Here is a 55,706-nt window from a genome sequence, read left to right as displayed (position 1 = left end):
GAAGGGGCCGCCCGAGACGGAGGGGCCCGTCCCGCACACCATGGCGACGTGCGCGGCGTACGCGTACGCGGGGGCCGGCCGGGTCGGCGACCCGGGCACCGTCGCCATGATCATGTCGAGGCTCGGTCTGGAGGAGAACCGCTGCCGGGTCTTCGAGCAGCGCGTCGACGCCATGTACATCGCATCGGCCGCCTATCTGATCCAGGACAAGGACCGGCGGGTGGTGATCCTCTGCTACCGCGGCACCCAGCCCGAGGACATCATCAGCATCCTCACGGACGCCGACGTGCGCCCCGAGACGCTCTCGGTAGAGCTGGCCGGCAGGCGCCACCAGGTCCACGCCGGTTTCTACCGCAACATGCGCGCCACCCGTCACCTCATCATGCAGGCCCTGGAGCGGGCGGCGCGCGGCGAGTCGGTCGATCCCACGGAGAAGGGCGTGCGCGGCGACGGCATGGAGGCGCTGTACATCACCGGGCACAGCCTGGGCGGCGCGATGGCCGCACTGATGGGCGTGGTCCTGACCCACGAGCCGCGCTACCACTCCGTCGCCGAACGCCTGCGGGCCGTCTACACCTTCGGCCAGCCGCTGCTCGGCGGCCCCGAGTTCGCCGAGGCCTGCGCGGCGGCGACCGACCACCGGGGCGAGCACGTCCTGCGCGACCGGCTCCTGCGCTACATCTTCGACCGTGACGTGGTGCCCGCGCTGCCGCCCCGGCCCGTCGGGCCGTACGCCCCCTTCGGCCGGGAGTTCCACTACCGCAGGCCGCGTGGGGTGCCGGAGGGGGCGATCGCCCTCGCCGCGGAGACGGCGATCGACGCGGTCTCGCTGCCGGGCGACCTGCTCCGCGGGCAGCTGCGCCGCAACGCGGGGCGGCGGGCGCGGGCCGCGGGGCGCGCGCTGTCCGAGCTCGCGCGCGGGCCGCGGGCGGGCGGCTGGGCCGAGGTGCACGACCCGGGCCTGCACTACCCGCAGATGGACAGCCTCGCGGGGCTCGCGGTGGTGGCACCGCTCGCGTTCTTCGCGGCGCGCCTCGCGCTGACGCGGACGATCCCGTTCACGTACTCCTTCGAGGACCACGGGCCCGGCCACTACGTCAACGCGCTGGCTCCGGAAGGGGCCGTCAGCGAGTACGGGGACGTGCTGTGACCGGCCCGGCGCGGTCCTGGCTCAGTCGATGAAGTCGCCGTCCACGTACAGCCACGAGCCGTCCACGCGCTCGAACCTGCTCTTCTCGTGCAGGGAGTCGGGGCGGCCGCTGTCGGTGTAGCGGGCCCGGAACGTCACCGTGCCGGTGGTGTGGAACGCGGAGCCCTCGGTGGTGTCCTCGATCTCCAGGCCGGTCCAGCGCATCGCCGGGTCGAACTCGACGCGGGGCGGCCGGGTCCGGGGGTGCCAGGTGCGGAGCAGGTATCCCTCGTCCCGTACGGCGAAGGCGCTGTAGCGGGAGCGCATCAGCTCTTCGGGGGTGCTCGCGGCGGTCTCGCCCCGGTGCAGCCTGCCGCAGCACTTCTCGTACGGCTGGGGGTGCCCGCAGGGGCAGGAGGTGGCGGCGGGGCGTCGGGCGCGTCGGGACATGGCGCCCATTGTCGCCGACGGGTGGCGGGCTTTTGATCTCAGGGCGCGAGGATGTCGAGTTCCTCCAGGGCGCCCAGCGCGATCTCCCGCGTCAGGGCCTCCGCGCGGACCGCGTCGCCCTCCCTGACCGCCTCGGCGACCTGGACGTGCAGGGTGACGGCGGGCGGGTCCGGGTCCTCGAACATGACCTGGTGTGCGGTACGTCCCGTCAGGACCTCGGCGACGACATCGCCGAGCCGGGCGAACATCTCGTTGCCGGAGGCGTTGAGGACGACCCGGTGGAAAGCGACGTCGTGCTTGAGGTAGCCCTCCAGCTGGTGTCCCCGGGAGTGGGCGACCATGCCGAGCGCGCACTCGGTGAGCTCCGCGCACTGCGCCGCCGTGGCGTACCGGGCGGCGAGCCCGGCGGCGACCGGCTCGACGGCGGACCGCAGGACGGTCAGGGAGCGCAGTTGCCGCGGCCGGTCGGCGCCGGCCAGCCGCCACCGGATGACCTGCGGGTCGTAGACGTTCCACTCCTCGGTGGGCAGCACGGTGACGCCCACGCGGCGCCGTGACGCGACGAGGTGCATGGACTCCAGGACCCGGACGGCCTCCCGCATCACGGAGCGGGACACCTCGAAGCGCTGGGCCAGCTCGTCCGTGCGCAACACGCTGCCCGGCGGATACTCGCCCGCGGTGATCGCGGGCCCGAGGCTTTCCAGTACGCGGGAGTGCAGCCCTCGGGCCTGTGCGGTCATGACGGAAGCCTACGAGGAGCAGGGCGTGAACAATAAGTCAGACTTTTATGTCACAGGCTCTTGAATTTGTCTGACCTAATGAGTTTCAGTGACGTGAACAACCGACCGATGTCGATGAAGACAGCGAGGCAGGACGCGATGCAGGAACGGCGCACCCCCCACGTCGTCGTAGTCATGGGCGTGGCAGGGACCGGCAAGACCACGATCGGCCCCCTGCTCGCGGACCGACTCGGCGTTCCGTACGCCGAGGGAGACGACTTCCACCCGCCGGAGAACATCCGCAAGATGTCGTCCGGAACGCCGCTCACCGACGACGACCGGTGGCCCTGGCTCGACGCGATCGGGTCCTGGGCGCACGGGCGGGCGGGGCTCGGCGGGGTGGTCAGCAGCTCGGCGCTGAAGCGGAGCTATCGGGACCGGCTCCGTGCGGCTGCCCCCGATGTCGTCTTCGTGCACCTCACCGGTGACCGGGCCCTCATCGAGGACCGGATGTCGCACCGGCAGGGTCACTTCATGCCGACGGCACTCCTCGACTCCCAGTTCGCCACGCTTCAGCCTCTCGGGGCGGACGAGGCGGGCGTCGACGTCGATGTCTCGGGTGACCCCGAGGAGATCGCCGGGCGGGCCTTTGAGGTTTTGTGGGCTTTCGATGAGGCGTTTTTTCTGGGGGTTGCTTGGGGTTGGTCCCGCCCACGTGGCGGAGCCGAGTAGGGAACACCCCCGCCCCCTTTCGGGCCCCACCCCCGCACCGCACCACCATCACGTACAAGGAAACCACCGTGACCCATCTCAGCGTCGAGATGTTGGCAGCGGACCCCGTCGAGCCGATCACCTCGGCGGGCCATGCCCAGCTGGGGATCGCCGTCCTCGCGGGCATCGCCGTCATCGTCCTGCTCATCACCAAGTTCAAGCTGCACGCGTTCCTCGCGCTGACCGTCGGGTCGCTCGCGCTCGGGGCCTTCGCGGGTGCCCCCCTCGACAAGGCCATCGCCAGCTTCACCGCCGGGCTCGGCTCGACGGTCGCGGGCGTCGGCGTGCTCATCGCGCTCGGCGCGATCCTCGGCAAGTTGCTCGCGGACTCCGGGGGCGCCGACCAGATCGTCGACACGATCCTCGCGAAGGCGGGCGGGCGCGCCATGCCGTGGGCGATGGTGCTCATCGCCTCCGTCATCGGCCTGCCGCTCTTCTTCGAGGTCGGCATCGTGCTGCTGATCCCGGTCGTCCTGATGGTCGCCAAGCGCGGCAACTACTCGCTGATGCGGATCGGCATCCCGGCCCTCGCCGGTCTGTCCGTGATGCACGGGCTCATCCCGCCGCACCCAGGACCGCTCGTCGCGATCGACGCGGTCAAGGCCAACCTCGGTGTCACGCTCGCGCTCGGTGTCCTCGTCGCCGTCCCGACGGTGGTCATCGCCGGGCCGCTGTTCTCGAAGGTCGCGGCGCGCTGGGTGGACGTTCCCGCCCCCGAGAAGATGATCCCGCAGCGTCCCTCGGAGGACCTGGAGAAGCGACCCGGCTTCGGCGCGACCGTGGCCACCGTGCTGCTGCCCGTCGTCCTGATGCTGGCCAAGGCGCTGGTGGATATCGTGGTCGACGACCCCGAGGCCACCGTGCAGCGGGTCTTCGACGTCATCGGGTCGCCGCTGATCGCGCTGCTCGCCGCGGTGATCGTGGGCATGTTCACGCTGGGCCGTGCGGCCGGGTTCACGAAGGACCGGCTCTCGACGACCGTCGAGAAGTCGCTCGCCCCCATCGCGGGCGTCCTGATGATCGTGGGCGCGGGCGGCGGCTTCAAGCAGACGCTCATCGACGTGGGCGTGGGCCAGATGATCCTGGACTTCTCCAAGGACTGGTCGATTCCGGCGCTGCTCCTGGCCTGGCTGATCGCGGTGGCGATCCGGCTCGCGACGGGTTCCGCGACGGTGGCGACGATCTCGGCGGCGGGCCTCGTCGCCCCGCTGGCCGCGGACATGTCGACCTCGCACACGGCCCTGCTCGTCCTCGCCATCGGTGCGGGCTCGCTGTTCTTCTCGCACGTCAACGATGCGGGGTTCTGGCTGGTCAAGGAGTACTTCGGCCTGGACGTCGGTCAGACGATCAAGACGTGGTCCGTCATGGAGACGATCATCTCCGTGGTGGCGGGCGGCCTGGTCCTGCTCCTTTCCCTGATCATCTAGCGCCCGGGCACCCCCGTACACCCGGGCACCCCCGAACATCCGGGCCCACCGGAACGTCTGCGGCCGCGCTGGTATCCAGCGCGGCCGCAGACGTTTGAGCCCGTCCGGCGATTGAGGACGAACCAGGCGGAGCTGGTGATCGACCGAGCCGGTGGTCGACCGAGCCCCGTGGAACCGCTACGCCCCCGGCGAGGAGGACGCCTTCTCGAGCTGGAACGCCTCGTTGCCCAGGCCGATCCTCGCGTGCGCCTCCGGGTTCTTGGCCCGCAGGATCGCCCCGTACACGACGCCGACCGCGGCCGCCAGGAAGATGATCCCCGGCAGCGCCCAGCTCAGTGCCGAGTCGGGGCCCGCGCCGACCAGGACGTCGAAGTCCTTGACGGTGTAGCCCGCGATGATCAGGAGGCCGACCGCGGCGAGCGCGGAGGCCGTGATGCGCCAGGCCTGGGCGCGCGCCGCGCCCCTGCGGGCGAAGAAGACGATGACGGCGACGGACGCCGTGGCCATCAGCAGGATCACACCGAGCGCGCCGATGTTGCCGCCCCACGTGAACAGGTGCAGGACGGGCGCGGTCGGGTCGCCCGCCTTGCCGTCGTCGGCGAGGGCGAAGCCGATCACGACCACGACGGAGACGACGGTCTGGAGCAGCGAGCCCGTGCCCGGCGCGCCCGTGGACGTGTTCGTGCGGCCGAACGCGGCGGGCAGCAGCCCCTCGCGGCCCATCGCGAACGCGTACCGCGCGACGACGTTGTGGAAGCTGAGGATCGCCGCGAACATGCCGGTCACGAAGAGGACGTGGAGCACGTCGGTGAAGGTGCCGCCGAGCCGGGACTCGGTGAGGCCGAAGAGGAGCCCCGCGCTCTGTTCCTGTGCCGCGGGAACGATGCCGGAGGGGCCCGCGGCGACGGTGAGCGCCCAGGAGCTGAGGGCGAAGAAGACGGCGACGAAGCCGACCGCGAAGAACATCACGCGGGCGACGACGACCTGCGGGCGGCTGGTCTCCTCCGCGTACACGGGGGCCTGCTCGAAGCCGGTGAAGGCCGCGATGCAGAAGCAGAGCGAGGTGGCCACGCCCGCGCCGGTGAGCGTGTCCGGGTTGAACGCGTGCAGCGACAGGCCCTCCTTGGCCGGGTCGACGACGGCGGCGATGTCGAAGATGACGACGAGCGCCACCTCGATGAGGAGCAGCACGCCGAGCACGCGCGCGTTGAGGTCGATCTTCATCCAGGCGAGGACCGCGACGACGGCGACGGCGACGAGGGCGGGGACCCACCAGGCGACCTCGACCTCGAAGTACGTCTGGAGGAGCCCGGACACCTCGAAGCCGAGCAGTCCGTAGAGGCCCGCTTGCAGGGCGCTGTAGGCGACGAGGGCGACCAGCGCGGCGCCCGCGCCCGCGGTGCCGCCGAGGCCGCGGGATATGTACGCGTAGAACGCGCCGGCGTTGTGCACGTGGCGGCTCATCTCGGCGTACCCGAGGCTGAAGAGGGCGAGGACGACGCCGAGGATGAGGAAGAGGAGCGGCTGTCCGACGATGCCCATCACGCCGTACGTGGTGGGCATGACGCCGGCGACGACCATCAGGGGCCCGGTCGCGGCGAGCACGGAGAGCAGCAGTCCCGCGGTGCCGAGCCGGCCCGCGCGCAGCGCCTGCTCCTGTCCCTTGTACGTGCTGATCCCGGTGCCGCTCGCTGGGTCGCTGGGGGATCTGGTTCCGCTCGGGCTCGAACTTCCCGTCGCCATGGCGCGGTCGTCCTTTCGGGGATCTTCAGGGATCTTCAGGGGTGTTCAGGGGCTTTCAGGGGTTTCGGAGAGTCGGAGAGTGCTTCAGGCCGAGCCGAACGCGGCGGCCCGTGCCGCGGTGAACGCCGCGTACGGGTCCCGGTCCGGGTACGACCAGGGGGCGGGGGTCGCGTGCCGTCCGATGCGGTGGAAGAGCGCGGCGGCTTCGGCCGCCCTGCCCTCGCAGGACTTCGCGTGGGCAAGGAAGTTGAGGTCGACGTGGCAGCGGGGGTGGCCGGGCTCGTCGGGCGTCTCCCACTCCAGCCACCAGTCGAAGGCTGCTTTCATGACGCCGCGGGCGCGGCGCCCGACCCAGTGCCCGGACGCGGCCGGGTCGGCGGTCTCCAGGCCCGCGTGGGCGAGGACGCGGTAGCGCTCGGCGTGCGCGACGACGGGCAGGACGGCGAGCGGCGAGTCGGCGGGTGCCTGTTCGGCGGCCCAGGACGCGAAGTCGTAGACCTCGTGCATCGGGTCCTGGCCCGCGCCGGGGCGCCGCTCGGCGAGGCGGGCCACCATCAGGTGGTGGGCGTGGTGGTGTTCGGGGTGGCGGTGCCTGATCTCGTCGAAGAGGCGCACGACGTCCTCCTCGTGGCCCAGCGCGCGTTCGAGGATGAGCAGCGCGAGCCACGGCGTGGGGTCGGCGGGCACGCGGGCCGCGGCCTCGCGGCACCGTTCGCGTACCTTGCCCGAACGTTCCTTCCCGCGCAGCGCCTTGTGCACGGCGGCGAAGGCGAGCAGCACTTCCGCGTCGTGGCTCTCGGGCTCGGCGAGCCGCCAGTCGCGCGCCCACGCGGTGGTGGTGGGTTCCTGCGCGAGCACGTCGAAGCGGTGGCCCCTGCGGTCCCAGTCGTCACCGGTGGCGGCGAGCAGAGCGCGGGCCTCGGTCCAGCGGCCCTGCGCCAAGGCCGCCCGCGCGGCGACGAGTTCGGCGTCGTCGAGTGCGGCGTCGAAGGCGTGCTCCGCGGCCTTCTTGCGGGAACGGCCCAGTGGGGGCGGGGGTGGTGACACCGCGGGACGTCCTCCCCGAGGCGGCTTGCGTTCGGATGATCACGCACAGCAAAGCGGTAGGCACTGCTCCACGTCAAGGCCCGGTGGCCTCAGCACCTTCACCAACTCATTTCAGAATCCGCAGACTTCATCCGTCACCCGGGCGAACTCCCCTACCTCTCCGCGCCGGAGAAACACTCGAATCACGCTTGGGTCATCCGCAGGCCGCGCTCACTTCACCGCGCGGGCGGCGGCGCGGCCCGCCGTGCGGCCCGAGAAGAGACAGCCGCCGAGGAAGGTTCCCTCGAGCGAGCGGTAGCCGTGCACTCCCCCGCCGCCGAATCCGGCGGCCTCCCCGGCCGCGTACACGCCCGGCAGCGGTTGGCCGCCCTCGGTCAGGACGCGCGAGGAGAGGTCGGTCTCCAGACCGCCGAGCGTCTTGCGGGTGAGGATGTTGAGACGGACGGCGACGAGCGGGCCCGCCTTCGGGTCGAGGATGCGGTGCGGTGCCGCGGCCCGGATGAGACGGTCGCCGAGGAACGTGCGGGCGCCGCGGACGGCCATCACCTGGAGGTCCTTGGTGAACGGGTTGGCGATCTCGCGGTCACGCGCGGCGATGGTGCGGCGCAGGGTGTCCTCGTCGATCAGCGGCTTCTCGGTGAGCGCGTTCATGCCGCGCACGAGGGCGCCCAGGTCGTTCTCCACGACGAAGTCGGCGCCGTGGTCCATGAACGCCTTGACGGGTCCTGGCACTTCGGCGCGCGCCCGGTCGATGACGCCGCGCACGGACTTGCCGGTCAGGTCGGGGTTCTGCTCCGAACCGCTGAGGGTGAACTCCTTGCCGATGATGCGCTGGTTGAGCACGAACCACGTGTAGTCGTGCCCGGTCCTCATGATGTGTTCGAGGGTGCCGAGCGTGTCGAAGCCGGGGAACAGCGGCACGGGCAGCCGGTCGCCGCGCGCGTCGAGCCAGAGCGAGGAGGGGCCCGGCAGGATGCGGATGCCGTGCCGGTCCCAGATGGGGTTCCAGTTCTGGATGCCCTCGGTGTAGTGCCACATGCGGTCGCGGTTGATCAGGTGCGCGCCCGCGTCCTCGGCGATGCCGAGCATGTGGCCGTCCACGTGGGCGGGGACGCCGGAGATCATCTTCTGGGGCGGGGTGCCGAGCCGCTCGGGCCAGTTGGCGCGGACGAGGTCGTGGTTGCCCCCGATGCCGCCGGAGGTGACGATCACCGCCTGGGCCCGGAACTCGAAGTCGCCGGTGACCACGCGGCTGCTCGCCTCGCCCCGCTCGACGGCCGACGGTTCGAGCACCTCGCCGGTGACCGTGTCGACGCTGCCCGCGCTGCGCGAGAGCCCCGTGACGCGGTGCCGGAACCTCAGCTGGACGAGGCCGCGCGCCACCCCGGCCCGCACCCGCCGCACGAACGGCGCGAGCAGCCCGGGGCCCGTGCCCCAGGTGATGTGGAAGCGGGGCACCGAGTTGCCGTGGCCCTGCGCGTCGTAGCCGCCGCGCTCCGCCCAGCCGACGACGGGGAAGAACCGGACGCCCTGCCCGTGCAGCCAGGACCGCTTCTCGCCGGCCGCGAAGTCGACGTACGCCTCCGCCCACTTGCGCGGCCAGTGGTCCTCCGGCCGGTCGAACGCCGCCGTCCCCATCCAGTCCTGGAGGGCGAGCGCGTGCGAGTCCTTGATCCGCAGCCGCCGCTGCTCGGGCGAGTCGACGAAGAACAGACCACCGAAGGACCAGTGCGCCTGACCGCCGATCGCGTGCTCGGGCTCCTGGTCGACGAGGATGACCCGGCGGCCGGCGTCGACGAGTTCCGCGGTCGCCGCGAGTCCGGCGAGCCCTGCCCCGATCACGATCACATCTGCGTCGTACGCCATTGAGGTCGTCCTCCTCGACAGGGTCCCGGACAAGGTCCCGGACTGGGCCCGCAACGTTACTGGTGGGTCATCTCACGCTCAGGTCAGATCCTGGATAGCGGAGTGACGGACGTCAACCGACAGGGCGAGACAGTTCGTCAAGCGACGGTGCGCGCCGCGTGCGGCCGGCGGCTATCGTCGGCCTGATCCCCCGCCCATCGTCGGCCCGATCCCCTGTCCCCCTCCGCTTCGTCTGTCTGGTGCGTGACGTGTCGGTCCTGGTTCTCGTCCTCGCCGTCGGCGCCGCCTGCTGCCTCGGCGTCGGCTTCGTCCTCCAGCAGAACGCGGCGCGCCACGCCCCGCTGGGCGACTTCCTCTCGCCGCGGCTGCTGCTCGACCTGGTGCGGGTGCCCCGGTGGCTCGCCGGGATCGGCCTGATGGTGTGCGGCATGGCCCTCGGCGCGGTCGCCCTCGGGCGCGGCGAGGTCTCGCTCGTCGAGCCGCTCCTCGCCACGAATCTCCTCTTCGCCCTCGGCCTCTCCCGCTTCCGGACGAAGCAGCCACTGGGCCGCCAGGGCTGGGCGGGGCTCGCGCTGCTCGCGGGCGGCGTCACGGCGTTCATCGTGGCCGGTGAGCCGCGGGGCGGCGAGGCGGTGACCGATCCGGCGCGGCACTGGCTGATCGTCGGGGTGATGGTCGGCGGGGCGCTGCTCCTGACGGCGTACGCGAAGAAGTCCCGCCTCCACGCCGCGCCCGTGCTGCTCGCGGTCGCGGCCGGGCTGCTGTACGGGGTGCAGGACGCGTTGACGCGGGTCAGCGGGCAACGGTTCGCCGCGGGCGGGTTCACGGAGCTGCTCGGCGGCTGGCAGCCGTACGGGGTGCTCGTGCTCGGCGTGGTGGGCCTCGTCCTCGTGCAGAGCGCGTTCGAGACGGCGCCGCTGCGGATGTCGCTGCCCGCGCTGACGGCGGCGCAGCCGCTGGCCGGCATCGCCTGCGGCGTCGGCTTCCTCGGCGACCGGCTGCGCACGGACACGGGCGCGCTGGCCTGGGAGGCGGCGGGGCTCGCGGCGATCGTGGCGGGGGTGGTGCTCTTGGGGCTGCACCCCGCGATGCCGGGGGCTGGGCGCGGGCCCGAACGGATCCCTTCCGTCACCTTGCGCGGCTGACCCCCGGCGGGCGCCCGGCAGATCACCGGCTTCGCGGAGTTCGTCCTCAAACGCCGGACGGGCTGGAATCCCCTCGCTCGCCTTTTAATAATGGCCAGCATTAACATGGCCGCATGGCCAGAACCTCAGGTCCCGGGACCCGGGAGAAGCTCATCCGTGCCGGCGAAGAGGTCTTCGCCGCTCAGGGCGTGGACGGGGCCCAGCTGCGGGACATCGTGCGGATCGCGGGGCAGAGCAACCCGTCCGCAGTCCAGTACCACTTCGGCTCACGCGCCGGGCTCCTCGACGCCGTGATGGCCGCCCGCCAGCACCGCACCGAGCAGGTCCTCACCGCCGAGCTCGCCCGCGCGGGCGACGCCCCCGGCCTGCGCGGACTCCTCACCGCCCTCGTCCGCACCGAGGCCACCGAGCTCCGCACCGAGCGCGGGCGCCGCTGCCTGCGGATCTCCGCCCAGCTCAGCCACGAGAGCGGCGTCCGCACCCGTACCCCGCACCCCACCCTCGACGGCACCGTCTACTGGACGCTGATCGGGCGGATCGAGGACTGTCTCGTCGCCCTCGCCCCCGCCCTGCCCGAGCCGCTCCGCCTGGAACGGCTCGACCTCGCGCTCACCTTGGTCGGCGCCGCACTGGGCGACCGCGCACGCCAGTACCTGGCCGGCACCACCCCACTGACCGGCGAGGACGTCTTCCTGGCCGATCTCGTCGAGACCACCGCAGCGCTGCTGCGGGCCCCGCATCCCACCCCTGGAGACACCGCATGAGCCAGCACGACCTCACCGGCCGCACCGTCATCGTCACCGGCGCCGCGCGCGGCCTCGGCGCGGAGGCCGCCCGCCAGGCCGTCGCCGCGGGCGCCCACGTCGTCCTCACCGACGTGCTCGCGGACGAGGGCAGGGCCACCGCCGCCGAACTCGGCGAGCACGCCCGGTTCGCGCACCACGACGTGACGTCGGAGGAGGACTGGCAGCGCGTGGTCGACCTCGCCGTCACCGAGTTCGGCGGCGTGCACGGCCTGGTGAACAACGCCGGGATATCCACCGGCCAGTTCCTGGAGGCGGAGTCCGTCGAGCACTTCCGCAAGGTCCTCGACATCAACCTCACCGGTGTCTTCATCGGCATGAAGACCGTCGTGCCCGCCATGAAGGAGGCGGGGGGCGGTTCCATCGTCAACATCTCGTCGGCCGCCGGTCTGATGGGCCTCGCCCTCACCGCGGGCTACGGCGCGTCCAAGTGGGGTGTGCGCGGCCTCACCAAGATCGGCGCGGTGGAGCTCGGCACGGCCCGCATCCGCGTCAACTCGGTCCACCCCGGCATGACGTACACCCCGATGACCGCCCAGGTCGGCATCGAGAAGGGCGAGGGCAAGTACCCCAACACCCCGATGGGCCGGGTCGGCGAGCCGCACGAGATCGCGGGCGCCATGGTCTTCCTGCTCTCCGACGCCGCCTCCTACGTCACGGGCGCCGAGCTCGCCGTCGACGGCGGCTGGACGGCGGGGCCGACCGTGAAGTACGTCATGGGGCAGTGACCCCCTCCGGCCGCGTCGAGCAGGAGTGGGGTTGGATGGGGCGCATGACTGCCGCCGGCGGACCCGCGCCCGACCCCAGCGAAGAGATGATCACCATCGTCGACGAGAACGACGAGGTGGTCGGCGAGGCCCCGCGCGGTGAGGCGTACGCGCGCGGGCTGCGCCACCGCTGCACGTTCATCCTGGCGCGCGACGCCGAGGGGCGCGTCTTCGTGCACCGCCGCACCCCGACCAAGCTCGTCTTCCCCTCGCTGTACGACATGTTCGTCGGCGGCGTGGTCGGGGCCGGGGAGTCCTACGACGACGCGGCGCTGCGCGAGGCGGAGGAGGAACTCGGCGTCCACGGACTGCCGCGCCCCACGCCGCTGTTCAAGTTCCTATACGACGACGGCGCAGGCAAGACCTGGTGGTCCTACCTCTACGAAGTCCGCTGCGAGCTGCCCGTGCGGCCGCAGGTCGAGGAGGTCGCCTGGCACGCGTTCGTCACGGAGGACGAACTGGAGCGGCGGCTCGACGACTGGGAGTGGGTGCCGGACGGACTCGCCGCCTACCACCGCCTGAGGGCCTTCCGCGCGGCTTGATCGACACGGCCTATGGTGCGGCCGTGAGCAATTTCGTACAGAGCCTGAAGCTGTGGTTCGCGCCCGAGCGGATCCGCGAGGACGGCGACACCCCCGACTACCGCTTCTCCCTCGCCAACGAACGCACCTTCCTCGCCTGGCTGCGCACCGCGCTCGCGCTGATCGGCGGCGGCTTCGCCGTGGACCAGTTCCTGCCGGACCTGCGCTGGGGGTGGCGGGTCGGGCTCGCGCTCGCGCTGCTCGCGTCGGGTGTCCTCTGCTCGCTGCGCGCGGTCAACCACTGGGTGCGCTGCGAGCGGGCCATGCGGCGCGGCGAGGACCTGCCGCCGAGCCGCTTCCCGACGGTGCTGAGCCTGGCGGTCGCGGTGGTCGCGCTGGCCATGGTGGTGGTCGTGCTGTTCGGGTGGGAGGGGTGACGCGGGCGGCCGGGCCAGGGGCCGCGCAGCTCCGTGACCCCGGGCTCCAGCCGGAGCGCACCCGTCTCGCGTGGCGGCGTACGACCCTGTCGTGCACGGTGGCCGCGGTGCTCGCCGCCCGCGCGGTCCTGCACGACGGGGCCACGGCGTTCGGCGTGCTCGCCTGCGCCCTGTGCCTGCTGCTCTGGCTCGGCTTCCTGGCGGTGGCCCACCGCCGGATGGTCACGCTGACGGCGCCCCGGCCCCGGGCGATGTCGCCGCGGGCGGCGCGGGCGGCGGCGCTGTGCACGTTCGCGCTGGCGGTGTGCGCGGTGGTGATGCTCCTCTGAGGAGCGGCTCACCCCATGGCTCCCGCCCCATGGCTCCCGCCCCGTGACTCCCGCCCCCCCTGGCTCCTCCGCTGCTCAGTCCCCCCAGTCCACCGTCACCACGATCTTCCCCCTCGTCCGGCCCTCCTCGCTCAGCCGGTGCGCTTCGGCCGCCTGCTCCAGCGGGAACGTCTTGTCCACGTGGACGGTCACGACGTCCTGCTCGGCGAGTTCGGCCAGGCGCTGGAGGTCCGCCGCGACGGGACGTACGAAGCAGTAGTGGCCGCCCAGACCGATCACCCCGCCGTCCGCGATGGACGCGAGGCGACCGCCGGGCGAGAGGAGTTCCGCGGACGCCCTCAGCGTGTCGCCGCCCACCGTGTCGAACGCCGCGTCGACGCCCTCTGGGGCCAGTCCGCGGACCCGGTCCACCAGACCGTCCCCGTACGTGACCGGCTCGGCACCCAGCTCGCGCAGGAAGTCGTGGTTGCGTTCGCTCGCGGTGCCGATGACGCGGGCGCCCGCGTGCCGGGCCAGCTGCACGGCGATCGAGCCGACGCCGCCCGCCGCCGCGTGCACGAGGACGACGTCGCCCTCGGTGACCTCCAGCGCCTGGTTGACGACCTGGTACGCGGTAAGACCGGCGAGCGGCAGCCCCGCGGCCTCCTCGAACGTGAGGTTGCGCGGCTTGCGGGCGAGGGTGCGGATCGGCGCGGCGACGTACTCCGCGAACGTGCCGCGGGAGAGGAAGTCCTCGCGCACGTAGCCGATGACCTCGTCCCCCACCGCGAACTCCGGTGCCGCGGCGCCCGGTTGGACGACCACGCCGGAGACGTCCCAGCCGGGGATCACGGGGAAGACCGGGTCAAGGAGGCCGTCGAGGTGCCCCTCCCTGCACTTCCAGTCGACGGGGTTCACTGCGGCGGCACGGACCTTCACCAGGACGGAGTCGGGGCCGACCTTGGGGTCGCGCACCTCTCCGTACTCGAGGACTTCGGGCCCGCCGTAGCTGCGGTAACTGATCGCCTTCATGAGGGGTCGCCTTCGCGGAGGTCAGGGGAAACACCGACGAGACTGACAAGACTCGCATAAAGGAAATAAAGGGGCATCGGGGGCTAGCCTGAGAGGGTCAACCCCTCCCCTGAGCCACAGAAGGTGCGCGCCATGACCACCCTCCACCACGAACACCCGGTGCACGACCACGTCCACGGCCCGGCCTGCGGCCACCCGGAGGTGCCGCACGGCGACCACGTCGACTACGCGCACGACGGCCACCTGCACCGACTGCACTCCGACCACTACGACGAGTGCGAGCCGACCGGCCACACCGCGCACCAGGGCCACGACCACCGGCACGGGGACGGCTGCGGCCACGACTCCGTGACGCACGGCGACCACGTCGACTATCTGCACGACGGTCACCGGCACGCGTCGCACGACGGGCACTGGGACGACCACTGAGGCATCCGCCCGGCGCCCGGCCCGCGCCCCACGACGGGGCGCGGTAGCCTCTGGACGGCATACCGACTGGTCGGCATCATGGGGTGGCACGCCACCACGCAGTGGCCCACCACCACGCCGATCAGGAGCGAAGATGAGCTCAGACCACCCGCCGGGCCTCGACCTCGACCAGTTGCGCGGCCACCTCGACCGCGAGCGGCCCGGCCTGGTCGGCGGCCCGCTCTCCGCCCGGCTCATCGAGGGCGGACGGTCGAACCTCACGTACGCCGTCACCGACGGTACGTCGCGCTGGGTGGTCCGGCGCCCCCCGCTGGGCCACGTCCTCGCCACCGCGCACGACATGAAGCGCGAGCACCGCGTGATCGCGGCGCTGCACCCGACGGACGTGCCGGTGCCCGCACCCGTGCTGCTCTGCGAGGACGAAGCCGTCATCGGGTCGCCGTTCTACGTGATGGAGTTCGTGGACGGGACCCCGTACCGCACCGCCGAGGAACTCGCGCCGCTCGGCCCCGTGCGCACCCGTGACGCGGTGCTCGGCCTCGTCGACACCCTCGTCGACCTGCACGCCGTCGACCCGGCGGCCGTCGGGCTCGGCGACTTCGGGCGGCCCGAGGGCTTCCTCGACCGGCAGCTGCGCCGCTGGGGCAAGCAGCTCGACGCGTCCCGCAACCGCGAGCTCGCCGGCATCGACGAGCTGCACGCGGCGCTCGGACGCTCGCTCCCCGTCTCCCCCGCGCCCACCGTCGTCCACGGCGACTACCGCCTGGACAACGTCCTGATAGGCGACGACGACCGGATCAGGGCCATCCTCGACTGGGAGATGTCCACGCTCGGCGATCCCCTCACCGACCTGGGCCTGCTCGTGATGTACAGCGCCAAGCTTGAGGTGCCCGACTCCCCCGTCAGCACCACGGCGGGCGCGCCGGGCCACCCGGACCCGGCCGAGCTGATCGAGCGGTACGCCGCTCGCTCGGGGCGCGACGTGTCGGCCGTCTCCTGGTACACGGCGTTCGCGTGGTTCAAGCTCGCCGTGATCCTGGAGGGCATCCACTACCGCTACACGCTGGGGCAGACGGTCGGCGCGGGCTTCGACCGGATCGGCGAACTGGTGCCCGTGTTCATCCGGCACGGCCTGACAACTCTTCAGGAAGGCTGATCCTCCGTGGACTTCGCATTCGACGCCCGTACCGAAGAGCTGCGCGGCAAGCTGCTCGCCTTCATGGACGAGCACGTCCACCCGGCCGAGGCCGTCGCCGACGAACAGCGGGCCGCGCTCGCCTCGCCGTGGGACACGCCCGCCGTGGTCGAGGAGTTGAAGGCCGAGGCGCGCAGGCGGGGACTGTGGAATCTCTTCTTCGTGGACCAGCACAGCCTGTCCGACGCGGAGCACGGTGCGGGACTGACGAACCTCCAGTACGCGCCGCTCGCCGAGATCACCGGCCGCTCCCCGCAACTCGCCCCCACCGCGCTGAACTGCGCCGCGCCCGACACCGGCAACATGGAGGTGCTCGCGCAGTTCGGCACCGAGGCGCAGCGGAAGCAGTGGCTGGAGCCGCTGCTCGCCGGTGAGATCCGCTCGGCGTTCGCGATGACCGAGCCTGAGGTCGCCTCCTCCGACGCCACGAACATCACGACGCACATCGAGCGCGAGGGTGACGAGTACGTCATCAGCGGGCGCAAGTGGTACATCTCCGGGGCGATGAACCCGGACTGCAAGGTCTTCATCGTGATGGGCAAGACCGACCCCGAAGGCGCGGACATCCGCCGCCAGCAGTCGATGGTGCTCGTCCCGCGCGACACCCCCGGGCTCGAAGTGCGGCGCGCCATGCGGGTGTACGGCTACGAGGACCACTACCACGGCGGTCACGCCGAGGTCGTCTTCGACCGCGTTCGCGTCCCCGTGTCGAACCTGATCGGCGAGGTGGGCGGCGGCTTCGCCATCGCGCAGGCGCGGCTCGGCCCGGGCCGCATCCACCACTGCATGCGGCTGATCGGCATGGCGGAGCGCGCCATCGAGCTGATGTGCCGGCGGGCCGTGTCGCGTACGGCGTTCGGGAAGCCGCTCGCCCAGCAGGGGGTCGTGCAGGAGTGGATCGCGGACGCGCGGGTCGCCGTCGAGCAGCTGCGCCTCCTGGTCCTGAAGACGGCGTGGCTGATGGACACCGTCGGCAACAAGGGCGCGCACACGGAGATCCAGTCCATCAAGATCGCGACGCCGCGCGCGGTGGTGGACATCCTCGACCGCGCGGTGCAGCTGCACGGCGCGGGCGGCGTCAGCCAGGACTTCCCGCTGGCGGAACTCTGGGCGGCGGCGCGGACGCTGCGGTTGGCGGACGGGCCGGACGAGGTGCACCAGCGCTCTCTCGCCCGGCGCGAACTGAAGCGGTACGTGTAGCGCCCCTTAGGGGCGCGGGGAACTGCGCGCTCAGCCCCCACCGGGGCGCAGTCGCGTCTGCCGCGGCGGGTCGTACGGCGAGTGCGGCTCGTCGTGGGCCGCTCGCGCAGTTCCCCGGGCCCCTTACGGGGCCCGCAGTGCCCTCAGGAGGAGGTCCGCCAGGTGGTCGGCGACCTGCTGCGGGGTGAGCGGGCCCTCCGGCCGGTACCACGTGGACAGGTGGTGGACTGAGCCGAAGTGGTAGTCCACCACCAGGTCCGCCGGAGTCGCCGTGGAGAAGACGCCCGACTCCTGGCCCTCCTCGATGAGGGCGCGGAAGCGCTCGTGGTAGCGGCGCCGCTCCGCCCGGACCTGCTTGTTCTTCTCCGGGCCGAGATGGTGCATGGAGCGGAAGAAGATCGACGCGTCGTCGAGGTTGTCGATGGTGCTGACCACGACGTCGGCCGCGGCGTCGCGGACCCGGTCGGCGACCGGCGCGTCCGCGTCGGCGATGGCGTCGAGCCGCTCCTGCTGGACGCGGAGCAGCCGGGCGTAGACCTCGTGGAGCAGGTCGTCCTTGGAGCCGAAGTAGTGGTAGAGCGCGCCCTTGGTGACGCCGGCCGCCTCCACGATCTCCTGGACCGACGTGCGGTCGTAGCCCTGGTCGGCGAAGAGCCTGGTGGCGGCGGCGAGGAGTCGCTGCGGGACGGGCGTGCCGTCACCGTCCGTCGTTCTGGCCACTGCCGCCACCTGCCTTTCGCGTCACTTGCTGTCGGTCGGGCGGGAACGCAGTTCCCGCCGGAGGATCTTCCCACTTGTCGTCTTCGGCAACTCCTCCAGTACCTCGACCGCGCGCGGATACTTGTACGCGGCGAGCCGCTCCTTGCAGTACGCGGTCAGGTCGTCGGGGCCGGTGTCGCTGCCGGGACGGAGGCTGACGTACGCCTTCACGGTCTCGCCGCGGTAGCTGTCGGGGACGCCGACGACGGCCGCCTCGCGGACGGCGGGGTGGGTGTAGAGGACGTCCTCGACCTCGCGGGGCCACACCTTGAAGCCGGACGCGTTGATCATGTCCTTCTTGCGGTCGACGACGTAGAGCCAGCCCGCCGGGTCCATGAACCCGATGTCCCCGGTGCGCAGTTCCCCGTCGGGGAAGGCCTCGGCGGTGGCGTCGGGGCGCTGCCAGTAGCCCGGGACCACCTGGGGGCCGTGGACGACGATCTCGCCGTGCTCCCCGAACGGCACCTCCTCGCCGAGGTCGTCCAGGATGCGTACGACCGTCTCGGGGCCCGGGACGCCGACGGCGAGGGTGCCGGAGACCGGGTCGACGGGCGCCTCCTGGCCCGGTGGCACGGAGGCGCAGGGGGCGGTGCACTCGGTGAGGCCGTAGCCGTTGTGCAGGTAGGGGCCGAAGGAGGCGCGGAACTTCTCGACGAGGGCCGGGGGCAGCGGCGCGCCGCCTGAGGAGATCATCGCGAAGGAGTCGAAGTGGGCGCGGGTCACCGAGGGGTGGGCGGCGAGCGCCATGAAGGCGGTGGAGGGGCCGACGGTGTACGCGGGCCGGTGCTCGGCGAAGGCGTCGAGGACCACTCCGGCCTCGAAGCGGTAGGCGAGCGCGAGCGTGCCCGCGTTGGCGATGCAGGCGGCGACCTGCGCGACCATGCCGGTGATGTGGAAGAGCGGCGCCATCGCGAAGTAGCAGGCGCCTTCCGGTATGCCGGATCCGGTGCGCTGGCGTTCCGCGTTGTAGGTGATGTTGCCGTGGGTGTTCATGGCGCCCTTGGGGGTGCCGCTGGTGCCCGAGGTGTAGCTGATCAGCGCCACGTCGGAGGGGGCGAGGGCGCGGTCGGCCGGGGCGGGGAGTCCCTGGCGCGCGACGGCGATCAGGTCTTCGGCGTCGGCGGCGACGGGCAGGCGTTCGAAGTCGAGGACCCTGGTGTCGTTGCGGGTCTGCAGGTCGAGCTGGCAGGCGGTGAGGACGACACGGACCGGCGAGTCGGCGGCGGTGTCGCGCAGGTACGTCTCCCAGGCGCGGTCGGAGCAGATCAGCGCGGTCGCCCCGGCGTCGGCGAGGACGTGCTTGACCTCCGCCGTCCGGTACATGGGGTTGACGGGGACGACGGTGGCGCCGGCCTTCCAGGCGCCGAGGAGCGCGAGCACGAAGTGCGGGGTGTTCTGCAGGAGGATCGCGACGCGGTCGCCGCGGGCGACGCCCCGCGCGGCGAGGTGGCCCGCCACGGAGTCGCTGAGGGCGTCGGTCTCGCGGTAGGTCAGACAGCCGTCGAAGTAGGCGAGCGCGGTGTGTTCGGGGGCCCGTGCGACGGCGGCGCGGAACGCGTCGGGCACGGAGGGCGCGGGGTGCACGGGAGCGCGCTGGGCGTCGTTGAGCCGGGCCAGCCAGGGCTTGGCCGCGTACGGGGAACCGGTGGGCATGGGGTCGTTCACCGCCGCTCGCGTGGCGTCGTTCGTGGAGTCGTTCACCGCTCGTTCTCCTCCCACTTCCGCTGGATGTGGTTCATGCCCTTCAGCCACTTGTCGGGGGTCTCGGCGCGGGCCCGGTAGAACGCGGCGACCTCGGGGTGCGGCAGGACCAGGAAGCGGTCCTCGGCCATGCCGGCGAAGAGCGCGGCGGCGACGTCGTCCGGCTCGATGGCGGTGGGGGTGAGCACGAGGTCCCCCGCGGTGCCGGTGGCGGCGAGCATGTCGGTACGGACGCCCTGCGGGCAGATCGCGTGGACCTTGATGCCGCGGTGGCGGTACGTGAGGGAGAGCCACTCGGCGAAGGCGTACGCACCGTGCTTGGTGACGCTGTAGGGCGCGGCGCCGATCATGGTGAGCAGGCCGGCGGCGGAGACGGTGGAGACGAAGCGGCCGCTGCCGCGCTCCAGCCAGTCGGGGAGCAGCGCGTGGGCCGCCCGCACGTGAGCCATCACGTTGACGTCCCAGGCCGCGGCCCAGACCTCCTCGGGCGCGGCCTCGCTGCCGCCGGAGCCGAGCCCGGCGTTGGCGCAGTACACGTCGACGGTGCCGCCGAGCGCCTCGCGGGCCTCGGGCACGATCGTGGACGCGTCGCCGGGCACCGCGATGCCGCCGATCTCGTCGGCGACGGCCTTCGCCTTGGTGCCGTCGAGGTCGTTGACGACGACGCGCGCCCCTTCGGCGGCGAAGCGGCGGGCGAGCGCGGCCCCGATGCCGCCCCCTCCGCCCGTGACGACGACTCCCTTGTCCAGCAGGGTTTCCACGATCGTTCTCCTTCGGCCCGCGGCTCGGCTTCGCTGGCAGACTAACCAGTCGGTATGTCGCGGCGAAAGAGGGGCGGAGGGCCGGATCGCGGGTCCCGCGGGACCCTGGGGAGCCCGAGAACGTGTCTTCAAAGTCGTGGCGCGGGCTGATGGGTCTTGTGAGTCGCCGCTATGGAGGGAGCCCGTGAGGGCGGGAGAAATGATTCACCCGACCGGACAGCCGCTTATGCATAACAATTCAGTGCGGTTCTAAATGGCCGTACGCCGCCGGAAGAACGCACCGCCATCGATAAACAGAAGAGCATACCCTCGGAGCCGCACGCAAAGACCCCGTCAAGCGGCAGAGGGGAACGCGCCCAGGTGAGGCATTTCAGTACTGCCTATTTGCCGCATAAGGGGGGCGCACGCGCGCACTCACTGCGCTGCCCTTCACGCCCCGCGTGAGCCCCCTGTACGCCCCCTGTCCGCCTCGCCATCCAGTGCAAGCGTTGTGATGTTGCCCCTTTCGTACTTATGTGGGTTCCGTGGATTCGACCGCTCACGGTCCCGAGATGGACATCTAATTGAATTCGCCGCACATCTTTTCCTCTGTGCGTATCGCCCTCGAAAAAGGGAGAATTATTATGACGTACGAGCGTCCCACGCTCACCAAGGTCGGCAATTTCCGCAAGGTGACCGGGATCAAGGACCACGGCCCCAAGGACATCCTCGGCGGCAAGCAGCTCCTCTGATCGGGCACGGCCCCGGCCGTTGACGGTCATGGGTCGCAAGACGTGTGCGCCGGCCTGAGCCCAGGCCGGCTGTCGGGTGGTGGCGTCCAGCCGCCACCCGATCCTCTGCCCCGGGCGCTACTTCACCGCCGACCAAAGGCCGTTGCTCATGGATGCGCTCCTCTCCCTCCAGGCCGCACCCGCCTGGTTCATCGCCTTGCCCGACACTGCCGCGGCCGCGCCCCTCGCCACCAGAGCACATCCCTACGCCTCCCGGAGGCTCTCCCACGCCTCCGGACGGCCCTGGCTGCTGGGCCGCTGGGAGGAGCGGACGGCCGTCGTGGGGCGGTGCGGCAGCACACGCATCGCTGTGATCGGGGAGCACGATGTCACCGAGCAGGATCTGGAACAGGACGCCGCGGCGGTCGGCTCCGCCTCGTCGGCGGCCCTGGACCGCGCCGCACGCCGACCGGGCAGCTTCCATCTGGTGGCCAGTGGCGGCGGCCGGGTGTGGGTGCGGGGCGGCGTCGTGAACCTGCGGCGCGTGTTCCACACCGACACCGCGACCTTCGGCCACGGCCCCGTCAGCGTGGCTTCTGACCGGGCCGACGTACTCGCCGAACTGATCGACGCCGACCTCGACGAACGCCGGATCGCCCTCGAACTACTCACCTCGAGCGTGCCGTACCCGCTGTCGGAGCCCCCGTTGTGGCGAAGCGTGCGGGCCGTACCCGCAGGCCACTGCCTGACCCTCGAGGCCGACGGCCGGGCCGCCACCAAGCAGTGGTGGTCACCGCCCGACCCCGTCACCCCCCTCGCCGAGGGCGCCCGACGCCTGCGAGAGGCGCTCACCGAAGCGGTCGGGGTACGCACCCGCGGGCGCGAGTTGGTGACGGCGGATCTGGGCGGCCTGGACTCCACCGCCCTGTGCTGTACGGCAGCCCACAGCGATACCAAGGTCGTCGCGTACACCGCCGCCCTGCACGACGAGTCCGGCGGCGACGTGTACTGGGCCCGGCGCACCGTCCAGGAACTCGAAGCCATCGAGCACCACGTCGTACCGGCTCAGGACACGGCCATGACCTTCGACGGCATCGACACCCTCCACGACGTCCTGGACACGCCCAGCATCATCACCGTCGACCGCAACCGCCGGATGGGCATCGTGGAAATGGCCGCGGCCCGCGGATCCGGCCTGCACATGACCGGACTGGGCGGCGACGAACTCCTCGCCGGCACACCCGCCCGGCTGCACCCCCTGTTACTGACCCACCCCTCGACCGCACTGCGCAACATCCGCGGATACGCCGCCAAGTACCGCTGGGCCCGGCGGGAAACACTGCGCCAGCTTCTGGACCGGCGCTCCTACCGGAGCTGGCTCGGACGCGTGGCCCGCGACCTGACCAGGCCGCCCCCCGGCACGGACACACCGCTGCTCGACTGGTCCGTACCACCCCGGATGGCCCCCTGGGCCACGCCCGACGCCATCGCGGCCGCCCGCGAACTCATACGCGCCGACCTGTCCGGCATCGAGCCCCGGGGCAGGGGGCACGGTGAGCACCGGGAACTGGTCGCGATGGACGGCATCTCCCAGTGGACCCGGCACATCGGCCAGATGGCGGCGTCCCTGGGCGTCACCATCGCCGCCCCCTACTACGACACTCGCGTCATCGAGACCTGCCTCGCCGTGCGGCCACAGGAACGGATCACACCCTGGCGGTACAAACCTCTGATCGTCGAAGCCACGCGTGGTCTCGTGCCGGAAGCCAGCCGGACACGCGACACCAAGGCCAACGCCACGTTCGAGGAGGAGGCCGGCCTGCGCAAGCACCGCCGGCGACTGCTGGCACTGTGTGACGACTCGCGGCTGGCCCAGCTCGGCCTGATCGACGAAGGCGTCCTGCGTGAATGGTGCCGCCGCTCTCTCGCCGCGGAGACGGAGAGCTACCTGCTGCACCCGACGATCGCCTGCGAAGTCTGGCTGCGCTCCCGCGAAATGACACCACCGCCCCTTGGGCACGCCGCCCCCACCCAGACCGTCGCCGACCGAAAGAGGTGATCCCGGTGCACGCCTTGAGGCCTGGAGTCCTGCTGACCGAGACCGAATACGGCATGGCGCTGCTCGATCAGAAGAGCGCCGAATACTGGACCCTCAACCCGTCGGCGGCCCTCGTCCTGCGAACTCTGCTGGACGGTCGTGCCTGCGGCGCGGAGCGGGCCGCCGAGGCGCTCACCACGCAGTACGACGACGTCGACGCCGACGAAGCAGCCAAGGACGTCGACGCCATCGTCGGCGAGCTGCACTCCGCGGGGCTCCTCACCACATAGCGTCCGCATGCGACGGACACGGGCCGAAGGAAGAGGCACGCATGACGACCCCGGAAGCTCTCCCCTACGATCCACGTTCCGTACCGGTGGCACGCCGTTTCGCCGCCCGGGTGGCCGTGGGCTGTGCCCATGTACTGGCCACCTTGCCACCAGGACGCATCCGCACCATCCTGTCCGGACTGCGTCGCGGCGCCCGGCCCGCCACCCTCCCCGAGGCGGAGCTGGCCCGGGAGACGGTACTCGCCGTAAGCCTGGCCGCCGGCGGACAGAAGGGATGCCTTCCGAGGTCCCTGGCCACTGTGCTGCTCTGCCGGTGGTACGGCCAGTGGCCCACCTGGTGCGTGGGCGTGCGCAGCCGACCGCCCTTCGCCGCCCACGCCTGGGTGGAAGCCGAGGGTGTCCTCGTCGGCGAGGACGCCTCGCCCACATACTTCCAGCGCTTCTTCACCGTGGAGTGAGCCGATGACCACGGCCCCCGGCATCGAGGACCCCGGCCCTCCACCGGCCCCGCCGACGGCTCCGGTGCCGCCTGACGAGAACACGGGTCCCGGCCGCACCTGGGCGGCGCAGCGAGCGCTCATGACCCATCTGCGCCCACAGCGTTGGCGCATCGCCGCAGGTGTCCTGCTTGGGCTGGTCGGCAGTGTCCTGGGTCTGGCCCAGCCCTTGGCGGCCAAGCGTGTGGTGGACGGCATGAGTCAGGGACAGCCGGCCGCCGGCCCCGTCCTCGTGCTCAGCCTTTTGGTGGTCGTCGGCGCGGTGCTGGCGGGGCTGGGCCACTACGTGCTGCAGTGGTCGGCCGAGTCCATGATCTGTGCCGCCCGCTGCCGGCTGACCGAGCGGCTGCTGCGCCTGCGGGTGCCCGTGGTGGAGCGCACCGAACCGGGCGACCTGATCGCCCGCGTCACCTCCGATACGACGCTGCTGCGCCAGACCGCGCCCCAGGCGGTGTCCGCCGCCGTCACCGGCACGCTGGTCACCGCCGCGACCGTCGTGATCATGGGGTTCCTCGACGCCGTGCTGCTCTGCGTCACTCTCGGCGTGATCGCGTTCGTCGGCGTCATCGTCGCGGTCGTGGCTCCGCGTATCGGCCGCGCCACCCGGCAGATGCAGGACGCGGTGGGCCGCATCGGGGGCGCCCTGGAGCGTGTCCTCGGGGCCTTTCGCACGGTCAAGGCCTCGGGCGCCGAGCACTGGGAGGCCCAAGCGCTGCACCGTGCGGCCGAACACGCCCGCCGCAGAGGCATGCGGGCCGCGGTGTGGGAGGCGGTGTCCGCCACAGCGTCGGCGGTGGTCGTCCAGGTGTGCTTCCTCGTCGTGCTCGGGGCGGGAGGCGCACGGGTCGCTTCCGGCACCATCAGCGTCTCCACCCTGGTCGCCTTCCTGCTGTATCTCTTCGCCCTCGCTCCCCGCATCGGCCAACTCGTCGAAGGGGTCGGCCAGTTCCAGGTCGGATCCGCCGCCGCTGTCCGCATCGAGCAGATCGAGTCGCTTGAGGCCGAACAGCTGAAACCTGAGCACGCAGCCGTGCGTGCACGGGGAGCGACAGCGAGGGGCGACTCCTCCGACACGGCCGCCGAAGGCTGCCGGTCACCACTCGACGTGACTTTCCGGCAAGTCCGTTTCGCCTACCGCCCCGGACTGCCCAGGGTGCACCACGAGGTCTCCTTCACCGTGCCCAACGGCGGGCTGACGGCGATCGTGGGCCCGTCCGGCGCAGGCAAGACCACCGTCTTCTCTCTGATCGAGCGCTTCTACGAACCTGACGCCGGGTGCATCCTCCTGGGTGGCAAGGACATACGGCAGTGGCCCCTGAGCCGGCTCCGCGCATCCATCGGCTACGTCGAACAGGACACCCCCGTCCTCGCCGGCACACTGCGGGACAACCTGATGCTCGGCGCCACCGACCCTTCCGGCGAAGAGCTCGCCCAAGTGCTGCGTATGGCGCGGCTGGACACCTCGACGGAACGCCTTCCCCTCGGGCTGGATACCGACGTCGGCCACCGCGGCAGCCGCCTCTCGGGGGGCGAGCGACAGCGGGTAGCGATCGCCCGTGCTCTGCTGCGCCGCCCGAGACTGCTCCTGATGGACGAGGTCACCTCCCAACTCGACGCGGCCAACGAGGCGGCATTGCGCAACACGATCATTGACGCCGCCCGCAGCACCACCGTGCTGGTGATCGCCCACCGGCTCTCCACTGTCATCACAGCCGACCGGATCATCGTCATGGAGGCGGGATGCGTACGAGCGATCGGCACGCACAGCGAACTCATGAAACATGACGCTCTCTACGCCGAACTGGCGCACACGCAACTTCTCAATCGCTAAAGGGTGCTGCACAACGACCGAACGATCTTTCGTGACCGTTTCGCGGTGTCACCCAGACCGGCGAAAACGGGAGCAGAGTCGGGCAGTTGACCTTGCGATCGGTGGCCGATCCGAACGTGATCGCCGTTGTGCAACACCCTTTAGGGCCTGCCGGTCACGCTCGCGTGCAGGATCCGCGCCAGCTCGCGCGGCTGGGAGAACATCGGCCAGTGCCCGGTGTCCATCTCGACGAGCCGCCAGCGCTCGCTCTTGAGCAGTTCGGCGACGTCGTCGTTGGGCTCCTCGCCGTCGAGCAGACACTTGACGTACGTCGCAGGCAGTTCGCCGAGCGAGCGCTCCAGGACGGCGGACCCGGTCAGGGTGGCGCCCGGGTGCGGTGTCGCGCCGCTCGCGATTCTGGCGACCTGCTCGCTGTCGAGCCCCTGTCCGTCGAATTCCGCCGCGTTCGGCAGCCACGCGCCGTCGCGGTCGTCGAGCAGGGCCTCGAACGCCGGCTGGCCCTGCCACCACAGGGAGGCGAACGACTCGCCGTCGACCGGCACGTTGGCGTCCACGAAGACGACGCGCGCCAGTCTGCCGCCGATGCGCTCGGCCGCCTGGCCGACGGGGATGCCCGCGTAGCTGTGCCCGACGAGGACGACGTCGCGCAGGTCGAGGCGTTCGACCTCGTCGACGATGTCGCGTACGTGGGTCTGCTGTCCGGCGGGGACGTCCTGCTTGTCGGCGAGGCCGGAGAGGGTCAGGGGGTGGGCGCCGTGTCCGGCGGCCCGCAGGTCCCGCGCCACGTCCTCCCACACCCAGGAGCCGAGCCACGCGCCTGCCACCAGTATGAATTCCGCCATGGCGGAGAACGTACACGCTCAGGGCGAAACGGGGCAGACCCCTCCGGTGGCCGTCGTCGCACACACGTCTCAGTGACCGAGACCAGCCGTATCAGCTATTGACTGCCCCCCTACACCCACCACAAGAGTGCCGCTCGTGCACAGCGAAGCGACCAAGACATCGAAACAGCAGGTCCGCGCCGCGGACGCGGGCGCGGCCGACACCGGGGACGGCGGCGGCGAGAGCATGCGCCGGGTGGCCGTGGCCTCGTTCATCGGAACGGCCATCGAGTTCTACGACTTCTACATCTACGGCACGGCCGCCGCCCTCGTCCTCAACGAGGCGTTCTTCCCGACCCTCGACCCGGTCAACGCCACCCTCGCGTCGTTCTCCACCTACGCGGTGGCGTTCGCGGCCCGGCCCATCGGTTCGGTGATCTTCGGGCACTTCGGCGACCGCGTGGGCCGCAAGTCCGTGCTTGTGGCCTCGCTGCTCCTGATGGGCCTCTCGACCGCCCTCGTCGGTCTCCTGCCCGGCTACGGCACGTGGGGCGTCTGGGCGCCGCTGCTGCTCATTCTGCTCCGCTTCCTCCAGGGCATCGGGCTCGGCGGCGAGTGGGGCGGCGCGGCGCTGCTCGCGGTGGAGCACGCGCCGAAGAAGAAGCGCGGGATGTACGCGGCGTTCCCCCAGCTCGGCCCGTCCGTCGGGTTCTTCGCGGCGACCGGTGTCTTCTGGCTGCTCTCGTCCGTGCTCTCCGACGACGCGTTCCGCTCGTGGGGCTGGCGCGTGCCGTTCCTGCTCTCCTTCCTGCTGGTCGGCGTGGGCCTCTTCGTGCGGCTGCGGATCAGTGAGACGCCGGTGTTCGCGAAGGTCATGGCGGCGCGGGAGGCGAGCAAGGTGCCGACGCTCGACGTGCTCCGCCGCCATCCGCGCGAACTGCTGCTCGGCGCGGGCGGCATGGTCGTCGCGTACGGCCTCTTCTACACGGCGACGACGTACTGCCTCGCGTACGCCACCGGCACCCTGCACATCGCCCGCAACACCATGCTGGGCCTCTCCCTCGTGGCCTGCCTCTTCCTCGCCGCGGGCACCTGGCTCGCCGCGACGCGTTCCGACGGCGCCGGGCGCCGCAGGCTGGTCCTCGTGGGCTCGGCGCTCGCGGTGGTGTGGGGGCTCGTGCTCTTCCCGCTCCTGGACACCGAACAGCCGGTGCTCGTCGCCCTGGCGATCGGCGGCGCGCTGTGCTGCATGGGGGTGGTGTACGGCCCGATGGGCGCCTATCTGCCCGAGCTGTTCGGGGCGAACGTGCGCTACTCGGGTGCCTCCCTCGCGTACAACCTGGGCGGTGTCCTCGGCGGCGCGGTCTCGCCGCTGGTGGCGACCCGGCTGCAGTCGGCGTTCGGCTCGTCGTCGGTGGGCTGGTACGTGAGTGCGATGGCGGTCGTGTCGCTGTTGTGTGTCCTCGCCCTGCCCGAGACACGGGAGCGGGAACTCGCGTGAACGTGCCCCTGCCGCGCATCTGGCCAGGTGGCCCGGGCGGCAGGACCATACCGGCGTGGAGCCCTACTGGGAATTGACCTTCGACGCCGACGGCGACGTCGACACCGAGCAGCGCGCGCGGCTGCTGGCCGGCGCGGACCGTGAACGCGTCACCGATCTGCTGGTCTTCGCGCACGGCTGGAACAACGAGAAGAAGGACGCCCGGAAGCTGTACGGGCGTTTCTTCACGCCGTGCCGGGACCTCGCCGGGACGGGAGTGCGCCTCGGCTACGTGGGGGTGATGTGGCCCGCGATCCGCTTCCCGGACGAATCCATCCCCGACTTCGACCCGTCGGCCGCGCCCGTCGCCGCCACCCCGCCGGGCGAGCCCGTGCTCGACGCGACCACCCGGGAGGCGCTCGACCGCGCCTTCCCCGACCACGCGGCGACCCTCGACCGGATCGCCGAACTGCTCGCCGAGCGGTCCGAAGTGCCGACCCGCGTCTATGAGTTCGGGCGGCACGTGCGCGAGCTCGTGTCGCTGCGCGAGACCCATCCGGCCCGGCACTTCGGGCAGGACACCGGGGCGGGCGAACCCGCCATGCTCACCGACGACGCGGTCAAGGTGTGCGAGGTGTTCGCGGCCGCGCGCGCGGACACCGGAGAGCCCCTCCTCCTCGCCGAGCTGCGCGACCGGCTGTGGGACGGCGCGTACGAACTGCTGCGCCAGGGCACGTACTACGCGATGAAGCGCCGTGCGGGCGCGGTCGGCCAGCTGGGGCTCGGGCCCGCGATCGGTCTGCTCGCCGCGGACGTGCCGCGAGTGAGGGTGCACCTCATCGGGCACAGCTTCGGCGGCCGGCTCGTGTCGTACGCGCTGCGCGGGATGCCCGCCGACGTACGCGCGGTGAAGTCGGTGACGCTCCTCCAAGGCGCCTTCTCGCACTACACGTTCGCCGAGCGGCTGCCCCACGACACCTCGCGCGGCGGCGCGCTGCACGGGGTGCAGAAGCGCGTCGACGGGCCACTGGTCGCCTGCTACTCGCACCACGACGACGCCCTCGGCCGGCTGTACCCCCTCGCGTCGAAGCTGGCCGGGGACTCCTCCGGCTTCCTCAACCTGTGGGAGCGGTGGGGCGCCATCGGCTACAACGGCATCCGGTCCGTGCCCGGCACCCGACGCATCAAGCTCGGCGAGAAGGTGCCGCCCAAGGGGTGCGTGAGCATCGACGCGGCGTCGGTGGTGCGCCGGGGCGGTCCGCCCTCCGGCGCGCACAGCGACGTGTGCCACGAGGAGCTGGCACGCGTCGTGTTCGCCGCGGGGCGGATCGCCCGGTCCTGAGGGCCTGTCCGAGGTCCTGAGGACCTGTCGGAGGGTTGCGGTCTACCGGTGGCGGGGGAACTCGACGACCTGCTGGTACGTCGGGCGGTTCTGCCACTGGATCGGCTTGTGCGTGATGCCGCCGAGCGCCCGGTGGATGACGGAGTCCGCGCACCACTGGTCGCCGGCCTTGCACGAGTCGTCACCGGGGTACACCTCGGTGGCGGGCTGGGCGACGGCCTGCCCGAGGGTGGTGAGCAGCGCGTCGCGGCAGGCGTCGAGCTTGCCGCCGCCGCAGTAGGTGTCGGCGAGCTCGCCCTTCACCGGCTGCCCGAGCACCTTGCGCAGGTCCTTGTCCGCGTAGCCCCACCAGCCGTACTGGAAGGCCGATCCGGCGTGCGCCCCCGTCGGCCCGTGCCCGGCGGAGGGCGCCTCGTCGGTGGCGAGCTGGGAGGTGAGGGCGCCGTACAGCTCCTTGCCGAGGCCCGGCTCGAACTCGGCCTCGATCAGCCGCGGCCACCACGCGTCCATGATGCGCACGGCGTCGGGGTGTGCGTACGTCCTGGATCCCGCCGCCGTCTGGTTGCGCTGCGTGCCCGCGGCGCGCCAGGCCTCCAGCTGCTGTACGGCCTTGGCCAGTTGCGGGTCGGTGACAGGCTTGCTGCGCAGCACCTTCAGGAGCTCGGGCAGCACCTGTTCGCCCCGCAGGTCGGTGACGGCGGCCTCGGACATGGCCTGGGTGAGCGAGGCGCGGGTCACACCGCCCTCCTCGGTGAGCTTCTTGACCCGTCCGTCGAGCAGGTCGCCGCGGTGCACGGCGCTGACGCCGAAGCCCGCCGTGCTGAAGTCCTTCGCCTGCTTGTTGTTCCAGGAGATGTAGTAGTCCTGGTTGACGGACTGCGGGTGCGCGGCGGGCGGGGTCTGCGCCGAGGTGTTGTCCGCCGGGTCGAAGTCGCGCCATTCGAGGTCCTGCTGCGCCTTGACCGGCAGGGCCGGGTCGACGCTGTCGGCACGCTCGGGGTTGGCGCCGCTGTTGTAGTACGCGATGTCGCGCGAGTCGGCGTAGAACCAGTTGAAGGCGTAACTGATGTGCTCCGCGGCCTTCTTGAACGTCGAGGAGTCCTTGACGAACGAGGGGTCGTTCAGCATCTGGAAGCCGATGATGGAGTCGGCCTCGTGGCGGTAGGTGGAGCGCAGCGAGACGTACGCGACCGGTGTGCCGTCGACGCTCGCGCGGTGTGTGACGATGCCGTACTTCGTACGGAAGACCTGCATGCGGTAGGAGCCCGCGGCCGTGGAGTCGGCGACGGTCGGCTTCCAGGCGTTCTTGTGCTCCATCTTCTCCATGGGCAGGCAGGTGCCGCGGTACAGATAGCCGGCCGACTGCTTGGTGGGCGCGCCCCCGCCCGGTTCGCAGAGCTCCACCGCGTACGTGTCGGTGATGTCCTGTCCCGCGGACGTGGCCGACCAGGCGTAGTCCTGGCCGCGCCCCAGCTGGACGTACATGCCGACGCCCGCGAAGGAGACGCCGCGCGCGCTGATGCCGGGGCCCTGGAGCTCCTGCTGCATGAGGAGCTGGGGTGCGAAGTAGCCGGTCTGCGGGCCGAAGACGGCGACGGGGTTGCCGCTCGCGGTGTGCTTCCCGGAGACGAGCAGGGCGTTGGACATGCCCTTCTTGTGGCCGTCGGCCCGGAACAGGTCCGGGGGCAGGACGCCCTTGTCGTACATGCCCTGCGCCGGCTCGAGTTTCTTCGGCGCCTTCACCGGGTCCTTGGCGCCGCTCTCGGCGCCGCCCTCCCGGTCGTACACGAGCTGTTCGCGCTCGACCGAACCCGGGTCGGGCAGGGCGGTGCCGCGCGCCTTCTCCGGCTTGCCCGCGTACGGGAAGCTCGTGCCGTCGTGGATGGTCCGGACGGCCTCGGGGTCGTTGCGGGCGCGGAAGGACTCCCAGACCTCCGTGCCCTTCTCGACGCCGTACTTCTTCTGGGACTCCAGGAGGGAGAGGGCGGACTCGACCTCTCCGCCGCCGCCGTTGCCGAAGAGCCCGCCGACGACGGAGGCCAGCGCGATCATGTCGGTGACCTTGAAGGGTTCGATCTCGCCGACGTTGGTGACCGCGTCTATCTTGCCGGTCAGGACGTACTCACCGGGGAAGTAGCGGCCGTTCTTCGACTTCGTGCGGTACGCGTTGAGGCCGTCGATGTAGGCCTGTGCGTCCTCCATGGCCTGCTTGCCGCGCTCGCCCTGGGTCGACCTGATGTACTCGACCTGCTTCTCCAGGTCCTTCTCCGTGTACGGGGCCTGCGGCCAGAACTGCTGCTCCAGGCCCTGGTTGGCGGGCGCGCCGCCCGCGAACGAGGTCAGCCGGCCCCGTCCGATGTGCCGGAACAGGTCGATGAGCCAGAGCCGGTCCTGTCCGGCGGCGAAGCCCGCGCCGAACTCGGTGCCGTAGCGCGTGGTGCCCTTGATGTGCGGGACGCCGTACTTCTTGTCCCGGGTGATCGTCACGTCGTCGCGCGGCTTGGTGACGGAGGCGACCTGGTCGCCGGGCACCCCGAAGGAGGCGTCGTCGAAGAACTCCGTGAGCTTGTCGTCCGTGAGCGACGGATAACCGGAGGAGAGCGCGTCGTACGGGCCCAACTGGTCGTCGGCGTGGGCGGGTCGGGTGCCGAGGACGCGGTGGGCGAGGATCTCGGCGAGCGTCGCGTTGCCGTTGGCGCCGGGTGGCAGGACGTCCGCGCACTGGCCCCCGCAGTAGTCCGTGCCCTCCGCCGCGGGCCGCTCCTCGGGGGCCGACTCCCGGGGGCCGGCGACGGCGCCCGGCAAGGGCGCGAGCAGGGAGGCGCCGAGCGCGAGCGCCGCCCCTGCGGTGAGTGTTCTGAGCCTGACGATGCGTCGTCGCATGGGTGCTCCTCCGGTTCCTGCGGAAGACCGATGCGGCGGAGGCTACTGGCGGGTTGCCCAACGTGAAAGATGAACAAGCGTCGCCTTTTCCGAATCACCACAACGCGCCCCCCATGCGCCTGCATCACCCCAGCTCGTGCGGGCAGGCGAAAAACGGTCGCGCGATGAGGGAGCCGAATCGCGTGTCGATACGTCTACTCGGCGACGTCGTGACGAACTCGATGGACTCGACTCGACATCGACGCCGGCGAATGCGGAACACGGGTACCAGTACGGAAGTACGTGTGACGGAGGTGCAGGGCGATGGCCGGATTCCGGAGTCTCGCGAGACAGGTGCGTGATCCGAAGAGCGACCTGGCACTGCGGCGCTACTCGCTGCGCAAGTGCCTGGAGAGGTTCGCCCCCTACGGCCACCGGGCGACCTGGGACCATCTGTGCGCCCGGGCGGGGTTCGGGCCCGAGGACAGGTCGCCCGACCCGGTGCGGCTGGTGGCGGCACTGAACGAACTGGAGGCGGCACGGGCGGTGTGGCTCGCCTACGAGGCGGGCTTCGCCGAACGCCGCCGCAAGGAGAAGCACGACGGGCTCAGGCGCCCCGGCAGCGTCGACGACTGGCACCGCTGCACCTGGGGCGGTTGCGGCGTGGCCTGGTGCGACGACCCCGACATCCACCCGGACGAACCCCTCGCCGAGGTGCTTCGCCGGCTCATCGCGGCGCTGGAGAGGGAGCCGGGCACGAGCTGCCCCGTCTGTGCGGACACCGCCCTCACCTGGAAGCACGGCCTGGCCCACGAGCCGTCGTCGGGAGCGGTCTGCACGGGTTGCGGCATCGTCGTGCCCGGCCCGGTCCTCACCGCCGACGCCGTGGACCGGGCGCGCGCGAGGCGGCTGCGTCCCTTGGTGTCGGCGTGAGGAACGGTGCGATCAGGGCGTGACCACATCCGTGTGGATCGCCAGCTTGAACTGGGCGTGGATCAGCGGCGTGCGGAGCTTCACGTCTCCCGCGCCGCGTGCCGAGATCTTCAGGCCGAGCGGCGTGCCCGGGTGCACGAACATCTGCCAGAGGTAGGTCCGGTACTGCCCTCCCCGGGTCGGCGCGGAGTCGGTCGTCGCGGTCGAGTCGTACCCGCTCGAGAGGTTCAGCGGGTCACGGACGTACCGCGAGCGGAACTCGGTCGCCTTCGCGTCCGGCTCCCAGAAGACCATCGCCGAGAGCACGCCCCAGCCCTCGTGGCTGGGCCATATCAGCCCCGAGCGTGCGTCCGGATACGCCGAAGGGCTCGTGAGGCCCTTCGCCGGGTCGTGCATGCGCCACGGGTCGTAGGACTCGTCACCCGCGCCGTACGGAAAGCGCACCAGGTGGTAGCCGTCACTGTCGTACTTGACGGTCTGCCGTCCGTGGCGTGCGGCGTCCCACAGCAATGAGCAAATGGCGACGGACATCGGCTCTCCCCCGTTCTGTGTCGACGTGCTCTGCGTGCTCCTGGACGTACTCGCTTATGTAGAACACACGTTGGTACGCCGAGCCCGGTTGCGGCCAGACGTGGTGCGGGGAAATTCGTGTCACTGCTCCCGGGGGCCGCGGTCCACCAGGAGCCGGGAGCCGCTGTGCCGCTCGCCGAAGACGTCGTCGGGGTTGGAGAGCACGCAGGTGTCCAGGGACAGGCAGCCGCAGCCGATGCAGTCCGTGAGGTGGTCGCGCAGCCTGCCGAGCTGCCTGATGCGCTTGTCCAGCTCCGAGCGCCAGCCCTCGGAGAGGCGCGCCCAGTCCTCTCGGTTGGGCGTGCGCTCCTCGGGGAGCGAGTCGAGGGCCTCGCGGATCGTGGAGAGCGGGATGCCGACGCGCTGGGAGGCGCGGATGAAGGCGACGCGGCGGAGCGTGTCCCGGTGGTAGCGGCGCTGGTTGCCGGAGGTGCGGCGGCTGGAGATGAGGCCCTTGGTCTCGTAGAAGTGCAGGGCGGACACGGCGACGCCGCTGCGGTCGGCGAGCTGGCCGACCGTGAGTTCGTGGATCTTCTCCGGTATCTGGTGCACGTTTCAAACCTACTGGCTGGTCCGTTGACACGCGTCGACCCACGCACCATGCTGAGCAAGCGCTTAGTCTGCATACGTCTAGGAGGCCAGGAACATGGCGGAGCCGAGGATCTTCACGTCGCCCGAGGAGCTGCGCGCCGGTGTCGGCGAGCAGCTCGGACACAGCGACTGGCTGGAGATCGACCAGAAGCGGATCGACCTCTTCGCGGAGGCGACCGGCGATCACCAGTGGATCCACGTGGACGCGGAGAAGGCGGCGCAGGGCCCCTTCGGGACGACCATCGCGCACGGCTATCTGACACTGTCGCTGCTGCCGATCCTGGTGCCGCAGACGCTGCGCGTCGAGGGCATGAAGATGGGCCTCAACTACGGCACGGAGAAGGTCCGCTTCCCCTCCCCCGTGCCGGTCGGCTCGCGGCTGCGCGCGACCACCGTGCTCACGGACGTCACGCCGACCAAGGACGGCGGCGTGCAGGTGACGGCCAAGGTCACCGTGGAGCGCGAGGGCGGCGACAAGCCGGCGTGCGTGGCGGAGTCGGTGTCGCGCTACTACTTCTGAGGTTCACCGGGCCGGGCGCCCACCATCCGCAGCACGAGGTCGGCGTAGAGCGCGCCGACCTCGTCGGGCGTCCGCTGCCCCGCCACGTTGAACCAGCGGGCGACGTCGATGCAGAGCGACAGTACGGCGAGCGTGGTGCCCGGCACGTCGGGGACGTCGAACTCCCCCGCCCGCACCCCGTCGTTGATGATGTCCCGCACGGCCGCGTCCGACTCGCGGCGCAGCGCGACGATCTCCGTGCGGTGCTCGTCGCCGAGCGCGTCCAGCTCGTACTGCACGACCCGCGCGGTCGTGTGGTGGGCGGCATGCCAGCCGACGAAGGAACGCACGGCCTCCTGGAGCCGTTCGGCGGGGCCGCCCTCGCCGTCCGCCGCGGTCCGCAGGATCTTCAGGGCCTTGTCGTGGCCGATCCTGCTGATGCGGTGGAGCAGCTCTTCCTTCGTCTTGTAGTGGATGTAGAGCGCGGCGGGGCTCATGCCGGCGCGGCCCGCGATGTCCCGGGTCGTCGTCGCGTGGTACCCGCGCTCGGCGAAGGCCTCGACGGCGGCGACCAGCAGCCGCCTGGCCGCGTCGGGGCTGACCTCGCCCCACGGCTGCTCCTCGCCGGGCGTCTCCTCCGCCGTACCCATGTCCACTCCTTCACCGTTCGGGAGGGACACCATACCCCTGACGGTGAGCAAGCGCTTAGCGCGGCGCTGGCGAGGAAGCCCGGCAGGTCGGTGCTCAGAAGGCCGAAACCCCGGTCAGCGCGCGGCCGATGACGAGCTTCTGTATCTGGCTGGTGCCTTCGTAGAGGGTCATCACGCGGGCGTCGCGCAGGAGCTTGCCCGCCGGGTACTCGTCGATGTAGCCGTAACCGCCGAAGACCTGGAGGGCGTTGTTCGCGGCGCGCACGGCGGCTTCGGAGGCGAACAGCTTGGCCTTGGAGGACTCCGTGGCGAACGGCTGCCCCCGGTCGATGAGGTCGGCGACCCGCCAGGTCAGCAGGCGCGCGGCGTCCACGTCGACGGCGATGTCGCTGATCAGTTCCTGCACCAGCTGGTGGTGGGCGATGGTCTTCCCGAACTGCTCGCGCTCGGTGGCGTACCGCACCGCCGCGTCCAGGGCGGCCCGCGCGATGCCCACACAGCCCGCCGCCACCGACATGCGCCCCTTCGCGAGGGCCGACATGGCGACGGAGAAGCCCTTGCCCTCGGGCGCCATCATGGCCGACGCGGGGACGCGGACGTCCTCCAGGACGAGTTCGGCGGTGGCCTGGCCGCGCAGGCCGAGCTTGCCGTGCAGGGTGCGGCGGGTGAGGCCGGGGGTGTCGGTGGGGACCAGGAAGGCGGAGACGCCCTTGTGGCCCGGCGCGTCGCCGGTGCGGGCGAAGAGGAGCACGACGTCGGCCCAGGTGCCGTTCGTGATGAACATCTTGGTGCCGTTGACGACGTACGAGTCGCCGTCGCGCACCGCTTTGGTGGTGAGGCTGCCCGCGTCGGAGCCGGTGCCCGGTTCGGTGAGCCCGAAGCATCCGACGTACTCACCGGAGGTGAGCCCCGGCAGCCACTGCCGCTTCTGCTCCTCGCTGCCCCAGTGCGCGATGGTCTTGGCGACCAGGCCGAGCGAGACGGAGACGATGCCTCGCACGGAGGAGTCCCCGCGCCCGAGCTCCTCGGTCACCAGGCAGTACGCGAGGTGGTCGCCGCCCGAGCCGCCGTACTCCTCGTCGATGGTGAGCCCCAGGAAGCCGACCTCGCCGAGCTTCTTCACCAGGGCGCGGTCGACGCTCTCCGCGCGGTCCCACTCGACGACGTGCGGTGCGATCTCGCGCGCGACGAAGTCCTCGGCCAGCTCGCGGACGGCGGTCTGCTCGTCGCTGAGCTCCAGGTTCATCGGGGACACCTCTCCGGTCGGGATCGTGACGGCACAGCCGTCGAAGCATGACGTCGCGTTTTAAATTAGCACTGCTAGTTTGTTCTGGCAGCCCTACTATGTGGCGCATGGCCCGACCGCGCAAGCCCCTCCTCAGCCGAGAACGCATCGTCGACACGGCGCGCGCACTCGTGGACGCCGAGGGGCTCGCGGCCGTCTCGACGCGCCGCCTCGCCGCCGAACTCGGCGTCAGCGGGCCCTCCCTCTACAACCACTTCCGCACCAAGGACCAGATCCTGGAGGCGGTCGCCGACTCGGTGAGCGCGCAGGTCGACCTGTCGATGTTCGAGGCCGACGACGCGCGGGACTGGCGCACGGCACTGCACGACTGGGCGGTCTCCTACCGGGCGGCCCTCACCCTGCACCCGAACATCGTGCCGGTGCTGGCGCGCGGCCCCGGGCGCAGGCCCGCCGGACTGCGGCTCGCGGACGCGGTGTTCGGGGCGATGGTCGACGCGGGCTGGCCCGCCGCGCAGGCCACGTCGATCGGCGCGCTGATGCGGTACTTCGTCATGGGCTCCGCGATCGGCTCGTTCGCCGGGGGCTTCGTGGACGACGAGGCGGCCTACGACCCCGCCGACTACCCGCACCTCGGCCAGGCCCACCTGCTCGCCGACCGTCAGCAGGTCATCGACGAGCGAGCCTTCGAGGCGGGCCTGCGTGCCCTGCTGGACGGGCTCGCGTTGCAGTACGAGCAGGTGGCGGCGCGGACGTAGGGTCCGCACGGTTCGGTGCGCTCTCGACGTATCGCACGGTTCGGCGCGCTCTCGACGTACCGCACGGTTCGGCGCGCTCTCGACGTACCGCACGGTTCGGTGCGCGCCGAACCGTGGAGGGCGCACCCTGGAGACATGAAGCCGGGCCCCACGAAGAACGCCACCGCCTCCGCCACCACGTCCGCCACCGCCCCCGCCCTCGCCTCCCTCGCCGGGCTCTTCGCGGACGAGACGCGGGCGGCCTGCCTGCTCGCGCTGCTCGACGGGCGGGCCTGGACGGCCGGCGAACTGGCCCGGCACGCGGGCGTCGCGCCCTCGACCGCCAGCGAACACCTGGGCCGGCTCGTCGCCGGCGGCCTGCTCACCGAGGCCCGCCAGGGCAGGCACCGCTACGTGCGCCTCGCCGACGCGCGGGTCGCCCAGCTCGTCGAGGACCTCGCCGCCCACGCGGCACCCGGGACCGAGGTCCGGCCGCGCACGCTGCGCGAGGCGGGCGCCGCGGGGGCGATGGCGCGGGGCCGCACCTGCTACGACCACCTGGCGGGACGCCTCGGGATCACCATCACCGGGGCGATGACGGAGCGGGGGCTGCTGCGGCAGGACACCGGGTTCGCCCTGACCGACGAGGGCGTGGCGTGGTTCGAGGGGTTGGGGATCGAGCTGGCGCGCGGCGGGCGCCGTCCGCTGGCGCGGTCCTGCCTGGACTGGACGGAGCGCAAGCCGCATCTCGCCGGGGTCGCGGGCGCGGCGCTGTGCGGGCACGCGCTGACCGCGGGCTGGTGCGAGCGGATCGGTTCGGAGCGGGCCGTGCGGGTCACCCCCGCCGGGGCGCGGGCCTTCGCCGCGCACCTCGGCATCGACGGCTTCGGGGACCGCGTCACTCCGTGACGATGCGCTCCACGGCGGCCGCGACGAGAGCGTCGCGCTCGGCGTCCGAGAGGACGTCGGGCAGGGTGAGCTGCTCGACGATGAGCCAGTTGAAGGCGAGGTAGAGCAGCTTGACGGCGGTGGCGTCGCCGGGGAGTCCCGAGGACTCGTGGTACGAGAGGTTCGCCTCCAGGTCGGCCCGGACGCGCTCGGTGAGGACGGCACGGAGCTCCGGGCGCCGGGTGGCCTCCAGACGGAGTTCGAGCAGCGCCAGATAGCCCGTACGGAAGCCGCTGACGCGGCCGACGACGTCACGCATCAGCGCGACGTAGGTCTCCTTGTCGGGCTTGGCCGTACGCTGCCGCTCGACCTCCGCCTCGTCGGGCGTGAGGCGTTCGTAGACCCGGGCGCCCGCCTGGGTGAGCAGGTCGTCGCGGTTGCCGAAGTAGTTGGACGCGGTCCCGGTGGGCACGCCCGCCTCGGTGTCCACGGCCCGGAAGGTCAGCCCGCGGGCACCCTCCCTGGCCAGCACCTCGATGGCGGCGTCGACCAGGGCCGCCCGCCGCCCGTCATTCCTGCGCACCATTGACACCACTCCATTCGCAGTACTACGTTCCAACCACTACAACATGAGTACTACAGGGGGAGTAACCGTATGCGCAAGCTGGTCTACTACATCGGCGCTTCCGTCGACGGATACATCGCGGGCCCCGCGGGCGAGTTCGACTTCTACCCCGTGGGCGACGCGGACCGGGCCGCCGACTACGCCGCCCGGGTCAACGCCCGCTACCCCGAGACCGTCCCCACCGCCCTGCGCCCCCACGTCGGCCTCGCGGACGCCGCCAACCTCCGCTTCGACACGGTCCTGATGGGCCACGGAACGTACCGGCAGGCGCTGGCCCACGGCACCCCGAGTCCGTACGCGCACCTGCGCCAGTTCGTGCTGTCGAACTCGCTCGGCGCCTCCCCCGACCCGGCGGTGACCGTCGCCGGTGATCCGCTCGCCCTGGTCCGCGACCTCAAGCGGCAGCCGGGGCAGGACATCTGGCTGTGCGGCGGCGGCCGGGTCGCGGCCGCGCTGCTCCCCGAACTCGACGAGCTGATCGTCAAGAGCTACCCCGTCGTCGCGGGGGCCGGGATCCCCGTCTTCGGCGGGAAGTTCGACCCCACGCGGTTCCGCGTGACGGCCCGTGAGGCGTTCGACAACGACGTGCTGATGACATGGTTCGAAGCGGCCCGGTAGATGTAACCTGCATCCGTCTCGTCGGACGGGAGACGTCGGACGGTTGAGGGACGTGGGGGTGGCCGTGGGGCACGCGATGGACGCGCTGGACGCCGGTGGTCCGGTCGGGGGGCCGGGACACTCGGGCGACAGCGGGGTGCGGGCGGCCCCACCGGCCCGCGTCAGGGTCTTCGCGGCGCAGGTGCTGCGCGGCCAGGGCCAGGTCACCTTCCTGCCGAACGCCCTCACCGGCGCCGTCTTCGGCGTCGCGCTCTGCGCGGCGGGCTGGGAGTACGGGGTCTACGGCCTGGCCGGCACCGCCGTGGGAACGGCCACCGCACGGCTCCTCGGCGTGGACCGCGACCGCGTCTCGGCCGGACTCGAGGGTTTCAACGCCTGCCTGACGGCGCTCTGTTTCGCGGTCTTCCTCGGCGCGGCCCACCTGTCGACGGCGCTGCTCACGGTCGCGGGCTGCGTGGTCGTCACGGTCGTGACCGCGGCCGTGGTCCGGGTGCTCGGCGTCTGGGGCCTGCCCTCGCTCACGCTCCCGTACTGCCTGCTCGCCACCGCGGTGACCATCGCCGCGCCCGGCTTCGGACGGCTCTGGCACACCGGGCAGGGCGTGGCCGCCCTCCCGCTGCCCGCGTCGGGCACGACCGCCGTCGAACCGGGCGAGCTCGCCCGGGGGTTCCTCGCCGGTTTCGCCCAGATCTTCTTCATGCCCCAGTGGTACGTGGGCGCCCTGCTGCTGCTCGGCCTCCTCGTCGCGGGCCCCCGCACGGCCGCCGTCGCATGCCTCGGCAACGCCGTGGGGGTCGCGACCGCGTGGGCCCTCGGCGCGCCGGCGGCCCGGATCGCCGACGGCACGATGGGCTACAACGCCGTGCTCGTGGCCCTCGCGCTGTGCGGCGTCTTCCTGCCGGCGCGGGCGGCGACCCTCACGTACGCACTCGTGGGAGCCGCCGCCGCGACGGCGCTCGGACCCGCGGTCTCGGCCCTCTTCGCACCGTCCGGCGGCCACGCCTTCACCTGGCCGTTCGTCCTGACGACGTTCGTGTTCCTGGCGGCGGCCAAGTCCTTTCCCCGGCTGACCGGTCCGGCGGACGGGGACTAGTCAGGAACAGGGGCCGGTCAGGAACAGGGGCCGGTCAGGAACCCGGTCCGGTCAGGAGCCGGGTCCGGTCAGAAGACCACCAGCGCCCGGCCGCCCTTGCCCGCGAGCATGTTCTCGAACGCCGCGGGGATGCCGTCGAGTCCGATGCGGTCGGTCACCAGGACGTCCAGGTCCAGGCGGCCCGCCCTGATGTGTTCGGCGAGCACCGGCAGGTCCACCGTCGGGTCGCAGTTGCCGTACACGCAGCCGGACAGGGTCCTGCCCCAGTGGAAGAGCTCCAGGGCGTTGAAGGTGACCTGCTGGTCCTTGCCTCCGATGCCGACGACCGTGGTGCGTCCCCCGCGCCGCGTCGACTCCCAGGCCGTGCGGATCGTCACCGCGCGGCCCACGCACTCCACCGCCACGTCGACGCCCTGGCCGCCGGTGAGCTTGCGGATGTCACGGGCCGTCGTCTCCGAGGCGACCACGTAGTCCGTGGCGCCGGCCGAGCGGGCCAGCTCCTCCTTCTCCGGGGAGACGTCGACGGCGACGATCCGCCCGGCGCCCGCGATCCGCGCCGCCTGCAACGTGGCGAGGCCAACCCCGCCGACGCCGAACACCGCGACGCTCTCGCCCTCGCGGACCCGCGCCGAGTGGTGCACGGCGCCGTACCCGGTCAGGACGGCGCAGCCGAGCAGCGCCGCGTCGGTGAGCGGGACGCCGTCCGGCACCGGCAGGACGCAGTTGGCGGCGACCACCGTCTCCTCGGCGAACGCGGCGACGTTCAGGCCGGGGTGCAGGTCCGTGCCGTCCGGCCGCTTGGCGTAGACGTCGGCGGCGCCCGCGAGGGCGTTCACGCACAGCCACACCTCGCCGAGCGAGCACGGATGGCAACCGCCGCAGGACGGCGCCCAGTTGAGGACGACCCCGTCGCCGGGCGCGACGTGCGTGACGCCCTCGCCGACGGAGACCACGGTGCCCGCCCCCTCGTGGCCGAGGACCGCGGGCACCGGTACCCGCATCGTGCCGTTGGACAGGGACAGGTCGGAGTGGCAGACCCCGGCGGCCGCGAGGCGCACCCGGACCTGGCCCGGGCCCGGCTCCGGCAGGTCGATCTCGGCGATCTCCAGCGGGGAGCCGACGGCGGGGAGGATGGCGGCGCGAACCACGTTCACGTACTCCTTCGGAAGGTCTCGAACTCGGGCCGAACGGTCAGAACTGCAGGGACTTGGTCTGGAGGTACTCCGTCAGGCCGTGCGCGCCCAGTTCCCGGCCGACGCCCGACTGCTTGTACCCGCCGAAGGGGGCGAGGGGGTTGAAGCTGCCGCCGTTGACGTCGACCTGGCCGGTGTCCATGCGGCGGGCGAACGCCACGGCCTCCGCGTCGTCGGCCGCCCACACCGCGCCCGCGAGCCCGTACACGGTGCCGTTGGCGATGCGCAGGGCGTCGTCCTCGTCCTCGTACCGGATGATCGAGACCACCGGGCCGAAGATCTCCTCCTGGGCGATGGTCATCTCGGGCGTGACGTCGGCGAAGACGGTGGGCTGCACGAAGTAGCCCTTGTCCTTGCCCTCGGGTGCCTCGGGGCCGCCCGCGACGATCCGGGCGCCCTCCTCGACGCCCTTCTCGATGTAGCCGCGCACGCGCGCCTGCTGCTTGGCGTTGACGACGGGGCCGATGCGGTCGCCGTACTTGGCGGCGGCGGCCGCGGCGAGCTCCACCGCCTCGTCGTACCGGTCGGTGTGCACCAGCATGCGGGTCCACGCGCTGCACGTCTGGCCGGAGTTGGACATGACGTTGGCGACGCCCACGTTGACGGCCTTGGCGAGGTCCGCACTGGGCAGGATGACGTTGGCGGACTTGCCGCCGAGCTCCAGGGCGACGCGCTTGACGGCCGCGCCCGCGGTGGCGCCGATCTGTTTGCCGACCGCCGTCGACCCGGTGAACGAGACGAGGTCGACGCCCTCGTGCTCGGCGAGGGCCTGACCCGCGACCGGGCCGAGGCCGGTGACGAGGTTGAACACGCCCGCGGGCACGCCCGCCTCGTCCACCGCCTCGGCGAAGAGCTGGGCGGTGAGGGGGGTGTCCTCGGCGGGCTTGAGCACGACCGTGCAGCCCGCGGCGAGCGCGGGGGCCACCTTGTTGACGATCTGGTGGAGGGGATAGTTCCAGGGGGTGATCGCGCCGACCACGCCGACCGGCTCCAGATAGACGGTGGAGTTGCCGACCCGCTCCTCGAAGGGGTGCGTCGCGGCGAGCTCGGCATACGAACCGGAGACCAGGATCGGCACGCCCGCGTGCACGGCCTGCGAGAACGGCAGCGGCGCGCCCAGCTCGGCGGTGACGGTCTCGGCGACCTCGTCCTTGCGGGCGACGAGGCGGTCGCGGAGCGCCCCGATCAGGGCGGCGCGTTCGGCGGGCGGGGTGGCGGCCCAGCCGGGCAGGGCGGCGCGGGCGGCACGGACCGCGGCGTCGATGTCCTCCGCGGTGCCGGCCGGGACCCGGCCGACGGGCTGTTCGTCGGCGGGGTTCAGGACCGTGATGGTGTCGGTGCCCGCGGCCGGCCGCCAGGCGCCGTCGATGTACATCCCGTCGTGGGCCTTCATGGCATTCCTCCAGGTAGACGACCGCATACAAACTAGCGCTGATAGTTTTCTGGCACCAGGGGAATCTGGTGCGGGGCACCGGGCTGTGCTGAGGTACACAGGGACGACATACCCGGCCGAACCGGCACGGCCGGTCCGGCACACCCGCGACGCGCCCCGGAGAGTGACCTTGCGCAACCTGACCTTCGTCATCGGCACCGGCCGCAGCGGCTCCACCGCGCTGTCCCGCATCCTCAACAGCCACCCCGACGTGCTGAGCCTCAACGAGTACATGGCCTCGGTCGGCGAGGCGGCCTTCCCCGAAGGCGTCCTGTCGGGCGCGGAGTTCTGGGAGCCCCTCTTCCGGCCCACCCCGTACTTCGCGGGCATGCTCCGCAGCGGGGTGCCGATGCCGGAGTTCCTCTACACCCGCACGCCCGGCGGCCGGTACGCCCCGGAGACCACCGGCATCCCCGCCCTCTCCCTCATGGTGCTGCCCCACCTCACGGACGACCCCGACGGTCTGCTCGACGAGGTCCGCGCGGCGGTCGTCGAGTGGCCCGTCCGCGCCGCCGCCGCGCACCACGAGGCGCTCTTCGACCTGCTCGCCGCACGGTTCGGCCGTGCCGCCGTCGTGGAGCGCTCCGGCTACTCGACGGGCTGGGCGCCGGGGCTGCGGGCCGCCTTCCCGTACGCGAAGTTCGTGCACCTCTTCCGGGACGGTCCCGACTGCGCGCTGTCCATGAGCCGCCACTCCGGGTACCGCGTGATCACACTGATGCGGGAGATCGCGGAGCGCACGGGCGTCGAGAGCCTCGGCGACCTCACGGAGGAGCAGGTGCGCTCCCTGCCGCCGGAGCTCGCGCCGCTGCTCGACGAACGCTTCGATCCCGCTCTCGTACGGGACCGCGCCTTCCCGGTGCGGCCGTTCGGCGACCTGTGGTCCGAACTCGTCGTCGAGGGCGTACGTTTCCTCGATGACGTGCCGGAGGGCCAACGCATGACGCTCGGGTACGAGGACCTGCTCGACGCCCCGCGCGACGAACTCGCCCGGCTCGCCGCGTTCGTCGGGGTCGAGGCGGACCCGCGCTGGCTGAAGGACGCGTGCGACCGACTCGACCACAGCCGCCGCGGCTCCGCACGGAGGCAGCTGACGGCCGCGGAGTACGACGCCCTGCGGGAGTCCTGTACGAAGGGCACCCGCGCCCTGCTCCAGGCAGCGCCGCGCCCTTCCGCTTGAGCCCCCCGATTGCCGCCCGGCACCATTCCGCTTGACGCGCGCCGACGGGCCCGGCCGGGGCGCGCCCGGTGGTGGAATCCAGCCCTCGCCGAGCCCGGTTCCAGGCCGCCTTAAGAACCGCGCAAGGCCTCCGACCAGGGATTTGTTCGCTCAGCGGACGTCGCGGGGTGCGCGCGTGGCACACGCACCCCGTCTCGCCGCGATCTGTTTTCCGGACACACCCCACCCATTCGGCGCGTATTCGATTTCAGAAACATGAAAGTGGCATGACAAGGCGTCAACTCTCTTGCTCCTTACGGGCGGAGCGGCCACGCTACTGATCGCGACGGGAGCGGCACACACCGCTCCCATCTGTGTGTGCGATTCCGCGCGCACCCCCCACAGTCGCGTCGCCCCACCCCGGGCACGCCGCCTATGAGGAGGACTCCCTCGTAATGGCCATGCTTCGCAGCAAGAAGACTGTGATCGCCGCCGCGATCTCGACCGCCACCGCCGCCGCCGTCCTCGGTGCGGTCACCACCCTGCCCGCCCAGGCCGCCCCGGCCGAGGGTCACGTGATCGCGGCGGGTTCCGCCGACGCGGTCAAGGGCAGCTACCTCGTCACGCTGAAGGAGGGCTCCGGCCTCAAGGCCGCCACGAGCCAGGGCAAGGACCTCATAGCCGAGTACGGCGGCTCGGTGCAGAAGACCTTCAAGTCCGCGCTCAACGGCTACTCCGCGAAGCTGAGCGCGGCGGAGGCACGGAGACTGGCCGCCGACCCCGCCGTCGCCTCGGTCGAGCAGAACCGGAGACTCCACGTCGATGCGACCCAGTCCAACGCCCCCTGGGGCCTGGACCGCATCGACCAGGCCAAGCTGCCGCTGTCCGGCACCTACACCTACCCGGACAGCGCCGGGACCGGCGTCACCGCGTACGTCATCGACACCGGCGTGCGGATCACGCACTCCGAGATCAGCGGCCGCGCGGTGAACGGCTACGACGCGGTCGACGGCGACAACACCGCCCAGGACGGCAACGGCCACGGCACGCACGTCGCCACGACCATCGCGGGCAAGACGTACGGCGTGGCCAAGAAGGCCAAGATCGTGGCCGTCCGCGTCCTCGACAACAACGGCTCCGGCACCACCGCCGGTGTCGTCGCGGGCATCGACTGGGTGACGAGCAACCACGCCGCGGGCGCCCCCGCCGTGGCCAACATGTCGCTCGGCGGCGGCGCGTCCACCACGCTCGACAACGCGGTGAAGAAGTCCGTCGCCGACGGCGTCTCCTACGCGGTCGCGGCGGGCAACGCCAACACCAACGCGGCCAACACGTCGCCCGCCCGCGTCCCCGAGGCCATCACGGTGGGCGCCACCAGCAACACGGACGCTCGGGCCAGCTTCTCCAACTACGGCTCGGTCCTGGACATCTTCGCGCCCGGCGTGAACATCAAGGCGGGCTGGAACACCGGCGACACGGCGACCAACACCATCTCCGGCACGTCGATGGCCACCCCGCACGTCGCGGGCGCCGCGGCGGTCTACCTGGCCGGTCACACCTCGGCCACGCCGGCGCAGGTCTCCTCCGCGCTGGTGAACGGTGCCACGCCGAACGTGGTGACCAGCCCCGGCTCGGGTTCGCCCAACAAGCTGCTCAAGATCGTTCAGTAACCTTCCGCTCGGCACGGCCGGTTGTGCCCCGGAGGCTTTCGGCGCCTCCGGGGCGCTTCCGTACGCCGAGCGCCGCCGCGGCGAACAGCAGCCCGCCCAGCATCACGAACGGGGCCGCCACGCCCGCGACACCCGCGATCAGGCCCGCCGCGGCGGGCGCGGCGACCTGCCCGAGCCGGTTGCCGGTGAGCCGCAGCGCGAGCGCCGTGGAGCGCGCGCCGTCCGGCGCGGCCTGGACGACGGTCGTCATGGAGAGCGGCTGGCCGACGCCGAGACAGAAGCCGAGCACCGCGAGCACCAGAGCGAGGCCCCACACCGGCAGGGGCAGCGCGATGCCCGCGCAGAGCAGCCCGGCGACGAGGCAGGTGGTGGTCAGCAGCACCGCCCTGCCCAGGAGCCGGATCAGCGGTGTCATCACCAGACGGCAGGCGATGGTCGCCGCGGCCCGCAGGGACAGGAGCAGCCCCACCGTGGCGGGAGCGATGCCCCGGTGCTCGCCGACCACCGGCAGGTACGCGGTGAGGATGTCCGTCGCGGAGAGCACGGCGAGGCTGATGAAGATGCCCGCGGGTACGCCCCGGGTGCGCAGGATGCCGAGGACCGGTACGCGCTCGGCACGCGCCGGTGCGGAGGACTTCGGCCGCTCGTGCTCGATGCGCCACAGCGAGGTGAGGGAGACCGCGGCGACCGCCGCCGAAACGACCAGGGCGAGCGCGCTGGTGCGGTCCATGTCGCCGCCGATCAGCGCTCCGGCGGCGATCGGTCCGATCAGCTGGCCGAGCGAGGCACCGATGGTGAAGTGGCCGAAGTTGCGGTCCTGTTCGGCGGGCGCGGACTGCCGGGCGACGATCGACTGCGCGCCGATCACGAAGCAGAGGTGGCCGAGCCCCATCACGCCGCTCCAGGCCGCCATCGCGGTGAGCGAGCCCGCGGTGCCGCTGAGGGCGCAGCCGCCGGCTATCAGGACGACGCCGACGGGCAGCAGCGGCGCGCACCGGCCGTGGTCCGTCCTGCGCCCGAGCGGTACGGCGGCGAAGAGCGGAAGCAGGGCGTAGACGCCCGCGATGACGCCGACGGCCCGCTCGTCGGCGCCCAGCGCGAGGGCCCGGTAGGAGACGGCGGGCCGCGCCATCGACACCGCCCCCTGCGCGAAGCTGAAGGCGATGACGAGACGGAGCAGCCAGCCCCTGCCACCGGGCCCGGACGACGCGTCGGGCATCAGATGATGCCGAAGAGGATTCCGGCGCCGAGCACGACGAGCGAGGTGAGCACGGCCCATTTGACGGTGAACTTGGTGTGGTCGCCGAACTCGACCTTGGCCATGCCGACGAGGACGTACACGGCGGGCACGAGCGGGCTCGACATGTGGAGGGCCTGGCCCGCGATGGAGGCGCGGGCGATCTCCAGGGTGCTGACGCCGTGCGCCTGGCCCGCCTCGGCGAGGACCGGCAGGACGCCGAAGTAGAAGCCGTCGTTGGACATGAAGTAGGTGAGCGGGATGGAGAGCAGCCCGGTGACCAGGCCCATCTGCGGCCCCATGCCCTCGGGGATGGCGTCGACGAGCCAGTCGGCCATGTGGTCGACCATGCCGGTGCCCTGGAGCACGCCGGTGAAGACGGCGGCCGCGAAGACCATGCCCGTGACGTTGAGGACGTTCTCGGCGTGGGCTCCGATGCGGGCCTTCTGGTCGGGCATGTGCGGGAAGTTGACGGTGAGGGCGAGCGCGGCGCCCAGCAGGAAGAGGACCGGGATCGGCAGCCACTCCATGATCATGGCGGTGAGCAGCAGGACGGTGAGGGCCGCGTTGAACCAGTAGAGCTTGGGGCGCAGGGTGGGCCGGTGGGGGTCGAGCCCCTGGAACCCGTCGTCGTCGCCCTCGCTCTCCGGTGCGGCCGCACCGGTGCCGTCGCCCGCGCCCCCGGTGGTCGCCTTCGTGAGGGACGTACGGCCGTCGCCGTCGCCCCCGGCGCCGACGAGAACCGTCTCGTCGGCGGTCTCCTTCTCCAGGACCTCGTCGAGCGAGAGGATGCCGAGCCGCTTGCGCTCGCGCAGACCCAGTGCGTACGCGAGGAGGAAGACGGCGACAAGGCCCATGGCGAGCGCCGGGATCATCGGCACGAAGATGTCGGAGGCGTCGACCTTGAGCGCGGTCGCGGCGCGGGCGGTCGGGCCGCCCCAGGGCAGGGTGTTCATGACGCCGTTGGCGGTGGCGGCGACACCCGTCATCACGACGAGGCTCATCTTGAGGCGCTTGTACAGCGGATACATCGCCGAGACCGTGATCATGAAGGTGGTCGAGCCGTCGCCGTCGAGGGAGACGATCGCGGCGAGCACGGCGGTGCCGACCACGATGCGCACCGGGTCCGCCTTGCAGAAGCGCAGGATGCCCCGGACGATCGGGTCGAAGAGACCGACGTCGATCATGACGCCGAAGTACACGATGGCGAACATGAGCATGGCCGCCGTGGGCGCGAGATTGCCGACGCCTTCGAGGACGTAGTCCCCGAGATGGGCTCCCTTTCCTACGAACACGCAGAAGAGCGCGGGGATCAGCACCAGTGCCGCGATCGGCGACATCTTCTTCATCATGATCAGCACCAGGAAGGTGGCGATCATGACGAATCCGAGGATTGTCAGCATGGGGGCTACCTAACGTTCACCATCGAACTCCCACCAGGTCTGGCGGTCCGGACGACGTTAGGACCCGCCATCCAGCGTTAACAAGATGTTGACGCGCGAGCAATAAGCGCAAAACTCCTGGTCACGGCCGGATGCCGGTGGCGCTCAGTTCAGGGACCGCGCGAAGTAGGCGTGCAGCAGGATCCGTGCCTCGTCGACGAGTGCCGGGTTCCCGGACGGGTCGGCTCGGAAGGCGAGTTGGAGTACCGCGTCGACCGCTTCGACGCCGACGAGGATGGTGCGGCGCAGGGCCGCGTCGAGCGGGCGGTTCAGGTGGAGGGCGAGGAGGGCGGCCACCCGGTCGGCGACCTGCGAGTTGGCGTCCGGCATCGCGTCCGGCGCGGAGGGGACGCCGAAGTCCACGAGGCCGAAGCCGGGGACGGTGCGCATCATCACCAGGTACTCGTCGAAGGCCGCGTCGACGGCGCCGCGCCAGTCGCCGTGCTCGATGCCGGTCACGCGGGCGGCCACCCGTTCCGCGTACGCGTCGAGGTTGCGGTGGGCCAGCGCGTCCGTGAGCGCCCGCTTGTTGCCGAAGAAGCGGTAGACCGAGCCGATGGGGACGCCGGCGCGCTGGGCGACGGCGCGGGTGGTGAGGCCGTCGTAGCCGGTCTCGTCCAGGACGGCGGCGCAGGCGTCGAGGATCCGCGTCAGACGCTCCGCGCTGCGCTCCTGTACGGGGAGGCGGCGCATGGAGGACGGGGGCCGAGGGCCGGGACGCGGGTCCCGCGGCGAGTCCCGGATCGGTTCCTGCGACGGGTCCTGGGGCGGGTTCGGGTGGGGCATGCCGGGAGAGTAGAGCACCGCTCACATTCCCGCTTCCTCTTGCGGAAGGAAAACGCGAATCCTACGGTGTCCCATAGGAATCACTGATGAGGGAGCGGTGTGATGAGCGGGGACCACGCAGGCAACGCGGACCGGACGGATGCGGGCCGCAGGGATGCGGGCCGGACGGATGCGCACGGGACGGACGCGTACGACGCACGCAAGACCGCCGAGGGGCTCACCTACCTCTCCGGCTTCGGCAACGAACACAGCTCCGAAGCCGTGCCCGGCGCACTGCCGCACGGCCGCAACTCCCCGCAGCGCGCTCCCCTCGGTCTCTACGCCGAGCAGCTGAGCGGCAGCGCCTTCACCGAGCCCCGCGCGCACAACCGCCGCTCGTGGCTGTACCGCATCCGGCCCTCGGCCGCGCACCCGCGGTTCACGCGCGCCGACACCGGCGCGCTCCGCACGGCCCCGTTCACGGAGTCGGTGCCCGACCCGAACCGGCTGCGCTGGAACCCGCTCCCCGAGCCTGCGCCCGGCACGGACTTCCTGGCGGGCCTGTGGACGCTGGGCGGCAACGGCGACGCGACGCAGCGCACCGGCATGGGCATTCACCTGTACCACGCCAACGCCTCGATGCGGGACCGGGTGTTCAGCGACGCCGACGGCGAGCTGCTCATCGTGCCCGAGCACGGCGGGCTGCTCCTGCGCACCGAGTTCGGGCTGCTGCACGCCGAGCCGGGCGAGGTCGCGCTGATCCCGCGCGGCGTCCGCTTCCGCGTGGAGCTCCTCGACGCGAGCGCCCGCGGGTACGTGTGCGAGAACTACGGCGCCCCGTTCCAGCTCCCCGACCTCGGCCCGATCGGCGCCAACGGGCTCGCCAACGCGCGCGACTTCCGGGCGCCCGTCGCGGCGTACGAGGACGTCGAGGGCCCGGTGGAGGTGGTGAACAAGTTCTGCGGCAACCTGTGGCGGGCCACGTACGACCACTCGCCTCTCGACGTGGTCGCCTGGCACGGCAACCACGTGCCGTACGTCTACGACCTGCACCGCTTCAACGTGATCGGCTCGATCAGCTACGACCACCCGGACCCGTCGATCTTCACCGTGCTCACCTCGCCGTCCGACACCCCGGGCCTCGCGGGCGTCGACTTCGTGGTGTTCGCGCCGCGCTGGCTGGTGGGCGAGGACACCTTCCGTCCGCCGTACTTCCACCGGAACGTGATGAGCGAGTACATGGGCCTGATCGAGGGCGCGTACGACGCGAAGGCGGAGGGTTTTGTCCCCGGCGGCGGTTCCCTGCACAACATGATGTCGGCGCACGGCCCGGACCGCGAGACGTTCGAGAAGGCGTCCGCCGCCGAGCTGAAACCGCAGAAGATCGACGACGGCCTGGCCTTCATGTTCGAGACGCGGTGGCCGGTGACGGCGACGGAACAGGCGGCAGGGGCGTCCCACCTGCAGCGCGGCTACGACGACGTATGGCAGGGTCTGGAGCGTCACTTCCGCAACTGACGCGACACCACCTGATTCGGAGAGATTGTGACCGCTTTCGCCCCGGACTCGATCGTCCTGAATCGGAAGCTGCCGCTCTGGTACCAGGTGTCGCAGTCCCTGCGCGCCTCGATACTGGGCCGCTCCCCCGATGCCCCGCTCCGGCTGCCCACCGAGGAGCAGCTGGCGGGGCATTACGGGGTGAGCGTGCTGACCATGCGACAGGCGCTCAAGGAGCTGGAGGACGAGGGGCTGATCACCCGCCACCGGCGGCGCGGCACGTTCATCGAGCCGAGCGCGCGGCGCGGCACCCCCGTCCGTCTGCTCGGCTCGGTCGACGCGATCGTGGCCCAGCAGTCGGGCATGACCACCCGCCTCCTCGACCACGGCGCCGCCCTGCCCCCCGCCGACCTCGCCGGGCACTTCCCCGGCTCGGCGGAGGTCGCGACGTACCACCGGCTGCGCTGCGACGAGAAGACGGGCGAGCCCACCAACCACGCCCGCAACTACGTCCGGCCCGAACTGGCGTCCCGCATCGACCTGGACGACCTCGTGCGCTGGCCCATGACGAAGGTCCTGCGCGACGTGGTGGGCGTCCGCATCAGCCGCATCACCGACACCGTCGAGGCCACGCTCGCCGACCCGGAGACCGCGCGCCTCCTCGAAGTGCCGCTGCTCAGCCCGATCCTGCACTACACCGGCGTCACGTACGACGAGGAGGGCCGCACGCTGGACGTGGCCCGCATCCACTACCGCGGGGACCGCTTCTCGTTCTCGGTCACGCTCGACGCGACGTGACGGGACCGGGCGGACACGTCGTACGATGCCGGGCGTGACGCACGACGAAGCGCCGCTGCTCGCGGACCTCATGCCGTGGTCCGTCGCACCGCTCCGGCCGGGCCGTGGGTGGCCGATGGGCCCGGACCCGGCTTCCCTGCAGGCACGTTGGAACGCCTTCGTCCGTGCCGAGGGACCGGACCGCGAGACCCTCTTCCGCCCCACCCGCGCCCGCACCCTGCACACCCCGGTCGCCCAATTGCCCGGCCACGGCGGCGCGACGGGCCGCCTGGCCAGGGAGACGGGTCCCTGCCCCGAGCCCGTGCGCGTCCTGCACGGCCCCTTCGACGAGCAGTGGCTGATCCCCGACCACCGCCTCATCGACGTCGCCCGCCCCGAGCTGTGGCGGGTGGCGGGCGAGGGCCAGCTCTTCGCCGTCGAGCAGGGCTACGTTCCCGGGGCGGCGGGACCCGCCGTCCTCGCGTCCGGAGTGCTGCCGGACGGCCGCTCCCCCGCGGGGCGGCCGGGACGGATACGGCCGCTGTTCCGGCGGCCCGGGGGCCACGAGCCCAACGTGGCCCCGGGCCTGCTCGCCCACCTGTCGGACGTCCTCGGCCAGGACGTCTCCGCGCGCGACCTGCTGGCGTGGGTCCTGGCCGTCGGCACCGGCTCCGCGGCGGGCTGCCGGGTGCCGCTCACCCGTGACGCCGACGCCTGGACGCGGGGCGTGGAGCTCGGCCGACGGCTGCTCTGGCTCCAGCTGCGCGGCAACGGCGAGCGCCCGAAGCTGCCCGGCGGCCGCAGGCCGTACGTCCGGGCACCGCTGCCCGCCCGGCCCGCCGCCCTGTCGTACGACGCTGCCGAGGCGATCCTGTACGTCGGCGACGAGGGCATCATCTCGCCGGTGCCGCGGGAGGCGTGGGAGTACGAGGTGAGCGGGGTGCGCGTCGTCGAGCGCTGGTTCGCGCTGCGCACGGAGACGGGCGAGGCGGGCACGCTGGAGGCGATCCGCCCCACGACGTGGCCCCAGCCGTGGACGTCCGAACTCCTCGAACTCATCACGGTGCTTGCACTGATGGCGGAGCTCGCCCCCGCGCAGGCGGAGCTTGCGGCGTCCCTGCGCGCCGCGGTCACCGGGGACGAGCTGCACGACGCGGGCATCCTGCCCGTACCCGACACCGCGCGGCGCCCCGCATCCGTCCTCGACCACCACGAAGAGGGCCCGGACGGCCAGTTCGCCCTGCTCTAGCCTCCCGAACCCAAGTACGGCAAAACCGCACCGACCGGGGGAGTTTGGACCTTTCGGCCCGGCGGTCGATGCGGTTCTGGCTGAAACTTTTCGGTGTGACGGGTGCACGCGGCACGGGTGATGCGTGCGGGGGTGATGGGTGACTACGGAGCGGAGCGGAGTGGGGGGAAAGATCCGCCGCGGAGCGGCGGTTCAGTCCCGGGGACCACCCGCGGTCAGCGTCCGCCGAACAGCGAACGCCGCAACCGGCGCAGTGGCGCGAAGAGCGAGACACGGCTCACTCGGACACCCCTGCTGCTGCGGGCGTGCGCGGCGTCACGTGAGGTCAGCTCACGCATCAGCAGCGTCGCCTCGTGTGCCTCGCGCTGCGGGACGGCGGGGCCGCCCAGCACCGAGAGGTGACGGTCGAGACGCGAACTGCTCGCGCTGCTGCCACAAGTGATCGCAGGGACACGCGCCCTGCTGCGCACTGTTATCTGTTCCATGTCACTCCCCACCCGTACGAGGGCACCCGGCCCAGGGCAGGTTAACCCTATCGCCCCATCGGTACACGCGTGTATCCCGGTCACAGGATTCACCTACCCCGTAAGGAGGTTGACGATTACTCTCCGAATCCAACTGATTCCAGGGCGAGTTGGACAAAGGGTTCGACAACGGGTCGGAGGGCGCCCGATCGCCCCGCCCGGGCGGGCGGGGCCCGGCCGCCCGCCGCATGACGGAGGACCGGGACGTGGGCTATCTCACGTGCGGGTTCCGCCTCCCGCGGCGCGCCGCGGTGACGGAAGCGGGGAGCGGGGACCGGCTCGGGCACGCACACCGGTCGGTGCCGTCCCGGGGCGTTCGGCGTACGGCAGCCCGCCCCCGTTCCCGCAGGGCGTGCGGCGCCGGGGCGGAGGCCGCGCACGCCAGGCGTACGGCGGGCTTCCCACCCCCTCGGCCCCCTCGGCCCCCGTCACCGGGCGGTCTCACCGGACGGCCTCCAGGCAGTCCCGCAGCCGCAGCAGCCCGTCGCGCATCCGGGTCTTGACCGTGCCGAGCGGCACGGAGAGGCGCCGGGCCACCTCGCGGTAGGTGCAGCCGTCGTAATAGGCGAGCACGACCGTCTGACGCTGCAGATCGGTGAGGCTGCCGAGACAGCCGCGCACCCACTCGCGCTCCAGACGCGCCTCGACCGCCTCGGCGACCTGGTCGAACGCGGGGCCCTCGCCGCGCCGCGCCGCACGCGCCTCCCGCTCGGTCGCGGCCCGCACGCTGCGCACCCGGTCCACCGCCCTGCGGTGGGCCAGCGTGAGGATCCACGGCAGGGCACGGCCGCGCGCCGGGTCGAACCGGGGAGCGGAGCGCCAGAGTTCGACGAACACCTCCTGGGTCACCTCCTCGGACTGCGCGCGGTCGCGCAGGACTCTGCGGACGAGGCCGAAGACCTGCCCCGACACCAGGCCGTACAGCTCCTCGAACGCCTCCTGGTCCCCCTTCGCGACCCGCGGCAGCAACTCGTCCGCTTCCATCCGCTCCCCCGCCCCCCGACGCCCGACGCCGCTCGTGCGACTGCCCCGGCATTCGGCGCGGGGGCCGCGACGGATGGAAACCCGCGCCAATCCGCCGGTGCGGCGGCCCCGAATGGGCTGTGTCAGTCGACCCGTGCGCACCAGTCGGCCGGGTCGGGCCAGGTTCATCGGACACTCAAGGACGGATGCGATGACAGCACATGCCAGGAGCCGGCAGGGGCCTCGCGGCCTCGCCGCGCTGGTCTGCGGCGCACTCGCCGCCGGGGGGCTCGCAGCCGCCGGGGTGAGTGCGCTGGAGCCGGGCTCCGCGCGGGCCTCCAGCCACCGGGAGGCCCCGCTGATCTCGGGTCAGCCGCAGTACGACAACACGGACGTGTACGCGTTCGTCAGCCCCGACAAGCCGGACACCACGACCCTCGTGGCGAACTGGACCCCGTTCGAGGAGCCCGCGGGCGGGCCCACCTTCTACCCCTTCCCGGAGGACGCCCAGTACGACATCCACATCGACAGCGACGGCGACGCGCAGGGCGATCTGGTCTACCGCTGGACGTTCGACAGCAAGGTCAAGAACGGCAACACCTTCCTGTACAACACCGGCCAGGTGACCAGCCTCGACGACCCGGACCTCAACGTCACGCAGTCGTACGACATCGACCTGCTGAAGCTGAAGGACCAGAAGGTCGTCTCCACCAAGAAGCTCGCGAACGACCTGCCGGTCGCGCCGTCGCGGGTGGGCGACGCCTCGATGCCCGACTACAAGAAGCTCCGCGACCAGGCGGTGCGGAAGGTCGCGGGCGGCACGTCGTACGTCGGACAGGCCGACGACCCGTTCTTCCTCGATCTGCAGGTCTTCGACTCGCTGTACGGCGGCGACCTCTCGCAGGTCGGCAAGGACACCCTCAAGGGGTACAGCGTGAACTCGGTCGCGCTGCAGGTACCGACCGCCGACATACGCCAGTCGGAGAAGCAGCCGACGGTCGGGGTCTGGTCGACGACCCAGCGCGAGAACGCCAAGGGCGACTACACGCAGGTGTCGCGGCTCGGCAGCCCGCTGGTCAACGAGCTCGTGGTGCCGCTGCGCGACAAGGACAAGTTCAACGCGTCCGCGCCGTGGAACGACGCGGACTTCCTGCCGTACGTGCAGAAGCCCGAGCTGCCGAAGCTCCTGGAGAAGGTCTACGGCGTCAAGGCGCCGGCCGAGCCCAGGAAGGACCTGGTCTCCGTCTTCCTGACCGGCGTGAAGGACCTC

General features: G+C 71.7%; 54 protein-coding genes (2 of these 54 running past the window's edge). 31 read left to right on the top strand and 23 right to left on the bottom strand.

Annotation, left to right across the window (positions count from 1 at the left end):
- Nucleotides 1–1,150: the 3' portion of a lipase family protein gene (locus AC07DO_RS24840; RefSeq protein WP_479062719.1), read on the top strand. It extends 122 nt beyond the left edge of the window; 1,150 of the gene's 1,272 nt are visible here — the last part of the coding sequence; its start codon lies beyond the left edge, outside the window; it ends in the stop codon at nucleotides 1,148–1,150.
- Nucleotides 1,151–1,171: 21 nt separating this feature from the next.
- Here AC07DO_RS24840 and AC07DO_RS24835 read toward each other — a convergent pair whose 3' ends face one another.
- Nucleotides 1,172–1,579, bottom strand: a complete 408-nt coding sequence (locus tag AC07DO_RS24835; RefSeq protein ID WP_479062718.1) for a YchJ family protein — start codon at nucleotides 1,577–1,579, stop codon at nucleotides 1,172–1,174.
- A gap of 38 nt (nucleotides 1,580–1,617) precedes the next feature.
- Nucleotides 1,618–2,319, bottom strand: coding sequence for a FadR/GntR family transcriptional regulator (locus AC07DO_RS24830; RefSeq protein WP_479062716.1), 702 nt, complete (start codon nucleotides 2,317–2,319; stop codon nucleotides 1,618–1,620).
- 138 nt (nucleotides 2,320–2,457) lie between these two features.
- Between AC07DO_RS24830 and AC07DO_RS24825 the strand changes: the two genes are divergently transcribed.
- Together AC07DO_RS24825 and AC07DO_RS24820 are read left to right on the top strand one after the other, a co-directional pair.
- Entirely contained in the window at nucleotides 2,458–3,030 is a 573-nt protein-coding gene (locus AC07DO_RS24825; protein WP_479063248.1) for a gluconokinase, read from the top strand.
- Nucleotides 3,031–3,098: 68 nt separating this feature from the next.
- Nucleotides 3,099–4,496, top strand: coding sequence for a GntT/GntP/DsdX family permease (locus AC07DO_RS24820; RefSeq protein WP_479062715.1), 1,398 nt, complete (start codon nucleotides 3,099–3,101; stop codon nucleotides 4,494–4,496).
- A gap of 177 nt (nucleotides 4,497–4,673) precedes the next feature.
- On the opposite strand, the gene AC07DO_RS24815 is transcribed toward AC07DO_RS24820, so the two are convergent.
- The 3 genes from AC07DO_RS24815 to AC07DO_RS24805 form a co-directional block, all read right to left on the bottom strand.
- Complete coding sequence (locus tag AC07DO_RS24815; protein ID WP_479062713.1) at nucleotides 4,674–6,239, bottom strand: APC family permease; 1,566 nt, start codon at nucleotides 6,237–6,239, stop codon at nucleotides 4,674–4,676.
- An 84-nt stretch (nucleotides 6,240–6,323) separates the two neighbouring features.
- A complete protein-coding gene (locus tag AC07DO_RS24810; RefSeq protein WP_479062712.1) occupies nucleotides 6,324–7,286 on the bottom strand; it encodes a hypothetical protein in 963 nt (320 codons plus the stop codon).
- Nucleotides 7,287–7,496: 210 nt separating this feature from the next.
- Nucleotides 7,497–9,152, bottom strand: a complete 1,656-nt coding sequence (locus AC07DO_RS24805; RefSeq protein ID WP_479062709.1) for an FAD-binding dehydrogenase — start codon at nucleotides 9,150–9,152, stop codon at nucleotides 7,497–7,499.
- 248 nt (nucleotides 9,153–9,400) lie between these two features.
- On the opposite strand from AC07DO_RS24805, the gene AC07DO_RS24800 reads away from it, so the two are divergent.
- The 6 genes from AC07DO_RS24800 to AC07DO_RS24775 all read left to right on the top strand — a co-directional run bounded on the left by AC07DO_RS24800 (nucleotide 9,401) and on the right by AC07DO_RS24775 (nucleotide 13,154).
- A complete protein-coding gene (locus AC07DO_RS24800; protein WP_479062707.1) occupies nucleotides 9,401–10,297 on the top strand; it encodes a DMT family transporter in 897 nt (298 codons plus the stop codon).
- 113 nt (nucleotides 10,298–10,410) lie between these two features.
- Complete coding sequence (locus tag AC07DO_RS24795) at nucleotides 10,411–11,061, top strand: TetR/AcrR family transcriptional regulator (RefSeq protein WP_479062705.1); 651 nt, start codon at nucleotides 10,411–10,413, stop codon at nucleotides 11,059–11,061.
- A complete protein-coding gene (locus tag AC07DO_RS24790) occupies nucleotides 11,058–11,828 on the top strand; it encodes a glucose 1-dehydrogenase (RefSeq protein ID WP_479062704.1) in 771 nt (256 codons plus the stop codon). Before AC07DO_RS24795 ends, AC07DO_RS24790 begins: the two co-directional genes overlap by 4 nt.
- Before the next feature lie 35 nt (nucleotides 11,829–11,863).
- Nucleotides 11,864–12,409 (top strand): NUDIX hydrolase, encoded by a 546-nt coding sequence (locus tag AC07DO_RS24785; RefSeq protein WP_479062702.1) that lies wholly within the window; start codon nucleotides 11,864–11,866, stop codon nucleotides 12,407–12,409.
- A 23-nt stretch (nucleotides 12,410–12,432) separates the two neighbouring features.
- On the top strand, nucleotides 12,433–12,825 hold the full coding sequence (locus AC07DO_RS24780) for a YidH family protein (RefSeq protein WP_479062700.1): 393 nt from the start codon (nucleotides 12,433–12,435) through the stop codon (nucleotides 12,823–12,825).
- Nucleotides 12,813–13,154, top strand: a complete 342-nt coding sequence (locus AC07DO_RS24775) for a DUF202 domain-containing protein (protein ID WP_479062698.1) — start codon at nucleotides 12,813–12,815, stop codon at nucleotides 13,152–13,154. Before AC07DO_RS24780 ends, AC07DO_RS24775 begins: the two co-directional genes overlap by 13 nt.
- Nucleotides 13,155–13,229: 75 nt before the next feature.
- Here AC07DO_RS24775 and AC07DO_RS24770 read toward each other — a convergent pair whose 3' ends face one another.
- Nucleotides 13,230–14,165 carry an NADP-dependent oxidoreductase gene (locus tag AC07DO_RS24770; protein ID WP_479062696.1) on the bottom strand — a complete coding sequence of 312 codons (936 nt, stop codon included), beginning with the start codon at nucleotides 14,163–14,165 and terminating at the stop codon, nucleotides 13,230–13,232.
- 132 nt (nucleotides 14,166–14,297) lie between these two features.
- Between AC07DO_RS24770 and AC07DO_RS24765 the strand changes: the two genes are divergently transcribed.
- From AC07DO_RS24765 to AC07DO_RS24755, 3 genes are all read left to right on the top strand, one after another.
- Complete coding sequence (locus AC07DO_RS24765) at nucleotides 14,298–14,594, top strand: hypothetical protein (RefSeq protein ID WP_479062695.1); 297 nt, start codon at nucleotides 14,298–14,300, stop codon at nucleotides 14,592–14,594.
- A 133-nt stretch (nucleotides 14,595–14,727) separates the two neighbouring features.
- Nucleotides 14,728–15,750, top strand: coding sequence for a phosphotransferase family protein (locus tag AC07DO_RS24760; protein ID WP_479062693.1), 1,023 nt, complete (start codon nucleotides 14,728–14,730; stop codon nucleotides 15,748–15,750).
- A 6-nt stretch (nucleotides 15,751–15,756) separates the two neighbouring features.
- Nucleotides 15,757–16,989, top strand: a complete 1,233-nt coding sequence (locus AC07DO_RS24755) for an acyl-CoA dehydrogenase family protein (protein WP_479062691.1) — start codon at nucleotides 15,757–15,759, stop codon at nucleotides 16,987–16,989.
- Between the two features lie 123 nt (nucleotides 16,990–17,112).
- On the opposite strand, the gene AC07DO_RS24750 is transcribed toward AC07DO_RS24755, so the two are convergent.
- From AC07DO_RS24750 to AC07DO_RS24740, 3 genes are read right to left on the bottom strand one after another with little or no spacing between them, the layout of a single operon-like run.
- Entirely contained in the window at nucleotides 17,113–17,709 is a 597-nt protein-coding gene (locus tag AC07DO_RS24750) for a TetR/AcrR family transcriptional regulator (protein WP_479062689.1), read from the bottom strand.
- 21 nt (nucleotides 17,710–17,730) lie between these two features.
- Nucleotides 17,731–19,401: a class I adenylate-forming enzyme family protein gene (locus AC07DO_RS24745; RefSeq protein WP_479063246.1), complete on the bottom strand. Its 1,671-nt coding sequence runs from the start codon at nucleotides 19,399–19,401 to the stop codon at nucleotides 17,731–17,733.
- 44 nt (nucleotides 19,402–19,445) lie between these two features.
- Nucleotides 19,446–20,213, bottom strand: coding sequence for an SDR family oxidoreductase (locus tag AC07DO_RS24740; RefSeq protein ID WP_479063244.1), 768 nt, complete (start codon nucleotides 20,211–20,213; stop codon nucleotides 19,446–19,448).
- A 620-nt stretch (nucleotides 20,214–20,833) separates the two neighbouring features.
- Here AC07DO_RS24740 and AC07DO_RS24735 point away from each other — a divergent pair.
- From AC07DO_RS24735 to AC07DO_RS24715, 5 genes are all read left to right on the top strand, one after another.
- On the top strand, nucleotides 20,834–20,941 hold the full coding sequence (locus tag AC07DO_RS24735) for a keywimysin-related RiPP (RefSeq protein ID WP_479062688.1): 108 nt from the start codon (nucleotides 20,834–20,836) through the stop codon (nucleotides 20,939–20,941).
- Between the two features lie 148 nt (nucleotides 20,942–21,089).
- Entirely contained in the window at nucleotides 21,090–22,979 is a 1,890-nt protein-coding gene (locus AC07DO_RS24730) for a lasso peptide isopeptide bond-forming cyclase (protein ID WP_479062686.1), read from the top strand.
- 5 nt (nucleotides 22,980–22,984) lie between these two features.
- Entirely contained in the window at nucleotides 22,985–23,248 is a 264-nt protein-coding gene (locus AC07DO_RS24725) for a lasso peptide biosynthesis PqqD family chaperone (protein ID WP_479062684.1), read from the top strand.
- 41 nt (nucleotides 23,249–23,289) lie between these two features.
- Complete coding sequence (locus tag AC07DO_RS24720; RefSeq protein ID WP_479062682.1) at nucleotides 23,290–23,706, top strand: lasso peptide biosynthesis B2 protein; 417 nt, start codon at nucleotides 23,290–23,292, stop codon at nucleotides 23,704–23,706.
- A 4-nt stretch (nucleotides 23,707–23,710) separates the two neighbouring features.
- Complete coding sequence (locus tag AC07DO_RS24715) at nucleotides 23,711–25,576, top strand: ABC transporter ATP-binding protein (RefSeq protein WP_479062681.1); 1,866 nt, start codon at nucleotides 23,711–23,713, stop codon at nucleotides 25,574–25,576.
- A 140-nt stretch (nucleotides 25,577–25,716) separates the two neighbouring features.
- On the opposite strand, the gene AC07DO_RS24710 is transcribed toward AC07DO_RS24715, so the two are convergent.
- Nucleotides 25,717–26,418, bottom strand: coding sequence for an alpha/beta fold hydrolase (locus tag AC07DO_RS24710; protein WP_479062680.1), 702 nt, complete (start codon nucleotides 26,416–26,418; stop codon nucleotides 25,717–25,719).
- 226 nt (nucleotides 26,419–26,644) lie between these two features.
- On the opposite strand from AC07DO_RS24710, the gene AC07DO_RS24705 reads away from it, so the two are divergent.
- Nucleotides 26,645–27,898: an MFS transporter gene (locus AC07DO_RS24705; protein WP_479063243.1), complete on the top strand. Its 1,254-nt coding sequence runs from the start codon at nucleotides 26,645–26,647 to the stop codon at nucleotides 27,896–27,898.
- 55 nt (nucleotides 27,899–27,953) lie between these two features.
- Complete coding sequence (locus AC07DO_RS24700; protein WP_479062678.1) at nucleotides 27,954–29,219, top strand: serine-threonine protein kinase; 1,266 nt, start codon at nucleotides 27,954–27,956, stop codon at nucleotides 29,217–29,219.
- Nucleotides 29,220–29,261: 42 nt separating this feature from the next.
- On the opposite strand, the gene AC07DO_RS24695 is transcribed toward AC07DO_RS24700, so the two are convergent.
- Complete coding sequence (locus tag AC07DO_RS24695; protein WP_479062676.1) at nucleotides 29,262–32,102, bottom strand: penicillin acylase family protein; 2,841 nt, start codon at nucleotides 32,100–32,102, stop codon at nucleotides 29,262–29,264.
- 303 nt (nucleotides 32,103–32,405) lie between these two features.
- Between AC07DO_RS24695 and AC07DO_RS24690 the strand changes: the two genes are divergently transcribed.
- Nucleotides 32,406–33,014 (top strand): hypothetical protein, encoded by a 609-nt coding sequence (locus tag AC07DO_RS24690; protein WP_479062674.1) that lies wholly within the window; start codon nucleotides 32,406–32,408, stop codon nucleotides 33,012–33,014.
- Between the two features lie 12 nt (nucleotides 33,015–33,026).
- Here the strand turns inward: AC07DO_RS24690 and AC07DO_RS24685 are convergent, their stop codons facing one another.
- Nucleotides 33,027–33,545 (bottom strand): hypothetical protein, encoded by a 519-nt coding sequence (locus AC07DO_RS24685; protein ID WP_479062672.1) that lies wholly within the window; start codon nucleotides 33,543–33,545, stop codon nucleotides 33,027–33,029.
- Between the two features lie 120 nt (nucleotides 33,546–33,665).
- Complete coding sequence (soxR, locus tag AC07DO_RS24680) at nucleotides 33,666–34,136, bottom strand: redox-sensitive transcriptional activator SoxR (RefSeq protein WP_479062670.1); 471 nt, start codon at nucleotides 34,134–34,136, stop codon at nucleotides 33,666–33,668.
- A 94-nt stretch (nucleotides 34,137–34,230) separates the two neighbouring features.
- Here soxR and AC07DO_RS24675 point away from each other — a divergent pair, with 94 nt between their 5' ends.
- Entirely contained in the window at nucleotides 34,231–34,695 is a 465-nt protein-coding gene (locus AC07DO_RS24675; RefSeq protein ID WP_479062668.1) for a MaoC family dehydratase, read from the top strand.
- On the opposite strand, the gene AC07DO_RS24670 is transcribed toward AC07DO_RS24675, so the two are convergent.
- Together AC07DO_RS24670 and AC07DO_RS24665 are read right to left on the bottom strand one after the other, a co-directional pair.
- Nucleotides 34,686–35,324, bottom strand: a complete 639-nt coding sequence (locus AC07DO_RS24670) for a TetR/AcrR family transcriptional regulator (RefSeq protein WP_479062666.1) — start codon at nucleotides 35,322–35,324, stop codon at nucleotides 34,686–34,688. The genes AC07DO_RS24675 and AC07DO_RS24670 overlap by 10 nt on opposite strands.
- 94 nt (nucleotides 35,325–35,418) lie before the next feature.
- Nucleotides 35,419–36,570, bottom strand: coding sequence for an acyl-CoA dehydrogenase family protein (locus AC07DO_RS24665; RefSeq protein ID WP_479062664.1), 1,152 nt, complete (start codon nucleotides 36,568–36,570; stop codon nucleotides 35,419–35,421).
- Between the two features lie 107 nt (nucleotides 36,571–36,677).
- Between AC07DO_RS24665 and AC07DO_RS24660 the strand changes: the two genes are divergently transcribed.
- Together AC07DO_RS24660 and AC07DO_RS24655 are read left to right on the top strand one after the other, a co-directional pair.
- A complete protein-coding gene (locus AC07DO_RS24660) occupies nucleotides 36,678–37,325 on the top strand; it encodes a TetR/AcrR family transcriptional regulator (protein WP_479062663.1) in 648 nt (215 codons plus the stop codon).
- 135 nt (nucleotides 37,326–37,460) lie between these two features.
- Nucleotides 37,461–38,213: an ArsR/SmtB family transcription factor gene (locus tag AC07DO_RS24655; RefSeq protein WP_479062661.1), complete on the top strand. Its 753-nt coding sequence runs from the start codon at nucleotides 37,461–37,463 to the stop codon at nucleotides 38,211–38,213.
- Here AC07DO_RS24655 and AC07DO_RS24650 read toward each other — a convergent pair.
- Nucleotides 38,203–38,778, bottom strand: a complete 576-nt coding sequence (locus AC07DO_RS24650; RefSeq protein WP_479062660.1) for a TetR/AcrR family transcriptional regulator — start codon at nucleotides 38,776–38,778, stop codon at nucleotides 38,203–38,205. The two genes, AC07DO_RS24655 and AC07DO_RS24650, sit on opposite strands and share 11 nt — an antisense overlap.
- Nucleotides 38,779–38,847: 69 nt before the next feature.
- On the opposite strand from AC07DO_RS24650, the gene AC07DO_RS24645 reads away from it, so the two are divergent.
- Nucleotides 38,848–39,435 (top strand): dihydrofolate reductase family protein, encoded by a 588-nt coding sequence (locus tag AC07DO_RS24645; protein ID WP_479062659.1) that lies wholly within the window; start codon nucleotides 38,848–38,850, stop codon nucleotides 39,433–39,435.
- Between the two features lie 58 nt (nucleotides 39,436–39,493).
- Nucleotides 39,494–40,528, top strand: a complete 1,035-nt coding sequence (locus AC07DO_RS24640; protein ID WP_479062658.1) for an urea transporter — start codon at nucleotides 39,494–39,496, stop codon at nucleotides 40,526–40,528.
- Between the two features lie 68 nt (nucleotides 40,529–40,596).
- Here the strand turns inward: AC07DO_RS24640 and AC07DO_RS24635 are convergent, their stop codons facing one another.
- Together AC07DO_RS24635 and AC07DO_RS24630 are read right to left on the bottom strand one after the other, a co-directional pair.
- The gene (locus AC07DO_RS24635; RefSeq protein WP_479063241.1) at nucleotides 40,597–41,676 is read right to left on the bottom strand and encodes a Zn-dependent alcohol dehydrogenase; all 1,080 of its coding nucleotides are present in this window, start codon (nucleotides 41,674–41,676) and stop codon (nucleotides 40,597–40,599) included.
- A gap of 43 nt (nucleotides 41,677–41,719) precedes the next feature.
- Nucleotides 41,720–43,114, bottom strand: a complete 1,395-nt coding sequence (locus tag AC07DO_RS24630) for an aldehyde dehydrogenase family protein (RefSeq protein ID WP_479062656.1) — start codon at nucleotides 43,112–43,114, stop codon at nucleotides 41,720–41,722.
- A 163-nt stretch (nucleotides 43,115–43,277) separates the two neighbouring features.
- On the opposite strand from AC07DO_RS24630, the gene AC07DO_RS24625 reads away from it, so the two are divergent.
- The gene (locus AC07DO_RS24625; RefSeq protein WP_479062654.1) at nucleotides 43,278–44,333 is read left to right on the top strand and encodes a sulfotransferase; all 1,056 of its coding nucleotides are present in this window, start codon (nucleotides 43,278–43,280) and stop codon (nucleotides 44,331–44,333) included.
- Nucleotides 44,334–44,767: 434 nt separating this feature from the next.
- The gene (locus tag AC07DO_RS24620; RefSeq protein ID WP_479062653.1) at nucleotides 44,768–45,982 is read left to right on the top strand and encodes a S8 family peptidase; all 1,215 of its coding nucleotides are present in this window, start codon (nucleotides 44,768–44,770) and stop codon (nucleotides 45,980–45,982) included.
- On the opposite strand, the gene AC07DO_RS24615 is transcribed toward AC07DO_RS24620, so the two are convergent.
- The 3 genes from AC07DO_RS24615 to AC07DO_RS24605 all read right to left on the bottom strand — a co-directional run bounded on the left by AC07DO_RS24615 (nucleotide 45,966) and on the right by AC07DO_RS24605 (nucleotide 49,354).
- A complete protein-coding gene (locus AC07DO_RS24615) occupies nucleotides 45,966–47,201 on the bottom strand; it encodes an MFS transporter (protein WP_479062651.1) in 1,236 nt (411 codons plus the stop codon). The genes AC07DO_RS24620 and AC07DO_RS24615 overlap by 17 nt on opposite strands.
- Nucleotides 47,201–48,622 carry a CitMHS family transporter gene (locus AC07DO_RS24610; RefSeq protein WP_479062649.1) on the bottom strand — a complete coding sequence of 474 codons (1,422 nt, stop codon included), beginning with the start codon at nucleotides 48,620–48,622 and terminating at the stop codon, nucleotides 47,201–47,203. Before AC07DO_RS24610 ends, AC07DO_RS24615 begins: the two co-directional genes overlap by 1 nt.
- 144 nt (nucleotides 48,623–48,766) lie before the next feature.
- Entirely contained in the window at nucleotides 48,767–49,354 is a 588-nt protein-coding gene (locus tag AC07DO_RS24605; RefSeq protein WP_479063240.1) for a TetR/AcrR family transcriptional regulator, read from the bottom strand.
- A 195-nt stretch (nucleotides 49,355–49,549) separates the two neighbouring features.
- On the opposite strand from AC07DO_RS24605, the gene hmgA reads away from it, so the two are divergent.
- The 3 genes from hmgA to AC07DO_RS24590 are packed head-to-tail and all read left to right on the top strand — an operon-like array spanning nucleotide 49,550 to nucleotide 52,949.
- A complete protein-coding gene (hmgA, locus tag AC07DO_RS24600; RefSeq protein ID WP_479062648.1) occupies nucleotides 49,550–50,944 on the top strand; it encodes a homogentisate 1,2-dioxygenase in 1,395 nt (464 codons plus the stop codon).
- Between the two features lie 27 nt (nucleotides 50,945–50,971).
- Nucleotides 50,972–51,721 (top strand): GntR family transcriptional regulator, encoded by a 750-nt coding sequence (locus AC07DO_RS24595; RefSeq protein ID WP_479062646.1) that lies wholly within the window; start codon nucleotides 50,972–50,974, stop codon nucleotides 51,719–51,721.
- A gap of 25 nt (nucleotides 51,722–51,746) precedes the next feature.
- On the top strand, nucleotides 51,747–52,949 hold the full coding sequence (locus tag AC07DO_RS24590) for a type ISP restriction/modification enzyme (RefSeq protein WP_479062644.1): 1,203 nt from the start codon (nucleotides 51,747–51,749) through the stop codon (nucleotides 52,947–52,949).
- Nucleotides 52,950–53,164: 215 nt separating this feature from the next.
- On the opposite strand, the gene AC07DO_RS24585 is transcribed toward AC07DO_RS24590, so the two are convergent.
- A complete protein-coding gene (locus AC07DO_RS24585; RefSeq protein WP_268770344.1) occupies nucleotides 53,165–53,434 on the bottom strand; it encodes a hypothetical protein in 270 nt (89 codons plus the stop codon).
- A 480-nt stretch (nucleotides 53,435–53,914) separates the two neighbouring features.
- Nucleotides 53,915–54,457, bottom strand: a complete 543-nt coding sequence (gene sigK / locus AC07DO_RS24580; protein WP_479062642.1) for an ECF RNA polymerase sigma factor SigK — start codon at nucleotides 54,455–54,457, stop codon at nucleotides 53,915–53,917.
- Nucleotides 54,458–54,647: 190 nt separating this feature from the next.
- Here sigK and AC07DO_RS24575 point away from each other — a divergent pair, with 190 nt between their 5' ends.
- A protein-coding gene (locus AC07DO_RS24575; RefSeq protein WP_479062641.1) for a DUF4331 domain-containing protein crosses the window boundary here: on the top strand, nucleotides 54,648–55,706 show its 5' portion. The gene runs 492 nt beyond the window's last position; 1,059 of the gene's 1,551 nt are visible here — the first part of the coding sequence; the start codon lies at nucleotides 54,648–54,650; the stop codon falls past the right edge of the window.

The organism is Streptomyces sp. NPDC045678 (assembly GCF_056432085.1).
The sequence above is the reverse complement of the archived record's forward strand: the minus strand, read 5'-3'. Positions and strand labels throughout refer to the sequence as shown.

Bases quoted from the DNA above. Each gene is read 5' to 3' on its own strand.
- AC07DO_RS24835 (WP_479062718.1), bottom strand. From the start codon at position 1,579: ATGTCCCGACGCGCCCGACGCCCCGCCGCCACCTCCTGCCCCTGCGGG.
- AC07DO_RS24830 (WP_479062716.1), bottom strand. From the start codon at position 2,319: ATGACCGCACAGGCCCGAGGGCTGCACTCCCGCGTACTGGAAAGCCTC.
- AC07DO_RS24825 (WP_479063248.1), top strand. From the start codon at position 2,458: ATGCAGGAACGGCGCACCCCCCACGTCGTCGTAGTCATGGGCGTGGCA.
- AC07DO_RS24815 (WP_479062713.1), bottom strand. From the start codon at position 6,239: ATGGCGACGGGAAGTTCGAGCCCGAGCGGAACCAGATCCCCCAGCGAC.
- AC07DO_RS24805 (WP_479062709.1), bottom strand. From the start codon at position 9,152: ATGGCGTACGACGCAGATGTGATCGTGATCGGGGCAGGGCTCGCCGGA.
- AC07DO_RS24795 (WP_479062705.1), top strand. From the start codon at position 10,411: ATGGCCAGAACCTCAGGTCCCGGGACCCGGGAGAAGCTCATCCGTGCC.
- AC07DO_RS24790 (WP_479062704.1), top strand. From the start codon at position 11,058: ATGAGCCAGCACGACCTCACCGGCCGCACCGTCATCGTCACCGGCGCC.
- AC07DO_RS24785 (WP_479062702.1), top strand. From the start codon at position 11,864: ATGGGGCGCATGACTGCCGCCGGCGGACCCGCGCCCGACCCCAGCGAA.
- AC07DO_RS24770 (WP_479062696.1), bottom strand. From the start codon at position 14,165: ATGAAGGCGATCAGTTACCGCAGCTACGGCGGGCCCGAAGTCCTCGAG.
- AC07DO_RS24765 (WP_479062695.1), top strand. From the start codon at position 14,298: ATGACCACCCTCCACCACGAACACCCGGTGCACGACCACGTCCACGGC.
- AC07DO_RS24760 (WP_479062693.1), top strand. From the start codon at position 14,728: ATGAGCTCAGACCACCCGCCGGGCCTCGACCTCGACCAGTTGCGCGGC.
- AC07DO_RS24745 (WP_479063246.1), bottom strand. From the start codon at position 19,401: ATGCCCACCGGTTCCCCGTACGCGGCCAAGCCCTGGCTGGCCCGGCTC.
- AC07DO_RS24735 (WP_479062688.1), top strand. From the start codon at position 20,834: ATGACGTACGAGCGTCCCACGCTCACCAAGGTCGGCAATTTCCGCAAG.
- AC07DO_RS24730 (WP_479062686.1), top strand. From the start codon at position 21,090: ATGGATGCGCTCCTCTCCCTCCAGGCCGCACCCGCCTGGTTCATCGCC.
- AC07DO_RS24720 (WP_479062682.1), top strand. From the start codon at position 23,290: ATGACGACCCCGGAAGCTCTCCCCTACGATCCACGTTCCGTACCGGTG.
- AC07DO_RS24715 (WP_479062681.1), top strand. From the start codon at position 23,711: ATGACCACGGCCCCCGGCATCGAGGACCCCGGCCCTCCACCGGCCCCG.
- AC07DO_RS24710 (WP_479062680.1), bottom strand. From the start codon at position 26,418: ATGGCGGAATTCATACTGGTGGCAGGCGCGTGGCTCGGCTCCTGGGTG.
- AC07DO_RS24705 (WP_479063243.1), top strand. From the start codon at position 26,645: ATGCGCCGGGTGGCCGTGGCCTCGTTCATCGGAACGGCCATCGAGTTC.
- AC07DO_RS24695 (WP_479062676.1), bottom strand. From the start codon at position 32,102: ATGCGACGACGCATCGTCAGGCTCAGAACACTCACCGCAGGGGCGGCG.
- AC07DO_RS24690 (WP_479062674.1), top strand. From the start codon at position 32,406: ATGGCCGGATTCCGGAGTCTCGCGAGACAGGTGCGTGATCCGAAGAGC.
- AC07DO_RS24685 (WP_479062672.1), bottom strand. From the start codon at position 33,545: ATGTCCGTCGCCATTTGCTCATTGCTGTGGGACGCCGCACGCCACGGA.
- AC07DO_RS24675 (WP_479062668.1), top strand. From the start codon at position 34,231: ATGGCGGAGCCGAGGATCTTCACGTCGCCCGAGGAGCTGCGCGCCGGT.
- AC07DO_RS24670 (WP_479062666.1), bottom strand. From the start codon at position 35,324: ATGGGTACGGCGGAGGAGACGCCCGGCGAGGAGCAGCCGTGGGGCGAG.
- AC07DO_RS24665 (WP_479062664.1), bottom strand. From the start codon at position 36,570: ATGAACCTGGAGCTCAGCGACGAGCAGACCGCCGTCCGCGAGCTGGCC.
- AC07DO_RS24660 (WP_479062663.1), top strand. From the start codon at position 36,678: ATGGCCCGACCGCGCAAGCCCCTCCTCAGCCGAGAACGCATCGTCGAC.
- AC07DO_RS24655 (WP_479062661.1), top strand. From the start codon at position 37,461: ATGAAGCCGGGCCCCACGAAGAACGCCACCGCCTCCGCCACCACGTCC.
- AC07DO_RS24650 (WP_479062660.1), bottom strand. From the start codon at position 38,778: ATGGTGCGCAGGAATGACGGGCGGCGGGCGGCCCTGGTCGACGCCGCC.
- AC07DO_RS24645 (WP_479062659.1), top strand. From the start codon at position 38,848: ATGCGCAAGCTGGTCTACTACATCGGCGCTTCCGTCGACGGATACATC.
- AC07DO_RS24630 (WP_479062656.1), bottom strand. From the start codon at position 43,114: ATGAAGGCCCACGACGGGATGTACATCGACGGCGCCTGGCGGCCGGCC.
- AC07DO_RS24620 (WP_479062653.1), top strand. From the start codon at position 44,768: ATGGCCATGCTTCGCAGCAAGAAGACTGTGATCGCCGCCGCGATCTCG.
- AC07DO_RS24615 (WP_479062651.1), bottom strand. From the start codon at position 47,201: ATGCCCGACGCGTCGTCCGGGCCCGGTGGCAGGGGCTGGCTGCTCCGT.
- AC07DO_RS24610 (WP_479062649.1), bottom strand. From the start codon at position 48,622: ATGCTGACAATCCTCGGATTCGTCATGATCGCCACCTTCCTGGTGCTG.
- AC07DO_RS24605 (WP_479063240.1), bottom strand. From the start codon at position 49,354: ATGCGCCGCCTCCCCGTACAGGAGCGCAGCGCGGAGCGTCTGACGCGG.
- hmgA (WP_479062648.1), top strand. From the start codon at position 49,550: ATGAGCGGGGACCACGCAGGCAACGCGGACCGGACGGATGCGGGCCGC.
- AC07DO_RS24590 (WP_479062644.1), top strand. From the start codon at position 51,747: ATGCCGGGCGTGACGCACGACGAAGCGCCGCTGCTCGCGGACCTCATG.
- AC07DO_RS24585 (WP_268770344.1), bottom strand. From the start codon at position 53,434: ATGGAACAGATAACAGTGCGCAGCAGGGCGCGTGTCCCTGCGATCACT.
- sigK (WP_479062642.1), bottom strand. From the start codon at position 54,457: ATGGAAGCGGACGAGTTGCTGCCGCGGGTCGCGAAGGGGGACCAGGAG.